This window comes from Amycolatopsis sp. cmx-11-51 (assembly GCF_047608665.1).
Taxonomy (GTDB): domain Bacteria; phylum Actinomycetota; class Actinomycetes; order Mycobacteriales; family Pseudonocardiaceae; genus Amycolatopsis.
Map to the genome: position 1 here is coordinate 1 of NZ_JADNQO010000029.1, position 41,668 is coordinate 41,668.

The 41,668-nt window shown below is 67.5% G+C and carries 39 protein-coding genes and 1 pseudogene; 23 read left to right on the forward strand and 17 right to left on the reverse strand.

The features are described 5' to 3' along the window. Positions 1–492 precede the first annotated feature (492 nt). From ACM6LU_RS38085 to ACM6LU_RS38095, 3 genes are read left to right on the forward strand one after another with little or no spacing between them, the layout of a single operon-like run. The gene (locus ACM6LU_RS38085; RefSeq protein WP_414942727.1) at positions 493–2,949 is read left to right on the forward strand and encodes an alpha/beta fold hydrolase; all 2,457 of its coding nucleotides are present in this window, start codon (positions 493–495) and stop codon (positions 2,947–2,949) included. Positions 2,950–2,965: 16 nt separating this feature from the next. Next, entirely contained in the window at positions 2,966–4,000 is a 1,035-nt protein-coding gene (locus ACM6LU_RS38090) for a sensor histidine kinase (RefSeq protein WP_414942728.1), read from the forward strand. Further along, on the forward strand, positions 3,997–4,632 hold the full coding sequence (locus ACM6LU_RS38095) for a response regulator (protein WP_414942729.1): 636 nt from the start codon (positions 3,997–3,999) through the stop codon (positions 4,630–4,632). Before ACM6LU_RS38090 ends, ACM6LU_RS38095 begins: the two co-directional genes overlap by 4 nt. Before the next feature lie 73 nt (positions 4,633–4,705). Here the strand turns inward: ACM6LU_RS38095 and ACM6LU_RS38100 are convergent, their stop codons facing one another. Then, positions 4,706–5,140, reverse strand: a complete 435-nt coding sequence (locus tag ACM6LU_RS38100; protein ID WP_414942765.1) for an ATP-binding protein — start codon at positions 5,138–5,140, stop codon at positions 4,706–4,708. A 615-nt stretch (positions 5,141–5,755) separates the two neighbouring features. Between ACM6LU_RS38100 and ACM6LU_RS38105 the strand changes: the two genes are divergently transcribed. The 3 genes from ACM6LU_RS38105 (at position 5,756) to ACM6LU_RS38115 (ending at position 7,330) form a co-directional block, all read left to right on the forward strand. After that, on the forward strand, positions 5,756–6,148 hold the full coding sequence (locus tag ACM6LU_RS38105; protein ID WP_414942730.1) for a hypothetical protein: 393 nt from the start codon (positions 5,756–5,758) through the stop codon (positions 6,146–6,148). A gap of 89 nt (positions 6,149–6,237) precedes the next feature. Beyond that, positions 6,238–6,732 carry a hypothetical protein gene (locus tag ACM6LU_RS38110; protein WP_414942731.1) on the forward strand — a complete coding sequence of 165 codons (495 nt, stop codon included), beginning with the start codon at positions 6,238–6,240 and terminating at the stop codon, positions 6,730–6,732. A gap of 115 nt (positions 6,733–6,847) precedes the next feature. Beyond that, on the forward strand, positions 6,848–7,330 hold the full coding sequence (locus ACM6LU_RS38115; RefSeq protein ID WP_414942732.1) for a hypothetical protein: 483 nt from the start codon (positions 6,848–6,850) through the stop codon (positions 7,328–7,330). A gap of 384 nt (positions 7,331–7,714) precedes the next feature. Here the strand turns inward: ACM6LU_RS38115 and ACM6LU_RS38120 are convergent, their stop codons facing one another. After that, positions 7,715–8,587: a calcium-binding protein gene (locus ACM6LU_RS38120; protein WP_414942733.1), complete on the reverse strand. Its 873-nt coding sequence runs from the start codon at positions 8,585–8,587 to the stop codon at positions 7,715–7,717. 794 nt (positions 8,588–9,381) lie between these two features. On the opposite strand from ACM6LU_RS38120, the gene ACM6LU_RS38125 reads away from it, so the two are divergent. From ACM6LU_RS38125 to ACM6LU_RS38140, 4 genes are all read left to right on the forward strand, one after another. Beyond that, positions 9,382–10,707, forward strand: a complete 1,326-nt coding sequence (locus ACM6LU_RS38125; protein WP_414942734.1) for a hypothetical protein — start codon at positions 9,382–9,384, stop codon at positions 10,705–10,707. A 176-nt stretch (positions 10,708–10,883) separates the two neighbouring features. Next, entirely contained in the window at positions 10,884–11,921 is a 1,038-nt protein-coding gene (locus ACM6LU_RS38130) for a sugar ABC transporter substrate-binding protein (protein ID WP_414942735.1), read from the forward strand. A 468-nt stretch (positions 11,922–12,389) separates the two neighbouring features. Beyond that, positions 12,390–12,548, forward strand: a complete 159-nt coding sequence (locus ACM6LU_RS38135) for a hypothetical protein (protein ID WP_414942736.1) — start codon at positions 12,390–12,392, stop codon at positions 12,546–12,548. A 208-nt stretch (positions 12,549–12,756) separates the two neighbouring features. Further along, positions 12,757–13,533 (forward strand): hypothetical protein, encoded by a 777-nt coding sequence (locus ACM6LU_RS38140; protein ID WP_414942737.1) that lies wholly within the window; start codon positions 12,757–12,759, stop codon positions 13,531–13,533. A gap of 299 nt (positions 13,534–13,832) precedes the next feature. Here the strand turns inward: ACM6LU_RS38140 and ACM6LU_RS38145 are convergent, their stop codons facing one another. Together ACM6LU_RS38145 and ACM6LU_RS38150 are read right to left on the reverse strand one after the other, a co-directional pair. Next, positions 13,833–14,234 carry a hypothetical protein gene (locus ACM6LU_RS38145; protein WP_414942738.1) on the reverse strand — a complete coding sequence of 134 codons (402 nt, stop codon included), beginning with the start codon at positions 14,232–14,234 and terminating at the stop codon, positions 13,833–13,835. A gap of 366 nt (positions 14,235–14,600) precedes the next feature. Continuing rightward, positions 14,601–15,455: an alpha/beta hydrolase gene (locus ACM6LU_RS38150; protein ID WP_414942739.1), complete on the reverse strand. Its 855-nt coding sequence runs from the start codon at positions 15,453–15,455 to the stop codon at positions 14,601–14,603. 375 nt (positions 15,456–15,830) lie between these two features. Here ACM6LU_RS38150 and ACM6LU_RS38155 point away from each other — a divergent pair, with 375 nt between their 5' ends. From ACM6LU_RS38155 to ACM6LU_RS38170, 4 genes are all read left to right on the forward strand, one after another. Next, positions 15,831–16,427 carry a TetR/AcrR family transcriptional regulator gene (locus tag ACM6LU_RS38155; protein ID WP_414942740.1) on the forward strand — a complete coding sequence of 199 codons (597 nt, stop codon included), beginning with the start codon at positions 15,831–15,833 and terminating at the stop codon, positions 16,425–16,427. Between the two features lie 403 nt (positions 16,428–16,830). Further along, positions 16,831–17,142 carry a hypothetical protein gene (locus ACM6LU_RS38160; RefSeq protein ID WP_414942741.1) on the forward strand — a complete coding sequence of 104 codons (312 nt, stop codon included), beginning with the start codon at positions 16,831–16,833 and terminating at the stop codon, positions 17,140–17,142. Between the two features lie 33 nt (positions 17,143–17,175). Then, on the forward strand, positions 17,176–18,423 hold the full coding sequence (locus ACM6LU_RS38165; RefSeq protein WP_414942742.1) for a nucleotide sugar dehydrogenase: 1,248 nt from the start codon (positions 17,176–17,178) through the stop codon (positions 18,421–18,423). Positions 18,424–18,502: 79 nt separating this feature from the next. After that, positions 18,503–19,039, forward strand: a complete 537-nt coding sequence (locus ACM6LU_RS38170) for an EF-hand domain-containing protein (protein ID WP_414942743.1) — start codon at positions 18,503–18,505, stop codon at positions 19,037–19,039. A gap of 44 nt (positions 19,040–19,083) precedes the next feature. On the opposite strand, the gene ACM6LU_RS38175 is transcribed toward ACM6LU_RS38170, so the two are convergent. From ACM6LU_RS38175 to ACM6LU_RS38200, 6 genes are read right to left on the reverse strand one after another with little or no spacing between them, the layout of a single operon-like run. Continuing rightward, entirely contained in the window at positions 19,084–19,485 is a 402-nt protein-coding gene (locus ACM6LU_RS38175) for a DUF6917 domain-containing protein (protein ID WP_414942744.1), read from the reverse strand. Beyond that, positions 19,418–20,362 carry a Gfo/Idh/MocA family protein gene (locus ACM6LU_RS38180; RefSeq protein WP_414942745.1) on the reverse strand — a complete coding sequence of 315 codons (945 nt, stop codon included), beginning with the start codon at positions 20,360–20,362 and terminating at the stop codon, positions 19,418–19,420. The genes ACM6LU_RS38175 and ACM6LU_RS38180 overlap by 68 nt, the downstream gene beginning before the upstream one ends. Continuing rightward, complete coding sequence (locus ACM6LU_RS38185) at positions 20,359–21,408, reverse strand: Ldh family oxidoreductase (protein WP_414942746.1); 1,050 nt, start codon at positions 21,406–21,408, stop codon at positions 20,359–20,361. The genes ACM6LU_RS38180 and ACM6LU_RS38185 overlap by 4 nt, the downstream gene beginning before the upstream one ends. Then, on the reverse strand, positions 21,405–22,625 hold the full coding sequence (locus tag ACM6LU_RS38190) for a M20/M25/M40 family metallo-hydrolase (RefSeq protein WP_414942747.1): 1,221 nt from the start codon (positions 22,623–22,625) through the stop codon (positions 21,405–21,407). The genes ACM6LU_RS38185 and ACM6LU_RS38190 overlap by 4 nt, the downstream gene beginning before the upstream one ends. Next, positions 22,622–23,440, reverse strand: coding sequence for a sugar phosphate isomerase/epimerase family protein (locus ACM6LU_RS38195; RefSeq protein ID WP_414942748.1), 819 nt, complete (start codon positions 23,438–23,440; stop codon positions 22,622–22,624). Before ACM6LU_RS38195 ends, ACM6LU_RS38190 begins: the two co-directional genes overlap by 4 nt. Further along, complete coding sequence (locus tag ACM6LU_RS38200) at positions 23,430–24,449, reverse strand: Gfo/Idh/MocA family oxidoreductase (protein WP_414942749.1); 1,020 nt, start codon at positions 24,447–24,449, stop codon at positions 23,430–23,432. Before ACM6LU_RS38200 ends, ACM6LU_RS38195 begins: the two co-directional genes overlap by 11 nt. 249 nt (positions 24,450–24,698) lie before the next feature. On the opposite strand from ACM6LU_RS38200, the gene ACM6LU_RS38205 reads away from it, so the two are divergent. Genes ACM6LU_RS38205 through ACM6LU_RS38245 form a run of 9 tightly spaced genes read left to right on the forward strand, consistent with a single transcriptional unit; the run spans position 24,699 to position 34,847 of the window. Continuing rightward, positions 24,699–25,763, forward strand: coding sequence for a DegT/DnrJ/EryC1/StrS family aminotransferase (locus tag ACM6LU_RS38205; RefSeq protein WP_414942750.1), 1,065 nt, complete (start codon positions 24,699–24,701; stop codon positions 25,761–25,763). Continuing rightward, positions 25,760–26,881, forward strand: coding sequence for a DegT/DnrJ/EryC1/StrS family aminotransferase (locus ACM6LU_RS38210; protein WP_414942751.1), 1,122 nt, complete (start codon positions 25,760–25,762; stop codon positions 26,879–26,881). The genes ACM6LU_RS38205 and ACM6LU_RS38210 overlap by 4 nt, the downstream gene beginning before the upstream one ends. Next, positions 26,881–27,522 (forward strand): class I SAM-dependent methyltransferase, encoded by a 642-nt coding sequence (locus tag ACM6LU_RS38215; RefSeq protein ID WP_414942752.1) that lies wholly within the window; start codon positions 26,881–26,883, stop codon positions 27,520–27,522. Before ACM6LU_RS38210 ends, ACM6LU_RS38215 begins: the two co-directional genes overlap by 1 nt. After that, positions 27,519–28,442, forward strand: coding sequence for a UbiA family prenyltransferase (locus ACM6LU_RS38220; protein WP_414942753.1), 924 nt, complete (start codon positions 27,519–27,521; stop codon positions 28,440–28,442). Before ACM6LU_RS38215 ends, ACM6LU_RS38220 begins: the two co-directional genes overlap by 4 nt. Further along, positions 28,439–29,731, forward strand: a complete 1,293-nt coding sequence (locus tag ACM6LU_RS38225; protein ID WP_414942754.1) for a protoporphyrinogen/coproporphyrinogen oxidase — start codon at positions 28,439–28,441, stop codon at positions 29,729–29,731. Before ACM6LU_RS38220 ends, ACM6LU_RS38225 begins: the two co-directional genes overlap by 4 nt. A gap of 10 nt (positions 29,732–29,741) precedes the next feature. Beyond that, positions 29,742–31,235, forward strand: a complete 1,494-nt coding sequence (locus ACM6LU_RS38230; RefSeq protein ID WP_414942755.1) for a class I adenylate-forming enzyme family protein — start codon at positions 29,742–29,744, stop codon at positions 31,233–31,235. After that, a complete protein-coding gene (locus ACM6LU_RS38235; RefSeq protein WP_414942756.1) occupies positions 31,226–32,017 on the forward strand; it encodes a class I SAM-dependent methyltransferase in 792 nt (263 codons plus the stop codon). Before ACM6LU_RS38230 ends, ACM6LU_RS38235 begins: the two co-directional genes overlap by 10 nt. Next, entirely contained in the window at positions 32,014–33,387 is a 1,374-nt protein-coding gene (locus ACM6LU_RS38240; RefSeq protein WP_414942757.1) for a CoA transferase, read from the forward strand. Before ACM6LU_RS38235 ends, ACM6LU_RS38240 begins: the two co-directional genes overlap by 4 nt. Next, on the forward strand, positions 33,384–34,847 hold the full coding sequence (locus ACM6LU_RS38245) for a class I adenylate-forming enzyme family protein (protein ID WP_414942758.1): 1,464 nt from the start codon (positions 33,384–33,386) through the stop codon (positions 34,845–34,847). The genes ACM6LU_RS38240 and ACM6LU_RS38245 overlap by 4 nt, the downstream gene beginning before the upstream one ends. 485 nt (positions 34,848–35,332) lie before the next feature. On the opposite strand, the gene ACM6LU_RS38250 is transcribed toward ACM6LU_RS38245, so the two are convergent. The 7 genes and pseudogenes from ACM6LU_RS38250 to ACM6LU_RS38280 form a co-directional block, all read right to left on the reverse strand. Then, positions 35,333–35,890, reverse strand: a complete 558-nt coding sequence (locus ACM6LU_RS38250) for a hypothetical protein (protein ID WP_414942759.1) — start codon at positions 35,888–35,890, stop codon at positions 35,333–35,335. Positions 35,891–36,897: 1,007 nt separating this feature from the next. After that, positions 36,898–37,134 (reverse strand): hypothetical protein, encoded by a 237-nt coding sequence (locus ACM6LU_RS38255; protein WP_414942760.1) that lies wholly within the window; start codon positions 37,132–37,134, stop codon positions 36,898–36,900. 307 nt (positions 37,135–37,441) lie between these two features. Next, a complete protein-coding gene (locus ACM6LU_RS38260) occupies positions 37,442–38,338 on the reverse strand; it encodes a CU044_5270 family protein (RefSeq protein ID WP_414942761.1) in 897 nt (298 codons plus the stop codon). Then, on the reverse strand, positions 38,331–38,897 hold the full coding sequence (locus tag ACM6LU_RS38265; RefSeq protein WP_414942762.1) for an RNA polymerase sigma factor: 567 nt from the start codon (positions 38,895–38,897) through the stop codon (positions 38,331–38,333). Before ACM6LU_RS38265 ends, ACM6LU_RS38260 begins: the two co-directional genes overlap by 8 nt. 239 nt (positions 38,898–39,136) lie before the next feature. Continuing rightward, positions 39,137–39,319: pseudogene (locus ACM6LU_RS38270) on the reverse strand (mammalian cell entry protein); the annotation flags it as partial. 632 nt (positions 39,320–39,951) lie between these two features. Next, the gene (locus tag ACM6LU_RS38275; protein WP_414942763.1) at positions 39,952–40,614 is read right to left on the reverse strand and encodes a hypothetical protein; all 663 of its coding nucleotides are present in this window, start codon (positions 40,612–40,614) and stop codon (positions 39,952–39,954) included. Between the two features lie 363 nt (positions 40,615–40,977). Then, positions 40,978–41,424 carry a GNAT family N-acetyltransferase gene (locus tag ACM6LU_RS38280; protein ID WP_414942764.1) on the reverse strand — a complete coding sequence of 149 codons (447 nt, stop codon included), beginning with the start codon at positions 41,422–41,424 and terminating at the stop codon, positions 40,978–40,980. Between the last annotated feature and the right edge of the window lie 244 nt (positions 41,425–41,668).

The following is a 41,668-nucleotide window of genomic DNA, read 5'->3' on the forward strand; positions in this document are numbered from 1 at the left end:
GAAGTTGCCAACAACGCGCCTACCGCAGCCTGAAGCGCTGACACCACCGGCCTCACACCGACACGGCCAGGTCCTCCAGGCGGACCGTGCTGAGCGACTGCTCCGCACGCTCCCCGCCCACCGGCTGGGCACCAGTCTGACCAGTCACCTTGCTGCTCCGTCGATACATCAGGCGATCGCGCTCGATCCGCGCGACCAGCGCAAGTCAGCCTGAACGATCAGTCCCGCTGACCAACCCAACGCGACACATGTGAACGATTTGATCTGAAACACAGAAGCGAAGCAGGAAACGAGACACATGACCGTCCGATTCGGACTCGGATCCGTACGGCGCAAACTCGCCGGACCTGGACACGGTCTCATCCAGACACGGCCACTGCGGCGAGAAGTTGTCCGTTCGCATGCGGTCGATCGCGCCGAGCGCGTGTCTTTGACGGGTATCTGCCGATCGGCAGATACCGCCGACCGGCCGGGAACAGCACCATCGAACGTATGCGAAAGATCTTTACCGTTCTCGCGGTCGCGGTCAGCGCCGCAGCGGCACTGCCCGTGCCCGCCGCCGCCACCGTCGGCCTGTCCTGGGGCGACTGCCCTTTCGAAGGGCCGGCTGAGTGCGCGATCGTGGACGTGCCGCTCGACTACCGGAACCCGGGAGGTGAGCGGCTCGGTGTCCACGTCTCCCGGCTCCGTAGCACCCGCCTGGACCTGCGCCGGGGTGTGCTGGTCATGAACCAGGGTGGGCCGGGCCCGCATCTCGCCGACACCGCGACCATCCACGAGCTGGTGCCCAGGAGCGTGCTCGACGCCTACGACATCGTGAGCTTCGACCAGCGCGGCTTCGGCGCCAGCGCACCCGTCCGGTGTGGACTCGAGCCGTCGGAGCAGTTCACCTTTCCGTGGCCGCTCCCGGGCGGCGAACCCGCGATGCGGCAGCGTGCCCGCCGGATCGCCCAGAAGTGCGCCGGTCAGGTACGCATGCCGTTCCTGGGCACCGCCAACGTCGCGAGGGACGTGGATCGGATCCGGGCCGCGCTCGGGGAGGAGCGCGTCAGCTTCCTCGGCGTCTCCTACGGCACCTATCTCGGCGTCGCGTACGACAGCATGTTCCCCAGGCGGGTCGACCGCATGCTGCTCGACAGCAACGTCGACCCGACCGCCGCGTGGCGGGGCACCTTCCGCGAAAGCATGACCACCGGGGTCGAGGTCCGGTTCGGCGACTTCGCCGCCTTCCTCGGGCGCGACCGTGCCGAGCTGCAGCACGAGTACCTCGACCTGGTGCGGCGGCTCGACCAGGCCCCACTCCCCACGCCCAGCGGCATGCTGACCGGCAGCCATCTGCGCATCACTCTGTTCGCGAGCCTGTACGACGACGACACGTTCCCGCTCGCCGCGCGCATGCTGGTGGCCGCCCGCGACCGGGACGCCGCGGCCGCCGCCGAAGTCGGGGACCAGCTCGGGGTCTGGTACGACGACGACAACGACGCCTCCGGCGAGCTGGGGGTGTTCTGTGCCGATGGCACGTTTTCCCGGAACGCCGCGACCTACGCCGCGCAGGCAGCGGTCGATGCCCGCCGGTACCCCTTGACCGGCGGGGCCGGCGCCGCGATCGTGCCGTGCGCGTTCTGGGCGAGCGACCCGATCGACCAGCCGATCCGCGCCAACCCGCGGGGCCGGTCGAACATCCTGCTGGTCAACAACCTCCGCGACCCGGCGACCACCCATGGCGCCGCGACCGCGCTGCGCCGCCAGTACGGCGACCGGGCCCGGCTCGTCACCGTCGACAAGGGAGGGCACGCCGCCTACCTGTTCGGTGGCAACGCGTGTGCACAGCGGATCGGCACCGACTTCCTCACCCGTGGTGCCCGTCCACCGGACCTGACGTGCCCGAGCAGGCATGCCGCGCTGGCCGGGGACCTCGAGCATCTCACCGGTGTCGAGGGGGCGCCGGGTGCGGCCGCCGAGATCCGCGACTCCGCCGGGGTGGTCCGGTTCCAGAGCGGGGTGGCCGACCTCGCCACCGGCAGGCCGATGCTGGCAGGCGACCGGGTCCGGGTCTTCAGCAACACCAAAACGTTCGTGGCGACCGTGGTCCTGCAACTGGTCGCGGAACGCCGCGTCGAGCTGGATACCCCGGTCGAGCGGTACCTGCCAGGATTGTTACGTGCCACCGGCAACGACGGCCGGGACATCACGATCCGCCAGCTGCTCCAGCACACCAGCGGCCTGCCGGACTTCGACTCCGCGGTGTTCGGGCCCGGCGGCTACCCACGCCACCGGTTCGACCACCACACCCCGGATGAACTGGTCGCCGACGCCGTCACACGGCCCCGGTTGTCCGTGCCCGGCACCGAGTTCCACTACACGACCACCAACTACGTGGTCGCCGGCATGATCATCGAGAAAGTCACCGGCCGCCCGTACGCCACCGAAATCGAGAACCGGATCCTGCGTCCGCTGGGGATGCGGGACACGACGCTGCCCGGCGATCGGGCGACGTTGCCGGGCAGGCACGCCCGCGGATACGCGCACCTGGACGGTGACGGCCGGATCAGCGACACCGGCCGCCGGATCGACGTCACGGTGCTCAACCCGTCGCTGGTGTGGGCGGGCGGCGAGGCGGTGTCCACCCTGTCCGACCTGAACACGTTCTTCGCCGCGCTGCTGGCCGGACGGCTGCTGCCGCCCGCGCAGTCCGCCGAGATGCGCCGGACGGTGCCCGCGGACCTCATCCCTGGTGCGGCCTACGGGCTCGGACTCATGCGGGTGCCGCTGTCCTGCGGCGGCGAGTACTGGACGCACGGCGGCAGTGGCCTCGGCTACCAAACCCGCGAAGGCGCCACCGCCGACGGTCGCAAGGTCAGTATCGTGATCACCACGTCGCCTGCCACCCGCGCCCAGTCGGACGGAATGCTCGAAGCCGTGGACACCGCGCTGTGCGCGGCGCGGTAGGGGAGGATACGCATCCGTGGTCCCGCTCGTGCTTTCGACGGCGGTCGCCGCGACGACCGCCGTCGGCGGCGCCTTCCGGTGGCCCCGCTACCTGGTGCACGGGGCAATCGTCGCTTTCGGACTGTCCGTCGTGGTCACCGCCGCCTACCGCGGTCCCGGCGACAACGCCAGCGCCGCCTGGCTCCTGGTGGAGACCGTCGGGCAACTGTGCGTGCTCGTCCAGGTCGTGCGCAGACCAGTGGCGCGCATCGCGATCGCCATGGCCGTGTTCGGGATCGTCGCGGTCGGCAGTTCCCCGCTCCGGATCGGCCTGTGGCTCACTCCGCCTTCCCCGCCGGTCGAGATAGTCGCCCTCTGCGCCGTGTGGACGCTGGCGGCTACCTCGGTCGTCGGGATCGGCGCCTACCTGCGGTCACTGGACCGAGAACGCGACAGATCGGTCGCCACCGCCCGGCGGGAACAGCGGCTTCGCCTGGCGCGGGATCTGCATGACTGGCTCGCCCACGAGATGACCGGGATCGTGCTCGCCTCCCAGGCCGGGCAGCTCCACGAGGCGGACCAGGCCCAAACCCTCCACCAGATCGAGGAGGCCGCTACCCGTGGGCTCGCCGCGATGGACCGCGCGTTGCGGCTGCTCCGTTCCGCCACAGACGGGCCGGTGGACAACGCCGCGACTCTCGACGAGGTGCACGAGGTCGTGACGCGGTTCGCGCACACCAGCCGCGCGACGGTCACCTGTGAGATCGCCGACCTGGGCACACCGCGCCCGGAGATCGTGGCGACCGTGCACCGCGTGGTGGTCGAGGCGCTCACCAACGTGCGCAGGCACGCGCCGACCGCGACCACCGTGCTGGTCAAGGTCGCCCGTGCCGGCACCGACGTGGCAGTCGAGGTCGCCGACGACGGCACCACCCGCTCACGGAAGCAGCGCCGCGACGGCGGCACCGGCCTGGCCGGGCTGAGCGAATGGGTCACCGCGCTGGACGGCTCGCTCACTGCCGGGCCGACGCACCCGAGCGGCTGGACGGTGCGTGCCGTGGTGCCGACGTGATCCGGGTACTGATCGCCGACGACCAGGAAATGGTGCGGCACAACCTGCGGCGCATCCTCGAGTCGGCGCCGGACCTGCGTGTGGTCGGCGAGGCGGCGGACGGTGTCGCGGCCGTCGAGCGGGCCAGGGTCCTGCGCCCCGACGTGGTGCTCGCCGACATCCGGATGCCCCGCCGCGACGGGCTCGCCGTGGCCCGGGAACTCGCCGGACCGGACGCGCCCGACCCGATGCGAGTCGTCGTGATCACGACGTTCGAACTGGACGAGTACGTGTACGCGGCACTACGGAACGGCGCGTGCGGCTTCGTGCTGAAGCGGTCTGGCCCCGCGCTGCTGATCGAGGGCGTGCGGGCGGCCGCCGCCGGGGACATGCTGGTCAGCCCACAGCTGACCCTGCGGTTGCTACGCCACCTCACCCAGCAGCGATCCCCCGACGGCGACGTGTTGACCGAACGCGAGCTGGCAGTGGCCCGACTCGTCGCCCGAGCCAGAACCAACGCCGAGGTCGCCGCCGAACTGTTCATCACACCCGGCACGGTCAAGACCCACCTCGCGAACATCCAGCGCAAAACCGGCGCCCGCAACCGCGTCGCGATCGCGGCATGGGTGTGGGAGACCGGCAATGCCGGCTGACCGGTGTCACCGCGGTCACCGCCGCCGTCATCGACGACGAGGGGGAGCCGACCAGGGAGGAGTGAGCACCCGGTCAAGGGTTGCAGGCAATCCGGGCCCACACCGTCTTCCCACCGGTGCGGGGATCATCCGGTGTCCCCCAAGCGTCGGAACACTCGTCCACCAGCTGCATTCCCCGGCCATGCGGAACCAGGCCAGCCGGGTGTCGAACCACCGGCTGAGCAGGGGAAAGATCGTAGACCTCGACAACTACCCGGCACGGTACCGGCCGGTAGGCCAGCCGCATACACGACGGGCCGGACGTGTGCTCGTAGGCGTTGGCGAGTAGTTCGTCCGCGACCATGAGCACATCAACCAGCTGATCCTTGTCGAGGTCCCGCAGTGTCCGGGACATCCAGTGACGCACTTGGTGCAGCTCCGTGGACTGTGTTCCGCGCAAATCCAGACCCCACGATCCGGCATACCCGCCGGGCTTTTGTTCAGGCATACAGATCGCATTCCCCCGCATTCGAACGCCAAACCCCGATGTCACCGCAGCAGCACCGATCGTTTCGAGCCCTCACCTGGTCGAAGGAACACCTTCGACCCATGGCGAACTCCGCGTCGAATGCGTTCGAGATCGCCTTCGATGGCGCCTCACCGTCGGAGGCAAATAAGCTTCCTCCCATCGGAGCCGCGGCGTTCGTTCGGAAACCCCGTTCTCGTGCGTTTCGTCTTTTATCGATGTGGTCGATCACGGCCGCAGGTCCTATTTCGGTAATGGCGGCACGATCCGACCCGGTCCGGCACCTGTTTTCGATGATCCGCTGCTGCAGCAGCGTGTTGGTGCTCCCTGCGCGACTTCGACGATTTATAACGCTTCAGCAGTGCTAATCAAGAATGTGTAACAAGAGGGCTGATGTGGTCGACTTCATGGTGACGGCACACGGATTCACCTGCTCGGTAATGATCGAGACACTGAATGGGTAGCCGCCAGCTTCAACAATCGGTGAACGCGACTCTGCGAGGCATCGCCGCACGCCGGTTTGCCACCCCCATGATGTGGCGAGGGTGCGAATTTCACTTTTCCACGGACAGCCGAATCAACTCGGCCCAAAATTCCAGCGAGGAAGAACGACCCATCATGCCTACAACGGGCCAGCGGTTCGCAAGTCCCCCACCGAACGATCGTGGTCGTCGGCGTGCCCTTCGGCGGGGCACGGTCCTTGCCCTGACCGTCGCCGTCGAACTCGGCTACCCGGGAGCCGCGGTCGGTGTGGCGGGGGCAGCCGGGTTCGACCGGATCATGGTGACAGTGTCGATCGACGGCACCACCGGAACCTGGGCACCGACCCAAACCACGGCCACGGCACCAGCGGCGACCGAGACCACGACGGCATACCCCGGACCTCTTCCGGATCAGCCGGGCACTCCGGCCGCACCCGAGACGACACCGGCCACACCTACACCGTCCGGCACCACACCGGTCGACGAACCACCCGGCCCAAGCGAGTCGGAACCGCTGACCCGGCCCTGACACATCGGGCCACCCACCCCGGCCGGTGCGACCTGCCCCACCCATGCGGCCTCCTGGCCACGGTTTCCACCTCTAGAAGGAGAATCACCATGCGCATCACCAAGAGAGCCAAGCCTGTCATCGTCGTCGCCGTCGCCGGCACGGTTTTCGGTCTCAGTGGCTTCGCGATCGCGTCGTTCGTCCAGGACAGCACCGCGGGCGGAGTGTCCGGCTCGGCCGAGGCGATGTCTCCCGCCACCGTGACCGGCGCGCAAACCGGTGTCCTGCTGCCAGGGGAAAAGGGATACGTCATCTTGACGCTGTCCAACCCGAACGCCAACGTGAAGATCAAACTGGTGTCCGTCACCGCGGGCCAGGTCGTGATCGACACCGTCGCGAACGAGACCGACAAGCCCTACTGCCAAGGCCAACTCGAACTGTCCACCGCGGGCGCGGACCCACTGCAGCCGACCCTGGCGGTAAGCGAAGCCAACTTCCCCTACAAACTGACCGACGCCGTGACACTCAAGCCCGACACCGACATTCGCTGCCAGGCCATGACCTACCACACCACCTGGATCACCCAGTTCCAGGCCGTCCGCTAAGCCCCAGGGCGACAATCAGGAGGCCAACGGGCTCGTGATTGTCGCGCGGACCTGCACCCACTGGCCTCCCGGCCGCCCGGCCGGGAGGTTCCGGCTCCAGGCAAGGAGAAAGTCCATGACTGGCACCAGGAGAGTCACCCCTGTACTCGTCATCACCGCCGTGGGTCTCAGCGCTGTCATGCTCGCCGCGTTCGTTCAGCACACCACCGCGGCCGGAGTGGCGGGCTCGCCGGAAGCCGTCACCCATGCCACGGTTCCCGGCACCCAGGTCGGTGTTCTGCTACCCGGGGAGAAGGCGTACATCACTTTGACTCTCACCAACCCACACGCCAACGTGAAGGCCAAATTGCAACCCGTCTCCGCCGGGGATGTCGTGATCGACACCGTCGCGAATCCCGCCGACAAGGCCTACTGCCACGACCAGATCGAACTGTCCACCGTCGGCGCGGCCCTCCACCGGCCCACGCTCGACCCGAACGAAACCAATCACCACTACAAAATGGTCGACGCCGTTGCTCTCAAGGCAGATACCGACATTCGCTGCCAAGCCATGACCTACCACACCACCTGGATCGCCCGTTTCAAACCCGTGCACTGAGCCCCTGGGCCCCACCGCCTGAGCGGTCGCGGTCGAGGAAACCTCCAGTCGCCCACGCCTCTCCAGCGGTCGGGGACCGCAACGCGATTGGTGTTTCCCGACCGTGGTTACCGGTAGCTGTAGCCGGTTCACCCACCAGCACCGGGCAGGAATAATTCTGCCTGTGTCGGCGACATGAAAAAACTTGGTAATTCCGCCTTGTAAAACAAGGCGGACAACCCTCGCGAGTGGTCGTCGACCGGAGGACCGGCCTGGGTGATCCTGGCCGTATTACTTCCGCGCTCGAGACCGGCATCCGAACGTCACCCCAATGCCGAACGGCCGCGCCGTTCCCGAGGCGCGGCCGTTCTCCTCGTCCCTGTTTGTCCGGGTCAAGTGACTGGATCAACGGATGGAGTGGGTGGCTTGTGGCGTGGCCGGTAGGAGGCAGCTGTAGCTCAGCGGAAGCAGGTTCACGAACGTTCCGCCTGCTCCGACGCAGATGCCGCCGGCTTCCTGGACGCGGCGGTTGGCTGGGTTGAGGGGGTTGAACACGCAGACGTAGCCCACCGGGTTCACGGTGAGGGATAGAACGCCGCCGGTCGCGGTGCACAGTTGGGTCGCGTTTCCCGTACCCGAGCCTGGCCCCGTTGTCGGCGGCGTGCTCGTGTTCTCGCAGCTGGCGTGAATGTCGGGGTCAGGCGCGGGACCTTGGCAGGTGTCGATGCCGTCACCGCCGTCGAGACTGTCCTGGCTGCCGTCATTGGAAGCGCCGATGAGGGTGTCGTTGCCCGTGCTGCCGGAGATGGTGTCGATGCCAAGGCCGCCGTTCAGGGTGTCGTTACCGGTGCCGCCGGTGATGGTGTCGTTACCGTCGCCGCCGTTGATCGTGTCGTCGAAGTCCGAGCCGGTGATGGTGTCGTTTCCGCCGTTGCCGTTGATCGTCTTGGCGGGGTTCGTGCCGCCGCAGTCGATCGTGTCGTTGCCGGGACTTCCGGTCACGACCGTACTGGTCTGGGTCACGCCGGCGCTGACGACGCAGTTGACGGCGGCGTGGGCGGTCAGCGGGGCAGCCACCCACAAGGCCGGGGCCGCGAGGGTTCCGGCCAGCATGGCGACGATTCCCCGGCGGACCGGATTCTGATGAAATCTCATGATCTTCATTTCCCGAAACAGAGTGAGCGATGACTCGCACGGGCGCGGTGCGCCGGCGGAATAGAGTGGTTCGAACAGTGCGCCGCTGCGTGGATATATTGTCGACGTTCGCCTCGTTCGCACAAAGAACCTCGGTTCGTGATCTTGAACCGCGATCTTCGCGGATATGTCACGTCACCGAGGTCTAGGGGTACAACAGGCAATTTACTCCAGCGGTCGCGGAAACCGATACGGCTGTACCCCGAATGGGCGCACGCCGTCCGGGGTCGACACGAGACTGTGTTGTCCAGGCTCGGCCGAGTTCGGCATGACGGACTTCGCCTGCTGACGGAGTTCGACGCGACATCATTTCGCGAATTCCTGGTGAAATAAGGGAATCGAGGCTTCATCTCTGGGCCACCCTCGGTCTTCCGGATCGTCCGGTGGCGCTCCTGGGGACGCGTGTGCGACACCGCGCGGCCAGCGCCTCGGCTACCTGGGCGCCGCCCTCGACCCGGAACACAACGGATCCGCACACGGCGCCACCGACCTCACTTCCGCGGGACGCCGGCAGATGCACCGGATAAAGAGAGGGGCTAAACGAGTTCGGTCGGTTCATTCTTCGATTTCGAGCCTGACGTGCGGCGAAAGTGTTGTATGCGGCGGGTGAGAGGGCGCCTCGCGGCGGATATGGCCGACGGCTGACGAGGCCGCGATCGCTGGCATCCGTGGGGTTTGGTCGCGTATGGGTGACTGGCCACGGTTGCGCTTGCAAACCCTGGTGAAGGGGCGAAGGGTCGGTCGTGTCGAGGGTGTCGGTTGGTCCGGTGCCTTTCAAAAACGGCATTGGGCAGTGGCCCCAGACTTCCGGTCATCACACCACCTCGCAGGTTCGTGGCATCAGTCCCGGATTCCTTTTATCCCTTGGAAGGTTGATCATGAGATCGACAACACGCATCAGTACGGCAGGCCGGGTCGGCCGGGCCGTGATCGGTTTGGGCACCGCGGCCGGGTTCGCTCTCGCGGTTCCCTCGCAGGCGTGGGCGCTCCCGCCGGGATGTACCCAAAGCGGCGCCAACTTCACTTGCACCGCCGGGATTCCCGCCGGTCAGGTGCTGGACGGCACCGCGGGGAACAACATCATCACCATCACCGGTGGGGCGGTGAACGGGACCGTGAATGGTCTTGCCGGTAACGACACGATCAGGGTGACCGGCGTCGCCGGGGCCCTGGGCGCCAACGGTTCTCCGGGTGCGGCCGGTAACGCGGGCACTCCCGCGGGTACCGCGGGTGGCAACGGCGGGGCCGGGAACGTCGGCGGTGCCGGGGTGGGGGCGACCGGTGTCATCAACGCCGGTGACGGCGCGGACAGCGTCACTGTCCTCGGTGGTGCGGGAGGCAACGGCGGGAACGGCGGCCAGGGCGGGGCGGGCTTCGCCAGCGGTGCCGGTGGCGCCGGTGGGAATGGTGGTGTCGGCGGGATCGGTGGTGCCGGTAACGCCGGGACTGTCACCGGCGGCGTCGGCAACGACACCGTCGTCCTCACCGCGGGCAGGGGCGGTAACGGCGGTCTTGGTGGACTTGGTGGTAACGGTGGTGGTGTCGCCGGGGGTGCGGGTGCCGGGGGTATCGGTGGCGCGGGTGCGGCCGGTGGTGTCGGGAACTCGGGAGCCTATAACGATGATCTCGTCGATCCCGGGCTCGACAACGTCACCGCCAACGGTGGTGCCGGTGGTACCGGCGCGGCCGGTGGTGTCGCCGGCTGCGGTCAGGGCGGTGGCGCTGGTGGTGTCGGTGGTGCCGGTGGAGCGGGTGGTGCCGGGAATTCCGGGACCATCGGTGGTGGTGCCGGTGCCGACACGGTGAAGTCCAATGGCGGGGTCGGCGGTAACGGTGGTGTCGGTGGCAAGGGCGGCAACGGGTCCGCCTCTGTTCAGCCCGGTGGCGCCGGTGGCGTCGGCGGTGCGGGTGGTGCCGGTGGGATCGGGAACTCCGGCACCCTCACCGGCGGAACCGGTGTCGACGTCATCACCGCGACCGGTGGCAAGGGCGGCAATGGTGCCGTCGGCGGTAATGGTGGCACTGGTTGCAGTGGTCCTGGTGGTCCTGGTGGCATCGGCGGTGCCGCGGGTGCCGGCGGTCTCGGGAACTCCGGGACCATCAACGACGGGGCGGACACCATCACCACCCCGTCCGGCGCCAGTGGCCTCGCTGGCGGCAACGGCGTCGCCGGAGTCAACAACGGCGGCGTCTGCACCTGCTGACCAATGATCTCGAACCGAAGGCGACATCACCGGCAACACCGGGGATGTCGCCGTCGGCAAACCTGTCCCACCGTTGTTGCCGTACGACCACCGCCACGCCTCTGTTCTCTGGCACCCGGCCGGGAGGACCCACGATGAAGATGCCGGACCGCGATCGCACTCCGATACGGTTCGCCGTGCTGACCACGGTCACCGGTGGTCTCGTTCTCGCCGGGGTTCTCGCGATGCTCCGTAGCGATGTGCTGATCGCGAAGGTGCCAGCGTGGACTCTTCTGGTCGCGGGCGTGCTGGCCGCAGCTCCACTTCTGCGGCGGGTGCTGTGGACCAGACGCACACGTCGGGCATTCATCGTGACGTCGGCCTTCAGGCAGAAGTACTGGCTGGCGGGCTTCGTGCAACGCCTGCACCGCACGCTGGACCGCGACAACATCGACCTGGTGCTGAAGGTGCCCGACCGGGATTACGACTCCGCCGCACAGGCGCATCACTTTCGAAGGATCTTGGCCACGCGCCACAGCTACCTCGGCGGGGTCATCGTCGCGACCGAAGTAGACCGTCTCCGGCCGGATCTGGTCGACTTCTGCTCCGAACTGACCTTGCCGGTGGTCTTCACCGACATCGAACCGTTCGACGACGAGAATCAATACCCAAGCAACGCCGCCTTCGTCGGCTACCTCAGTTCAGACCTCGGAACTCTCGCGGGCCGCTGGCTGGTGGCACACCTGCGCAAGGGCGACAGACAGCGAGCACACGTGCTGATCGTGGCCAGCGGGCAACATCAGGCCCGGCAAAGCCAGTGCACGGCTGTCTTGCAGGCCGAGTTGCCCGGCGTTTCGATAACCGTCAACGACACCTGCGCCTTCCATCGCGCACGCGCCTACGACGCCGTGCTGTCCCACACTCGACTGCTCGACTCGCGGCAAGATCGTCTGGATGCCGTGTTCTGCACCAACGACGAGATGGCGCTAGGCGCTGTCGACGCCCTCCGAGCGATCAACTCCTTTGTCACGACGGACACCGTGGTCATCGGCGTTGACGGAACCATCGAGGCGCGGACCCTGATCGACGCCGGCACGAGCCCCCTGCGAGCCACCGTCGTCCAGGACTCTCATCGCCTTGCCGAGAGTGTCGTCGATGTCCTGGAGAAGATGCACAAGCGCCGCAAGACAACGAAACGCACCATCCTGGACCCGGAAGTCCACGAAACAAAATAGCGGTTGCTTTCAGGGGAGTCGCTTGTTACGTCGGCCTACCGAGTGAAGACTAGTGTCGCGTGATCCTGCCTGCTTGATGTTGGGTTTTGTTCCTCGGACGGCGATCTCGCGTGATTAGACGGCGGTTACGCGTGATTGGACGGCGATCTCCGGAGATCGCCGTCTGATCACGGGTAAGACCTGCAGGATCACGCGACACTAGGTTGTCACAGGCCGATCGTGAGGCCGAGCACACCGGAGATCAACGCCAGGATCGTGTCATTCGCGTATGAGTACTCACATTCGAATATGTCGCTAGTTGCCAGGAGAACGCGACGGTTCTGTCCACCGGTCCTGCTCGGGTTCGAAGAAGTTGCTGACGTTCCTCACGCGACCGACCACGCAACTACTCTTCTCGCTCAGGATCACGCCGCCGCGGATTGCGTTGTCTGCCTCGCTCTCCCCGCCGCGAAGCTGAGGAGCCGGAGCGTGACCACGTGGAACCGGTGGACGGTTGCGCTGGTGGTGCTCACCGCCGGAGCGAGGGTGGTCGTCTTGACGTCACGTTCCCCTGCGGGGCTGGACTCCGCAGCCAGAGACGGCCTGATCGCCGGACTGGTAGCTGTCGCGCTGGCGATCACCTATTAGGTACGTCGAGCACCGAAACCAGTGGACGACGGACCCGATCTCGGTGTCCGAGGCGGTCGTGATGACGAGTCCCTGACCGCCACCAGAGGACCTGCGCCGCTGTCGCACGCAGACGGCAGCACTTTGGCCCACAGTCGAACCGGCGGTAACAGGATGCGGGCCGAGCGCGACTGGGGGAGGGGATCGCTTCGATGAGGGGTGGCTGAGTATGAGGCTGGCTGTCGGAGGGGTCGGCGGTTGGCTGGTCCAAGCGTTGCCCGATATCTCCAGCAATCTGATCGCGGCGGCCATCGGGGGTGTGCTGGTCTGGTTGTCGACGACTGTGAGACGGCGCCTCAGGCTGGTCCGCGCGCGGAGGTTCTGGCGGGCGTTGGGGGGCCGTCACCCGTTGATCGTCTTGGGGGCTCATGACTTCGGGCAGCAGCGGCGGTGGGCCAGAGCCGGTGTGGTGGGCATGGGGGATATCGGGGCGCTGGTGGAAATCGAGGCCCAGCTTCGCAAGCTGGGCTTCGCTGGAAGGATCGCGGAGTCGAAGCAGTTGTCGCCGCGTGAGCTGAGTTCGGACCTGGTCCTGATTGGTGGGCCGGTGGCGAATGCTGTGACGAGGACGATGTTGGCGAAGCTGAACGGAGTGGTCTCCTTCGCTTTCGCCGAAGATCCGGAGCACGCGGCGGCTGTGGTGCGCGATGTGAGCACCGGCCGCGTGTTGGCACCGCGATACGACGAGTCAGGCTATCCGGTCAGTGACTATGCCTTGATCATCCGGACGCCGAACCCGCTGGCTCCGGATACGTCGGAGATCGTCATCGTGGCGGGGTGCTGGGAACATGGCACCGCGGCCGCCGCGGAGAAGCTCGGAGACCGGAAGTTTCTCCGCAGGATGAAGAAGATGAAGCATTTCGAGGTACTCGTCGAGACTACGGTCGTGAACGGTGCCCACTACAACGCCAAGCTCGTCGAAACCCGGCGGATCCCGGCAGGTTGACGCTCCGGGCCTCCCGAGAAATTCACGGGCTCCGTAGAGCACGTCGGTGACACCTTCGGTGCGGAGTCGTCGACGCCACTCGGACATCCGTAGTATCTGGCCTCGTCTGTCGCGGTCTGGTCATCCAAACTATGGGGCCGCAGAACTCGCCCGAGCCCAGGACTTCTCGAGTGTGGCGCAATCGACACAGGCTCTGGACCGCACGATCGTCGGGTGGACGGCGAGGGCTTCACCTCCCGGGGCTGGAATCTGCCAGCCCCGGCGCTCGCGGAGAACTCACCAGGGATGCTGCTCTCGCACTATGCCTTGGCGCAGGCGACGAGGACACCGATGGTCGCGGTGGCGGCCGTGGCGTACGCGGCCGCGCTCGCCGCCGCGGCCGTGGCGGCAGCGGTGCTGAACGCACCCAGGTTGGCCGCGGCATCGTTGATCGCGGCGGGCGTCCCGGTGAGCACACCCTCGGCGAACGCCTTGGCCGCGGCGGCGGCGGCGGCCGAGTCGGCGACCTTGGCCGCGGCGACGGTGGCCGAGTTCGCGGTATCGACCGCGGCGGCGATAGCGCTGGCACAGCTTGCGGGAGGGGCGTTCGCCGGTGCCAGATCCGTAGTGGACGCAGTGGCACTGGCCGGCGCCATGGTCAGCATCGCGAGGGCACCGACAGCGAAGGACGAGGCCGCGATACGGCGAAGGTTCATATTCATCAGCGGAACTCCTGGATCAGGAATGAAGAGCGAGTCCCGGCCGACCCGGTGAAAAACCGAACCACCGGAACAAAGACGGCTGAAAGTGAACCGGCTCATACAACAAGTGGAGCACCGAACGCATATCAAATACGAAAAGGCACCCGTACGTGTCCACCTGGCGAGAGTGCTCGGCGCCGGTGTTCACCGGCCGATCTCCGTTCAGTGGCGCGACGACCTCGACGAGTTCAACTCGTCACCGAGCACGTCTTCGCGCTCGGTTCAGCAGCGTGCCGGCAGGACCCACGACTCCGTCGTGGCTGCGGTCTCACCGACGAACCGCGATGCTCCGCCTGGTCGTCAGCCACCGAAGCTGGGCGTTCGCGCTTACCGGGCTCGGCAGGTCCTGAGGTAGCTGAGGAACGAGGCTTGCAGGCCGGTCACGTGCGTTTCGCGCAGGACCGCGCTGGTGACGGCTCCGCCGCGTGAGGTGAGACGGTGCAGCAGGGTGGCTGTGTTCTTCGTGAGGTTTTGGTAGATGGCCAGGTCTCCGAGCAGCTCTCGCTCGTTGAGGGTCACGTGAAGCTTGACGGCATGCTGCCTGTCGCCCATCTCTTGGAGCTGGGTGAAGATCTGACTGTTTTCACTGGCGACGCCGGGGCTGCCCGCTCCGATGCTCTCGAAGAGCGTGCCGCCGGTGAGCCAGGTGTAGAGGCTGAAAAGGCCGCCGTAGGAGTAGCCGAAAAGGCCGTGACCGCTCGTGGCTGTGCCGTAGTCGCGTTCGATCCGCGGGTGCAGTTCCGCGGTGAGGAAGCTCAGGAACGCGTCGGCGTGGGTGTCGCGCAGTTCGGCGAGGTAGGCGTCGGATTCCTCGCGTGTCCTCGCGCCCGCTTGAACTCCCATCTCCACGGCGTCGATGAGTTCCTTGGCGATGGGCTCGCCGGGTGGCACGAGGTCTCTGTTGCGCAGCCGATCCCAGTGCTGCGCGTCTTCGCCCGCGTAGCCGACGCTGACCTGGATGTAGGGCTGGATCCGCTGCATGGGGTCCGCCTGGGTGACGATGAGCGGAGCCGTCATGCCCACGGCCCAGTTGCCGTCGAGCACATACACGGCAGGCGCTCGCGTCGTGGCGGGGTCGTAGCCCGGTGGCGTGGTGACCCAGACGCCGTAGTCGTGCCCACCGCTGGAGCGCATCTCGAAGTAGTCGGTGTCGGCGAGGCAGCCGTGCCACATGGTGCTCATCGGAGGTCCTTCACAATACGTCCGGCTTGGACGACGAGTACGGCGTTGGCGGGGTCGGCGAAGAGCTTCGGATGTTCGAGCGGGTCGCCGTTCCAGAGCGCGCGGTCTGCCCGCGTGCCGGGAGCGATGGCCCTCACCCGGCTGGCCAGGCCAAGAATCTCGTGGCCGCGATGAGTGCTTCCATCGGCGTCTCCAGCTCTGCGCGCACCATGAGTTCTTCGCCTCGACGGTCCTGAGCCGGACCGAGGAGATCGGAACCGGACTACCTGAAAACTTCTCACGAGTCTTTCCCTCCACCGTTGCGAGCCGACTGCGACCATGTGCGAGGCGGCACGGCGCCGTCGGTCTCTCTTTTCCAATGGATAAACTGTGGGAGTGATCCTGTCAAGCACGGAACGCAAGGGCGACGCACGCGAGCGGCTCCTGGCTCGGCTTCTCGACGCCTTCGACGAGGACCTTCCCGCACCGGAGGTGTCGCTGCGCGAGATCGCCGCCCGGATCGAGACCAGCCACGCCCTCCTGCGATACCACTTCGGGTCGCTCCCGGGCGTCTTGGCGGCCATGCTCAAGGCCCAGCGCGCTCGTGACAACGAGGCGCTTTTCGAGGTCGCCCGGCAGGGCACCTTTGACGACCTCGTCGTGGCGATCTGGCGGACCTACACCCGTCCGGAGCAGCTGTCGCGTGTCCGCGGCTTCTTTCACGTCGTAGGTCTGGCCGCGTACAGCCCGCAGGACTTTCGGGAGTTCATCGACTCACTCGACGACCTGACCAAGACTCTGGCCTCGCTCGCGGAACGCGGAGGGCTCGACGCCAAGGAAGCGCTGACCACGGCCTCCGTCACCATCGCCGCGATTCGTGGCCTGCTCCTCCAGGAGGTCCTGACCCCGGCGGTCGCCTCGGAGGACGCGGTCGCCTTGATTCTGTGCATGAACAAGGGCCAATCCGTTCCACGGACACATCCGGAGCCTTGAATAATTTGGGTTATCCCAGGGCGGAGTTCTTCACTGCCACCCTTCCGTAATTGGCTGGCCAACAGATGTATGCGCGGCTACCTGAGCCGGATTCGTTGTTTCGCAGAGAATTGGCGAAGAACCTCGCCGTATTACGTCGAACGCCGCGTGGCGTTCGATTATAGGCACAGTTTGCTCGCGTGACGACATGACCTCGCAATGGCGCTTGTGGTTGCCGGCGCCACTCGTTCATGCGAACAACCCGGTCCGGAAGATCACGCTGAGAGCGCCTCAAGCCGCCATCCGGATGACCGAATCGTGCCGAAGGCAACCTGTGCGTGTGAACTCTCCTCGCTCCGGCGGTTTTACACACGGTGACTGTTAACGTGCCGAGAGAAGTCGAATCCGGAAGTGGAGGCATGCGATGAATCGTCTTGTCCACGCGGCGCTGTGCGCGGCGTCCGCGAGCGCACTGCTGGTCGCGTCGAGTCCGGCGGCCCAGGCCGCGACGGGCAACGTGGTGGTGTTCTCCACCGAGTTGGAGCGGCTGGAGACCTACGAGAATCCCGAAGGCTGCACCAAACTCGCCCCCTCCGCCCATGTGCTGGCCAACCTGACCTCCTCCAAGCTGGTCGTGCACGGAGATCCGCTCTGCCTGACCCCCGGCGTGACGGTCGACCCGGGGTATGGCTCGCACGTCCAGCCGGGCAGCGGTGCCTTCTCGATCAGCCGTTGAGCGTTTCGAGTGACGAGACCGAGAAGGGCTCAAGTGTCTGTCGACCTTGTCGTTGTTGGAGTCGGTTACGTCGGACTACCGCTGGCGGAAGCCGCCAGTGCGGCGGGGTTGTCGGTCCTCGGATACGACACCTCGCCGCTGGTGGAGGCCACCGTGGCCGCGGGCCGTTCCCATGTGCCCGACGTGTCCGCGAGCCGGTTACAAGCCATGCGGGCACGAGGCTTCACGGTGACGACCGACCCCGCGATCCTCGGCGACGCGGACACGATCGTGATCTGTGTCCCGACCGGCTTGACCGCGAACGGCGGTCCGGATCTCGCCGCGGTGCGGGCCGCGGCGGCGACGGTGTCCGAGCATCTGCGGCCCGGCACGCTGGTGGTGCTCGAGTCGACGAGCTTTCCGGGCACCACCGACGAGATCGTCCGGCCCATCCTGGAGAAGCACGGCCAGACAGCGGGCGAGGACTTCTCCCTGGCCTATTCACCCGAGCGGGTCGATCCGGGGAACCACCGGTTCGGTGTCCGCAACACGCCGAAGGTGATCAGCGGGCATACCCCGTTGTGCGCCAAGCAGTGTGCGGCGTTCTACGACCGGTTCGTCAAGAGCGTGGTGGTGGCGCGGGGCACCCGGGAAGCGGAGATGGCCAAGCTGCTGGAGAACACCTACCGCTATGTGAACATCGCCCTGGTCAACGAGATCGCGATCTTCTGCGACCGGATCGGCGTCGACGTGTGGGACGTGCTGCACTGCGCGGCGACCAAGCCCTTCGGCTTCATGCCGTTCGTGCCGGGCCCCGGCGTCGGCGGGCATTGCATCCCGGTCGACCCCAAATACCTGCTGGACAAGGCCGAGCGCGAAGGAACGCTACTCGGCGTCGTGCACGCGGCTCGGCTGGTGGACGACCAGATGCCGTCGCACGTGGTCGACCGAGTGACGCGTTTGCTCGCCGAGCACGGCAAACCCCTGCGAGAAGCGAAAGTTCTGTTGCTCGGCGTCGCCTACAAGGCCGATGTGCCCGATACGCGTGAATCCGCCGCCATCCGGATAGCCGTGCGGTTGCGCGCGCAGGGCGCCGAGCTGTCCTACCACGATCCCGTGGCCGCCGCGGTGCCCCAGCTGGGGCCACCGGCGGACGATCTCGACGCGGCGCTGCGTACCGCGGATGTCGCCGTGCTACTGGTGGCGCACGGTGCTTACGACCTCGGCCGGCTGAGTTCGACGGCCAGGCTGCTGTTCGACGTGACGGGACAGGTTCCCGGAGAGGAGGTCGTTCGTCTTTGACCGTGCCGCCCGGAGATCAAAATCCGGCGGCCGCGTACCGCAAATTCTTCTGAAATTCCGCGAAAAGGAGAGTGCACGAATGACCACTGCGGTCAAGAACGACAGGCTCAAGAAGCGTTTCGAAAAGTGGGACGTCAACGGCAACGGCAAGATCGAGAAATCCGACTTCGAGGCCGAAGCCACTCGGATCATCGGCGCGTTCGGCGAGGATTCGTCGTCACCCCAGGCTCGCGCGGTGAAGGACTCGTTCGCGACGATGTACGAGTATTTGGCGACCAAGGCGGGCGTCGGCCCGACGGGCTCGTTGAGCGAGCGTCAGTTCACCGAAGTGATCGAAGCGCAGATCTTCCAGGGAGGCGACGCGGGATTCGATCGAGTGGTCCGGCCCACCATCGCGGCGATCGTCGGATTGTGCGACACCGATGGGGACGGTGAGGTCAATCAGCGGGAGTTCGCCAAATGGCTGGACGCCATCGGCGTCGAAGCCTCGGCGGCGGCACCGGCGTTCCGCGCCATCGACGTCAATGGCAACGGCAAGCTGACCGTCGACGAACTCGTGCGCGCGGTACGCGACTACCATCTCGGCAAGATCGACGTGCCGCTGCTGGGCAAGTGACCGAGGCATAGCCCTTCGGTGGTGAGTGGCCCGTTCCGGGCCGCTCACCACCGGCCGCGGAACCGCACCTCCAGTTCCGGTTTCAAGCCGATCTCCTCGCCCGAAACCGGTACCGCGGCGTGAATGAGAATGTTGTAGTGGTTGGGAAAATGGCATCCGTCGAAGCCGAGCACGGTGCCGATCAGTTCGGTGCCGATCCACACTTCGTCATCTCGGTCGATCACACCGGCGCGCTCGATTTCCGCGAAGCCGAGGAAACCGACACGGTCGATCCGTGTGCCCGGGGCCGTTTCATGGTGGCTCGTCGTCACCAGCTCGTGGACCTCGCCGACGCGAACGCACCGGCTGGCGAAGGGTTCGAGGCTCATCCCCCGGTCGTCACGGCGGTGCACAAGCACTTTCACCACCACGCCGGTGATCTCTCGCTTCGGCCCGTCCTCCCGCATCGCGCTCCCTTCGGTAGCATTCGTCCACCATGGACAGTATGGTGTGGCCCGTGTCGTGCCGGGGTTCTCTCCCACGCACCGTGTTCGCGAACTCGCGGAGCAACCCCGCGTACTCGTGCCAGAGCGATCCCTTGAACTTCGGGAAGCCTGCCAGCATGTCGGCACACAGAACGGTGCCGTCTTTCAGCCGGACCTCGATGTCCTTGGTCTCCCCGGGAAACGACCAGTCGAGTTCCACGACCGCGCCGTCGAGCACTAGCGTCGCCTGCCGGTCGACCCCGTCCGCGTCCCGCTCGATCCGTACGTCACGCAGCGCCACCGGGCCCAGGAACAACTGGACGAGGTCGAGCGCGTTGGGGCCGTTGTCCGCCACGCAGCCGCCGCCGCAGCGCGCCGCGTCGAGGTACCAGCGGTCGCGGCCGACGTGCTCTTCGATCTTTTCCAGGTACCGCACGGTCAGCGACTCGATCGGTGCCCCGCCCGCGAGCTTGTCGTGCAGGGCACGCACGTTGCCGTTGTATCTCCGATGAAACGCGGTGAACAGAGCGACACCCTGTTCCGCGGCTCTGGCCACGAGATCCTCGCCGTCCTCGAGCCTGGTGGCGAGTGGCTTCTCCACGCAGACCGGCAGGCCCGCGTCCAGCACGTCCCGGCACACGGTGGCGTGCACATCGTTGGGCGCGGTCACGAGCACCGCGTCGAGGCCCCCGGCGGCGAGCAGCTCACGATGATCGCCGTAGCCCGGCACCGGGATGTCCCGCAACGCGGCAGGATCGAGATCGCAGACGGCGGCGAGTTCGATGTCCCGCGACCGCTCCACCGCGGCGAGATAGAACCGCGAAATGACCCCGAGACCCACGATACCGACCCGCATCATCCGGTCGTCCTCTCCATCGCCGCGGTCAATTCCCCGTACACCGCGTCGGGCACCGGCACACCCTGCGCACGACGTCGGGCGGCGCGCTCCCCTTCGTGCCAGCCGGGGTAGACGACAGGGGCGGCAGGATCCTGAGCCGGCCAGTCCCGCACCGCGGCGAAGAGCGCGGCCGCGTCGTCGGCGAACCCGGCGCGCAACAGGTCCGGAGCGAGCGCCAGCGCCATCACCCCGATGTCGTCGTCGCGGTCCCCGTCGGCCGACATCGCGCCGAGCGCGGCACCGGGTAGCAGCGCTCCCAGCACCTCGACCAGCAGGCCGAGCCCGAATCCTTTGTAGGCGCCCGTTTCCGGATCACTCCCCAACCAAAGCAAGCGGGCCTCACCCCGGTCGAACGCGGCGGGGTCGGTCACCGGCGAACCGTCCTCGGCGGCCAGCCAGCCCGGCGGGATCGGCTTGCCCTCCCGGGCCGCGGCACGCACCCGGCCGGTCGGTACGACCGTGGTGCTCATGTCGAGCACGAACGGATGCGCGTCACCGGCGGGACAGGCCAGCGCGAGCGGATTGGTTCCGAGCATCGCGGCGGCGCCACCCGGTGGCGGAGCTATCCGTTGCCCCCCACAGTTGGACGCGATCAGGCCGATCATGCCGTGGGTGACGGCCCGCCCGGCGTGATGGCCGGCGCAGCCGATGTGGGTGGCACCGCGCAGCGACACCATGCCGATGCCGTGCCGGGAGGCCCTGGCGCACGCCAGTTCCACGGCCTGCGAGGCCGACCACAACCCGAGCGTCCGGCGGGCGTCGGCGAAGACACACGCGCCGAGGTCGGTCCGGACGACCATGTCCGCCCGCGGGTCCGCGCGCCCTTGGTCGAGCAGGGGCAGGTACAACCGGGCCAGGTTGACCAGGCCGTGCGAGGTCACCCCGGTCAAGTCACCATGACACAGCGCGGTGGCGGCGATCGCCGCCCGCTCCTCCGGAACACCGCGGCAGGCGAAGATCCTGGCGACCATGGACAGAAGCGCGCGGTAGGGCACCAGTACGGTCATGCTCCTCCGTTCCGGCTGAAGCCGACGACGATTTCACGTACGAGGTCGCTGAAGTGGTCGAGTTCCGCGACGTCGGCATATTCCCCGCTCGCGTGGGCGTTGTTCGCGCCCAAGGAGCCGGGACCGAGCACGGCCGTCCGGGTGCCCGGGACACCGGCGAGCCAGATGGCGTCGCAGGTGAAGCCGGGTTCGTCGTCCGGCCACCGCGGCACGAACTCGTCCAGCAGCGGGATGTCCTGCGCGGGCAGGGCCGGAAGGCCCCGTTTCGGCCAGTGCAGGCCGGTGATCGCCGCGGCGTCGGCCGCGGTGCGGCGGAAGGGCGGTGAATCCCGGAACCGGGTGCGGAACTCGGCGATGCCGGCCCGTAGGCCGTCCTCCACCGCCGCGGTCATCTCCGACGCCGCTTCTTCGCAGTCGTAAGGCAGGTTGAGCAGCAGCTCTCCCCGGCCGTACACCCTGTTGTGCAGGTGCCCGGTGTGCAGGCCCGCCACACAGATCCGGCCGTGCGGCGCCAGGTCGTGCGCGAGGTACTGGGCGAGGAAACCCAGCAGGACCGTCGCGTTGTGCCCTCGGTGCGGCTCGTCGTCGATCGCGTCGTCGCCGTCCACCCGCAGGCACGCGGTCATCGACGCGGAGCAGCGCGGCAGGTACCGCGACCCCGTCGGTTCACAGAAGATGTTGAGCTCGCCGTGAAATCCCGCCTCCACGAGCGGCCGGGTGCCGAACGTCCCCATCGCGCCGCCCTCCTCCCCGGCGACCGCCTGGATGAGCACCCCGGTGTCCTTGCCGACCGCCGGATCCGTCGCGATCGCGGCCCGGACACCGGCCAGCAGGGCTACCGCGGGCCCTTTGGCGTCGATCGCGCCACGGCCGGTGAATCTGCGCCCGTCGAAACCCGCCGGTTCGAACGGCGCCACGGTGTCGAGGTGCACGTTGAACATCACGGCCGGAGCGGCCGGGCCGATCCGGAGCACGAGGCTCGGCTGGCAGGCGAGGAAGTCCGGCCCGGCGTCGCGGACCGCGTCCGGAACCCCAGGCCGGTCCAGCACCGACGGTGCCGGGGCGGCGAGGTGCACTGTGCCGAAGCCGATCCCGGCCGCCGCCTCGGCGTAGACGCGCATCGCGTCCCACAGACGGACTTCACCGGACGTTTCGAGTGGACCGGCCGTCGGCAGGTCGAGCAGCCGGAGCAGCAGGTCGTGGTCTTCTCCGATCACCGGACCAGCCCGGCCATCGCCCGGCCGGCCGCGACGAACGTGGATGCCGCGTCCGGCGCCAGCTCACCCGGCTCATGCGGCTTGATCGCCAGATGCGGTTCCAAGGACCACGCACCGCTGTATCCGCCGGCCCGGAGCAGTTTCACGCAGTCCGCGACCCGGGCGGCGCCCTCACCTGGGAGGGTGAAACCGCGCTCGTCGGCGTCTTTGATGTGCACGTGTTCGACATGGTCGACGATGTCGGCCAGGAGATCGAAGCCGTCATAGCCGTGGGCGACCCCGTTCCCGGTATCGAACAGCAGCTTCAGCGCCGGGCTCGCGACCTCGTCCAGCAGTTCGAGCATCCGTTCGGCGCTCGTGCCCGCCCAGCCCGAGCAATTCTCGTGCAGCAGCGTCACGCCGTGGCGCTCGGCACGGTCGGCGAGGTCGGCGATCCTCGCGATCACCCGCGAGCGCCAGTCGGGATCGGGGAGACCGTCATTGGGATACGACATGATCCGTAGGTAGGGCGTGCCCAGGACACGGGCCCGCTCGGCGAGAATGTCGAGTTCGGTGAGGTCATGATGCAGCTCGGTGGTGACCGGGCGGGCCCAGCCACCGATCCGGGACGCCAGGCAGACGACGCGCAAGCCGCTGTCCGCCAAGGCCGTCGACACGGCCGTGAACCGTTCGTCGGTGAGCTCGGCGACGGCGACTCGATCGACGGTGCGCAGTTCGATCCCCTGCCATCCGAGGGTGTCCAGTACCGAGATCTGGCCGCCGATGTCGTACGCCGCCTCGTCGGTGATTCCGGCCAGTACCGGGTCACCCAGCATATGTCGCCACCACTCCGGGTTCGGGGGTCGCGACCGGTTCCGCGCAGATGTTCTTGGCCACCGAGAGCAGTTGCACCACCTCGGTCGCGAAGGTGAATCCCAGTGTCTGCTCCCCGCCCAGCCGGAACTTGTGGTAGGCCTGGAACATCCACTCGGTCATCGCGTCGTCCCGCAACACGGTGTGTTCGGACCGGCCGTTCGCCCGCAGGGTCAGCTGGGAGTGGTGGTCATCCCCGCTCACGGCGAAGTGGCCGACCGCGCCGCCGTTCTCGAACTCGACGGTGACCCGGCGTTCACGCACCGGGGAAGTCAGATCCGACCGGATCTCGGTGTGGATACCGGTGTTGTGCCGGAGGCCGATGGTGGCCCCGCCCATCCGCGGGCCGAGGTTTCCTTCCACCTCGAGATCAGTTCCGGACGCGTGGGTGACCCGGGCGGCGCCCGCGAGCCGTAGCGCGAGCGCGACACCGTGCGGCAGTTCGACGTCGAAGGCGGTCGGATGACCGGGCATCACGAGCGAACGGCGGAATCGCGGTTTGTTCTGCACGATGTCGATCGACTTCGGAGCGCCGAACCTGCCATCGCGGATCAGTTCGACCAGCCGCCACGTGAGGGTACTGGTGAGCCACGGCTCGACGACCTCGATGTGCAGTCTGTGCTTGCGGCGCAGGCGGATGATGCGGGCGAGATCGTCGATGTCGGCGGCGAGCGGCTTCTCCACGATCACGTTGCGGAAGCCCAGCGCGGCCAGTTCGGCGAGCACCGTGAGGCGTTCGGTCGGCGGTGTGCAGACGTGCGCGACGGTGTCGGCGGGGTCGAGACCGGCGGCCGCGGCATCGAGCGTCGACGCGACCACCAGACCCGGCCGGTCGGCGATGTTCTGTCGTGGTTCACATGCCGCGATGGGCGCGTCGCCGAACAGCGGCGGAGTGCTGGTACGAAGTTTGGCCAGGACGGGGAGATGCAGTCCCGCGCCGGCTCTGCCGAGTCCCACGACGAGTGAACGCACTGATGAGCCTACCCCTCGAGTTTCGCATTCGAAATCCACGGCAAAAGTGACACCCGGGAAGATGAACTGTCAATACTTTCCCTTGAGTTCACCAGGAAGTGCGACTCTGCCGAGGTAGCCGGATTAACTGTCCTACGCTCGGGAACGGTTCCTGTCCCCCCGGAGGTGGGTACGCTGGCGGTGTCTTTCTACGACCAATCGACCACATTCGCGCAACTGTGGGCCACCACTAGGCGCCATATTCTCGACGTGCTGGAAAATGGCAAGTATTCGCATGGCCGCAAGGTGGCCGAACTCGAGGCCGCCCTCACCGCCTACACGGGTGCGCGATTCGTCATCGGGGTGAACAGCGGAACGGACGCGCTGGTCCTGCTACTGCGGGCGGCGGGACTGAGGCCGGGCGAAGAGGTGGTCGTTCCCGCGTTCTCCTTCGGGGCTTCGGCGACCTCGGTGGTGCTCGCGGGCGGACAGCCGGTCTTCGCCGATATCGAACAGGACGGGTACGGGATCGACCCAGCCACAGTGGCCGGGGTGGTCGGCGAACGCACGCGGTTCATCATGCCGACGCACCTGTTCTCGCAGCTCGCGGACATCGACGGGGTCCTCGGCGAGGCTCGGCGGCTCGGCCTCACCGTGGTCGAGGACAGCGCGGAGGCCATCGGCATGCGCCGTCGCGGCACCCACGCGGGATTGTTCGGCGCCGGTGGGGTGCTGTCGTTCTTCCCGACGAAGACGCTGGGCGCGATCGGGGACGCGGGCGCTGTCGTCACCGACGACCCGGGGATCGCCGAGAACGTCGACGCGCTTCGCCATCACGGTCGGTTCGGCGCCCCGCTCGGCGACTTCCCCGCCATCTCCACCACGACGGGCCTGCCAGGGGTGAACAGCAAGATGGACGACATCCAGGCCGCGGTCCTGCTGGCGAAACTCACCAGGCTGGACAGCGACATCGCCCGCCGCGCGAGCCTGGCCGCCCGGTACGCGGAATCGCTCGCGGACGTGGCGGGCGTGCGCAAGACGCCGGTGCCGCGGCCGGACAGCGTGTTCTACGTCTATGTGGTCGAAGTCGACTCGCGGGACGACTTGGCGGCGCATTTGTCGGCGAAGGGCGTGCAGACCGAGGTCTATTACCCGACGCCGCTCCACCTGCAGCCCTGCTTCGCCGGACTCGGATATCGGGAGGGTGATTTCCCGAATGCCGAGAACGCGTGCCGCCACACCCTCGCTCTGCCGTTGTATCCGGATATGTCGACCGGCGATGTCGACCAGGTCTGTGCCTCGATCGGCGATTTCTATCACGGGCGGCGGGCATGACACTTCCGTTCTTCCCGCCGGATTTGTTCGAGGACGACCGAGCGGCACTGTTGGACATCGTCGAGCGCGTCGGTCTCGCGCCGGAGCAGAAGTTCATCCTCGGCGAGTACACGGCCCGGTTCGAGGCGGCCATCCGGGATTCGATCGGCGCCGCCGACGCGATCGCGTGCGGCAGCGGCACCTCGGCCCTTCAGCTGGTGCTGCGCGCGATGGACGTCGGCGCCGGGGACGAGGTGATCGTGCCCGCCTTCGGCTGCGCTCCGCTCGCGGCCGCACCGGCGCTGGCTGGCGCGACACCGGTCTTCGCCGATATCGACCCGTGGTCCATGGTCGTCGATCCCGGCGCGGTCGCCCGGCTGATCACCCCGCGCACCAAGGTGATCATGCCGGCGCACATGTTCTCGGTCATGGCGGACATGCCTGCCTTGCGCCGGATCGCCGACGGCGCGGGCGTACGGCTGCTGGAGGACTCGGCGGTCGCGCAGGGAGGAATGCTGGCGGGTACGCCTGCCGGGCGTTGGGGCGACGCGGGGGTCTACTCGTTCGTCCAGGTCAAGACGTTCGGTATGCCAGGTGAAGGCGGCATGGTCGTCACCGGTGACCGCGAACTCGGGTCGGCGGTGCGGATGCTGCGCAATCACGGCCAGGACGGCAAGACCCGGTTCCGGTATCACCGCATCGGTTACAACAGCCGCTTCGACGAGATCATGGCGGCGTTCCAGCTGCACCGGTTCCCGACCCTGCCGCAGCGGCTCGAACGCCGGGCCCGCATCGGCGAGTATTACACCGGACGATTCAGCGAGTTGACCGGGTGCGGCGTGCTCGCGCCGCCTCCGGCACGCGACGGGCGTTGCTACTACGTCTATTCACTGCTCAGCGAGCGCAGGGACGAACTGCGTGCGTTCCTGGCGGCACGGGACATCGGTTCGCATGTCTACTACCGGAATCCGCTGCCCCGGCAGCCTGCCTTCGCGCCCTACGCCCGGCCAGGTGACGCATGGCCGTCGGCGGAACTCGCCGCGCGGCGGGCACTCGCCATCCCGATCTACCCCCATCTGACGGATCAGCAGGTCGAACGCATCGCGGACGCGGTGTGCGAATTCGCGAAGGAGTCGTGATGCAGCAGGTCACCCGGACGCCCGCACCGAGCGAGGTCGCCGACGAGTGGCGCAGGCGTGCCGAGCGTCCCGGGCTGGCGCGTGTCATGCGTGCCTCCCAGCCGGCCGCACTCGCGGCCGAGACGACCGACCGCACCATTCGCCTGGTCACCGGCCTTCTGCGGTCCCTCGGCGAGGTCGAGGCCGCGCTGGAGATCGGATGCGGGATGGGCAGGCTCACCCCCTCGATCGCGGCGCGAGCGCGTACGGTGACCGCGATCGACCTGACCCCGCGCATGCTCGCGCTGGCCAGGGAGAAGTGCGCCCAGCTGTCCCATGTGGACTTCCGGCATGCGGCGGTCCAGCGGCTTCCCTGGAAGGACAAGCGATTCGACGTCGCCGTCTGCGTATGGGTCCTGATGCACGTGCTGGACGACGACGAGATCGCCGAAGCGTGCCGGGCGATCGCCGCGGCGGCACGTCATCTCGTTCTCGTCGAATACGAGGAGGCCGACATCCCGGTCGGGAGGTTCTCCCGGTTGCGGACCCTGGAGGACTACCTGGCCTTGCTTCCCGGCGCCCGGTTGCTGGAACGACGGGAACTGCTTTACGGCGGCGACCGGTCGTTCGTGGCGCTGATCGCCTTGGACGATCCGCGATGACGACCTTGGCCGTCACTCGCGGCAAGGCGTATTTCAGGCTCGCGAAACTGGACATCGTCGACTACTACCTCGGTGTGGCCGTGGTGTGGACGCTGCTCGTACCGATGTCGAGGTTCGATCCCGGCGTCCTCTTGGCGATCGGCGTGTTCCTGCTCGGCGAGGTCTTCGTGATCGCGGCGATGGTCGCGCTGGACGACCTCACCGGATACCGTGACGGCAGCGACATCACGAACTACTCGCCGGACGATCCCCAGCGCAAACGGTATCGCAAACCCCTGGTCGCGGGCACCCTCGGCGAGGCTCAGGTGCTGCGGTTCGCGTGGGTGACCGCGGTCATCGGGGCGGCACTCTGGCTCACGGCCATCATGCTGGCACCACACCGGCCCGCGTGGACCGTCCTGCTGATCGTGGTCACCTATTTCTTCTCGTTGCAGTACTCCTGGGGCGTGAAGCTCAGTTACCACGGCTTCCAGGAGTTCTTCATCGCGGCGCTCGGCTGGGCGCTGGTGCTGGCGCCCTACGGCCTCGCCACCGGTGAGTTCACCGGGTTCGCGCTCGCGCAGGCCTTGCTCTTCGGGCTGGGACCGCTGCTGTTCGGCGTCTACTCCAACACCAACGACGTCGACGGTGATCGTCGGGTCGGCAGACCGACGGTCGCGGCCCTGACTTCTCCGCGCGGCAACATGTTCTTCGTCATCGCCGTGTCGGCGGCCGAATTCGCGCTGATCGTCGCCGTGCCCGCGCTCGGTGGTCCCTTGTGGTTCCCCTTCGCGCTGCTTCCCACGATCGGGTCGCGGATGCGGCAGGTGTGGCTCGGGTTCGCGCTGGGCGACATCATGCGGGCACGGATGCTCGGCATCCGGATCCACCGGATCACCGTCCTGACGCTGGTCGTGGTGAACCTGGCGGTGAGCACATGACCGACGTCGACGTGGCGGTGGTGGGCGCGGGCGTCGCCGGGCTCACCACCGCGTACCGGCTGGGCGGGTCGGGGCGCGAAGTGCGAGTGTTCGAGGCGGCCGACGTGGTCGGTGGCCGGATGACGACGGTGCGCGAGGACGGCTATCTGATCGACACCTGCGCCGAGCAGCTGGCCGAGCGGGGGTATCCGGCGACGTGGCGGCTGCTGGCGGAACTGGGCATCGACGCCACCGCCGCGCCCAGAATCGGCCGCGGCATCGCGATGTGGCACGGCAGGGCCCGGCCCGGCGTCGCGCAGCCGCGAGGGTTGCTCACCGGAGCGGGGTTGTCCCTCCGGGCCCGGCTGGACGGGGCGCGGGTGATCCGGGGGAGTTTCGACACCGAACGTCCGGAGCTCTCCCGGCTCGGTGACCGCACCGTCGCGGAGTTCGCCGCGCCGCACCATCCGGATTTGCTGGACTACCTGCTGCAGCCGGTCGTTTCGGGCTTCTTCGGCTGGAATCCGGCGCGTTCGGCGGCCGCACCACTGCTCGCCCTGCTCACCTCGGTGGGCTCGCCACGAACCTGGCGGGCGTACCGCGACGGCATGGACACTTTCGCCCGTGCCCTCGCCGAGCGAGTGGACGTCCGCACCGGGTTCCGCGTCGATCAAGTCGTCGATGACGGTGGCACGGCTCGCATCATCAGCGGTACGCAGGAAATCAGTGCCAGGGCGGTCGTCCTGGCGGTACCCGCCCCGGTCGCGGCCGAGCTGTACCCGCGGCACGGATCCGAGTTCCTCGGCGCGTGCTCGTTCACCCCGGTGGTCAAGGCGCACCTGCTGCTCGACCGCCCTCTCGGTGGTCCCGACTACGCCCTGCTGGTGCCGACCGCGGAGAACGGCACCGTCTCCACGGTCATCTTCGACCATCTCAAACACCCCGGACGCGCGCCGTCCGGACGGGGCCTGGTCACGCTCATGGCCCATCCGGCCGTGCTACCGGACCTGCTGGCCGCCCCCGACGAGGAGGTGGCCGTCCGCTTGACCGACGCCGGCGAGCGTCTCGTTCCGGGCCTGCGAGCGGCGACGCGTCGCGCGATCGTCCGGCGGGTGCGGCACGCGGCACCCGAGGTGACGCCCCGCGCGCTCGCTTTGCGTGCTTCCTTCGAGGCGGGTCTCGGTGGCGGTGCCGTCGACTACGCGGGCGACTGGGTGTTCCTGAGTCCGTGCAGTGAGGCGGCGGTCCGCTCCGGGCTGCGCGCCGCGCAGCGCCTCGCCCGCCTCGCCGTGCACCCCAGTGGCCGATGAGAAGGACCCGATGAAACCACACGACATGGGAACGTTGTTCGACGAATGCGCGCACCTCCGGACGACCGTGCACCTGGACCGGCCGTTCGATCTCGCTCCCGCGCGCGGTACCACCTACACGGTCGCTCAACTGGCCGAGCTGGTACGGGACGCGGCGGGCTGGTTGCACGAAGCCGGTGTACGGCCTGGAGACCGCGTCGCCATCGTCAAACACAACCACTGGGACTACGACCTGCTGGCTTGCGCCGCGGTGCGGATCGGCGCGGTCGCGGCGAAGCTGTCCGGCCACCTTCCGGACGAGACGCTGGAAGTCCTGGTGAAGCGCCTGGATGCCGCGCTGCTGGTCACCGATCGCCGGTCGCTGCGAGCGGACCGGGTCCTGCTCATCGACGATTTCGCCGCCGCCCGGCCGCCGTCGCCCTACCGAAGGCACGACGACGAACCGTTGATTATCTGCCACACTTCGGGAACGACCGGCACCCCGAAGCTGGTGGTGCACACGACCAGGACGATCATCGACCGGCTGGCCCGGCCGGAATCGGTGCGCTGGCCCGTGCTCGGCGTCCGGCGCGACGATGTACTGGGCAACGCCAGCGCGTATGCGCATGGCCGCACGTTCTGCTGGACGGCCTCGGCGGTATGCCTCGCGCCACGCGAACTGGTGATACTGAGTGAGCACGCTTCGGCGGCCGAGGTGTTCGGGCGGCATCGGCCGACCGTCGTCGAGGCCCTTCCCTCGGCGTTCGTGCGCTGGCGCCCACTCGTGAACACCCCGGCCAACCCGTTCCGCCGGGTACGGAGGTTCGTCAGCACCTACGACGCCGTGCATCCACCGGTGATCAGGACGATGCTGCGCGCCACCGACCGCCGGCGTCCACTGTGGATGCAGGGCTGGGGGCAGACGGAGACGGGACCGCTCTCGTTCCGGTTCTTCACACGGCGTTCCGTACGCGCGACGCGTGACCTCGGCAGGCCGTTGCCCGGCCTCGCGAAGCTCCGGGTCGTCGACCCGGAGACCGCCGAGCCGGTGCCGCACGGCACGGCCGGGCTGCTGCTGGCACGTACCCGCGCCCGCTGCGTGGGCTATGTGGGTGAGCAAGACCGCTGGGAAGCCAAGGTTTCCGGACCGTGGTGGAACACCGGCGACCTCGGTGCGGTGAGCCGGACCGGTGCGGTGACGCTGCTGGACCGCGAGGTCGACACCGTTCCCGGGGTGAGCTGCCTGGCGGTGGAGGACACGGTCGAGGACCGTCTTCCCGCCATCGCCGAGTGCGTGGTGCTTTCCGCGGCGGGCCGGGAGCCGATCCCGGTCGTGGTGACCGACACCGGGCTGGATCCGGCACAGTGGCGGGCCGCGGTGCTCGGCCTGCCACCGATGGGGGAGCCGGTGGTGCTCTCGTGGGACGACGTACCGAGAACCGGGACCGGAAAGGTACGGCGTAGGGAACTGCTGGCGCGGCTCACCGGGACGGCCGACACGAACGGATCGGGAAGGTGGACGTGACAACGGCCTACGTGTTCGACAACCACAGTGGACACGCCACTGAGCAGCATCGGTGCCTCTCCGAGGCGTACGATCCGATCACTCTCGCGCGGCTGGCGCAGACCGGCGTCGGGGCCGGGTGGTCCTGTCTCGAAGTCGGTGCGGGTGGCAGCGGCGTCGCGCATTGGCTCGCCGCGAAGGTGGCACCGACCGGGTCGGTACTGGCGACCGACATCAAACCCGACCACATCGCACCCGGGCCGGGCCTGACCGTCCTGCGGCACGACGTCGTCCACGATCCGTTGCCAAGTAGGGAATTCGACCTCATCCACGCCCGGCTGGTGCTGCAGCATCTGCCCGAGCGGGAGGCCGTGCTCCGCAAGCTGGCGCGTGCCTTGAAACCGGGTGGCTGGATGCAGATCGACGAGTTCGACCTCTCCTACGGTCCGGTGCTGCTGGCGCCGGACGCACGGGCGGCGAGTCTCTACGAGGCGTTTCTGACCGCCAAGGAAAGGACGTTCAAGGCCGCGGGCGGGGACGGCACCTGGGGCCGTCGCGTGGCCGCGTCCATGGTCGCCGCGGGCCTGGTCGACGTCGACCCGGTGCCGCTGCTCTTCCCGTGGCAGGCAGGCTCGCCCGGCGTGCGGCTGCTGATCCACCACACCCGTCATCTGCGGGACCGGCTGCTCGCGGCGGGCATGACCGACGGTGACCTCGCCGAGGTGCGCGCGGTACTGGCCGATCCGCGATTCCGGGCATCGTCGTGTGTCGTGTACTCCGTGCACGGACGGTGTCCCGAATGATCACCGCACCGGACACCGTGACCGTGGCGGGCCCGGTCGGCCTTTCGCTGGCCGGTGAACTCGACGTGCAGGCCGCCTGCGGGCTCATGCACGTACACGGCCGGAGATTCGGTGCACCGACCCCGCTCGGCCTCGACTATGCGTCCCTTCTCGCGGCCGAACTCGCCGAAACGGGCCACACCGCGCTGAGCCTGGCCAGGAACCGGGGAATCCCTCTGCGTGCCGTCTCGACTTCGCTGGCACAGGCCGCTTTGCTGGCGATCTCCCAGTACCTCGCGGCGGCGACCACCGTGGACGACCACCAGGAACCGTTCCTCCCCGGCGGCCCGCCGTTTCGCTCGGCCGACGGTGTCGCGTTCGAGGTGGAGACCCTCGATCCCGCGGTGTGGCAACGATTCTGGACCGCCCTCGGCGCCGCCGAGGGGGCGATTTCGAGCGGCTGGCGGCCGTTCATGCACAGGTTCGCGACCGCGACCTGCCCACTGCCGCCGCAGTTACCGGAAGTACTCGCCACCCTGCCGATCGCCTCGCTCGAACGGGCCGCCGTCCGCACGGGCATGACGCTGGTGCGGGTGGCGGACCGGGCGCTCGACGGGTTGCCAGCCTTCGTCGTGAGCGGGAACGGACGCGGGCACCGGCCCGTCCGGCCGACTGAGCCGCTTCCGTTGTGCGGCTTGGTGGTTCTCGAATCCTGCCGCCGGGTGCAGGGGCCCATGGCAGGGCATCTGCTGCGGCTTCTCGGCGCGACGGTGCTGCGGGTCGAGCCACCGGGTGGTGACCCGCTGCGGTGGGTGCCACCGATCGCCGGTGACACCTCGTCCAGGTTTCGCGCGCTCAACCAGGGCAAGGAAGTCATCGAGCTCGACCTGAGTACCTCGGGTGGCAGGCGGCAACTGCTCGAGGTCGCCAACGGGGCCGATGTGTTCCTGCACAACTGGGCGCCGGGCAAGGCGGAGCAGTGGTCGTTGGGTGCGCATGACCTGGCGCGCGCCCGACCGGGGATCGTGTACGCCCAAGCGTCGGGCTGGGGCACCGAACTGGGACCGAAACCTCCGGTGGGCACCGATTTCGTCGTGCAGGCCCACGCGGGCGTACCGCCGTCGCTGATGACGATCGTCGACGTGTTCGGCGGCGTCGTGGCCGCACATGGGATCGTGACCGCGCTGGCCCGTGGTGCCACGCGCGTCGACTCGTCGCTCCTGTCCGCGGCTTGCCTGCTCAACGCGGGCGCTCGGCGGCGCTGCACCCGGCCGTTGACCGTCCCGGTATGCGAGGACCTCGCCGCGCTCGCCGCGGATCCCCGCTTCTCACCCGCGCTCGTCCGGGACGAGTGCGTTCTCGTCGCCTCGCCGTGGAAGTTCACCGCATGACCTGGATATCCGCGACCGGGGTGGTCCTGCGCGATCTCGTGCCCGCCGCACTGCGCCGTGAATGGGTCCGGAGTGGACACTGCCCGGACCGGGACCTGTACTCGTTGTTCCGCGACCGGGTGCGCGAGCAGCCAACTCGCCCGGCGGTGATCGACGACGAGGGAACGCTCACCTACCTGGTGCTGGACGCCGCGGTGCGGGAGCTGGCCGCCCGGCTGGAGGCCGCCGGATGCGGCCCGGCGGACATCGTCGGGGTGCGAGAGCCTGCGGGACGTGCCGCCGTGCTCGCCGAGCTGGCCGTACTCGCGGTCGGCGCCGTGGTCTTGCCGGTACCACCGGGGTCGGACGAGCTTCTCGACCGCGCGGGGGTGCGGTTCGTCATCGGGAACGGGCGGATAGCGGGTGCGGCGAAATTTCGTCGCGGGGCCGGTTCCGGTCGTCCCCATCCGGAGGCTCCAGCGCGGATCCTGGTGTCGTCCGGCTCGGAGTCGGAGCCGAAGATGGTCGCCTACTCGCACAACGCCTTCGCCGGCGGCCGGGCCAACTATCTCCGCGCCGTCCATGGCACGACCTCGGTGCCTCGTGATCTGGTCCTGGTCCAGCCGACGTCGGGCTTCGGCTCGTTCGGGGTGCCGGTGACGCTGTGCTGCCTCGGCGGCACGCTGATCGTGACGCGCTGGTTCGAGCCGGGCGCGGCGCTGCGGTCGATCAGCGAGCACCGCCCCACCCACGTGTTCGCCGTACCCACCATGTGGCGGCGCATGGTCGAGCACCCCGCCGAGGTGGACACCGGCGGGCTCGCGGCCATCGTGTCGAGCGGTGACACTCTGCCGCCGTCCACGCTCGCCGCCTGTCGCGAGCGGTTCAGCGTTCCGATGATCGACATCTACGGCTCGTCCGACGGCGTCAACTGCCATACGACGACGCCCGAGAACGGTGTCGGCGTGCCGGATCCCGCGGTCTGCGAGATTCGCATCAGCGACGGCGAGATCTGCGCACGAGGTCCGATGACCCCGCTGTGCTACGTCGCAGCACCGGAACTGGACGCGGCATACCGGCTCGACGGCGGCTGGGTGCGGTCGGGCGACAACGGCCGGTTCGACGACCTGGGCCGGTTGCAGGTGACCGGCAGGCGCAAACGGGTGGTGATCCGCGGTGGGTACACGATCAGCCCGGCCGAGGTGGAGCGCGCGATCGGTGACCATCCCGCGGTCAAGGAGGTCGCCTGCGTCCCGGTGCCGGACACCGAACTGGGCGAACGGCTCTGCGCCAGTGTGACCGTCCGGAATGGACATCCGCCGTCGCTGTCCGAACTCACCGCCTTCCTCGCCGCCCGCGGTGTCGCCACCCCCAAACTGCCGGAGTTCCTCGTCGTCCTTCCCGAACTTCCGATTGGCCGCACCGGCAAGGTCTGCTACCGCACCCTGACCCGGCTCGCGGCCCGCCGATGCGGTCAGTGAAATCTACGATCGCCGTGAGCACCGCACGAGCATCCACCGGGATCCTGCCACCGCCCTGCGGACGCGGCACAAACACCGGCACCCACAACTCGTCCGGCACCAGCCGCAACGACAACCGATCAACCACGGTCAAGGTGATCGCTCACAAGCGAGCGATCACGACGTAGGACACGCTCCAAGTCGGTCGAAGCGTTCAGCAAAGTGTTGCCAGACTAGAGGCGGTGGCCTCGCCAGTTGAAACTACCCATTGTAGAAGATCTTGTTCAACCTCTGCTCGATACTGCAAACGATGCGCTGACGGGCCCCAGTGAGCAGGACAACGTATGGCTGACAGCTGTCTCTGTCGTCTGCCGGGCTAGTTGTCGTACCGCGTCATCAATGCTCGTCGTGACGTCGTTGTCGGCAGCCGATCGTGCCTGGAAGTCCTCCGCTGCCTACCGTCGGGCGGGGATGTGGGCGTTGCACCTGCCCGTATCCCGGTTCGATCAGATCTTGGTGAACAGCAGATCGCTCGGGCCGGCGGTGGCTTTGACTCCTTGTTCGGTGTAGCAGGCCAGGACGTCAGTGGTCGCCAGGACGATCACTTGACGGAAGGCGTAACCCTGGAACAGTCCACCGGTCACCGTACCCTGCTGGATGACGACGTTGTTGCCGTTGGGCCGGGCGGTAACGAAGGTGATTTGAATGGTGCTGAACCGGCCGGTGTTCCAGTTGATCCGGAAGGTGCCTGACCCGGCCCCCGGCACCAGACAGGAGAACAGGCCCCGGCCGCTGACCGTGGAGTTGCCGGTGACTGGCAGGCGGGGGTCTGGCAGCACGCCGACACAGCCACCGAAGGTGCCGGTGCCGTCGAAGGCCACGTCGCGCAGTTCGACATTGAATCCTGGGTTGAAACGGGTGGCCTGAGTGCCCACCGGGCACGCGAAGGTCAGCGGTTGCGGGTCGGCGGCGGGGAGCGCCGCGGCGCCGGCCGCCGCGGGCGTGATCCCGGTGATCGCGCCGACGGCAAGGCAGGCCGCAGCGAGCAATCTGGCAGTCAACATGGGGATGCCATGATCCTTTCGTCATCCGGTCGTCTCCGTCGAGATACGGCACGCCGGTATACGGTGTATCGGCGGCTGGCGCTCCAAGCGGCACGGAAACAAAACCCCTACCCTCCATGCCGGGAGGTCCATACGTCAATTTAAATTCGGTTCAGGACTTTCTCGTTTCGGTGGCACCAATGATCGCGAAACAATTTATCACCGGGGCGGGTGTTTCAGTCGAAACAATGCGTTCTGCCGAGCCTGTTCCGCAAGTCGACGATGCGGCGACCACACGAACGCCTGCGCCTCGCACCCGATCGGCCCCGCTCAGTCGCTACCGAGCTGAACGTGGGTTCGGCCTTCATCACCTGATCGTGCGCAGTAAGGGCTCCATGATCATGGGTATGGTTGGATGCCGTTTCCGGTCGATCTTCGGTGAGGAGTGGGCTGGGTGGGGGAGCGGCGTCCATGGGAGGTCGATGCTGGTCCGTGGGAACGGATCGAGCGGGCACCGCCACCTTCACCAACCGGACGGTGCTTCTCGAAGGAACTCCGCACGCCGTCGGGTGTGGCCGATCTGTCTACGGTTATTCCTACGCGGGGTCCAACTATCTCGACACCGCGAGTTCGACTCCGCGCTGTAACGGAGACTGGCCGATCGATGTCCCGGTCCCCGCGAACAAGCCGGGCGGTGCCGACAGCGTGTTGATCCAGTTGGCGCCCCGGCCCGGTCGTTCTTCCCGCGCGATCGCGCCTCCTGCGGTATCCCCCAAGCTCATCGACGCCGGGAGGCGAGGAGCGAACGCCAATCGTGCCCTGCTCCGGTGCCCGCCGCTGATGGCCTGACATCGGGGGGCACGATTCCGTGGGCAGGGTGAATGGTGCGGGCATCGCTGGCACCCGCCGTCATTCGGCGTGGGCCATTCGCCGAACGGTGCGTGACAGGTATTGCGAGAAGAGTCCACGCGCAGGACCGGCGACCCTGGTACGGGGTGGGTCCTGCGCGCGGCCAGGTCGGGCGGGGGTCAGGCTTTCAGTGCGGGCTCGGCGTCGTCGTCGGCCGTCTTCGGGGTGATGGCGAACCGTTTCGGTGCCTCGCGTGGTTTGATCGCGTACCCGTCGGCGACCAGCTTCTCCAGGGTGTTGTGACCGGCCGAGACCCTTGCCGATTCTGGCGGGCCGAAGCTTTCACCCGGGTGTTCGGTCAGGTACTTCTCCACCATGGCTCGCAGTCCGCCCTTGGACAGTGGTCCGGCAGCCACGTGCATTGGACGTGCCGCAACCTATTGAGGGGAAGGGCAAACGTAGCGTGGCCGCGGTCGTGCGGGTTGAGCTGGCTCGTCCGCCCGGCTCGATCCAGGGAGTCGTGAGTGGCGATTCGGCTTGAAAGTCGAACCGCCACTCACGACCACTACGTCACCTTTGCCTTACTTCTCAATGAATCGGGTCAATATGTTCTGCCTCCGCTATCGACAAGGAGGTTCGACCGCAGGTCGACACTTGCCCTGAGCCCGATCGGAAACGGATCGGGCTCTGTTGCCGCTGGAGGATCTGTTTCGCGTACGGCGGTTATGCGGGCAGGTCGTTGATCCATTCGGCGGTGATCTTAGCGCCGGGTGGGCCGGCTACCTCGTTTAGCCCGCCTTCCATGTTGACGAACACTGACGTCCCGTTGACCCTGCCGGTAGCCGGGTCGACCACGAAGCGCCGGCCGTCGGGCAGCAGCAGACCTTGGCCGCCGGGTAGGTCACCGAGGCTCCGCACGCCTGGATACGAGGCGAGCGCGCGGAACGCCGCAGCCCGGACCGCGGGCGGCGCCGGCAGTGTCGAGGCCAGCGAAATCAGCGACAGGAATGCTGCCTCTTCCCGGTCGGCCGCGGTGAACGGGCCCGCACTCGTACGCGCGGTCGAGTGTGTCAGTGCTTCGGTAATCCATGCCGTCAATGCGTCCGGGCTGGTGGGTAGGCCACGCAGTTGCTCGAGAGTCAGATCGACGCCAACCAGCGAGAACGGTTTCGCCTGGGTTAGCTCCATGGGGATGACCTGGTTGCCGGACTTCGTACCCCGGAACCACTTCTTGCCGTCGGCCTTGACCCAATATTCGTAGGTGATAGCTGGGGTCGTGACGTGGACGTGCCAGTACGTGCCCGCCCCTTCGGGTGTGTGCTCGGCCACAGTGGCAGCCGCGAGCAGAATCTCCTGGCCGGTGACCGTCTTGGCTGCCGCCGGGGCCGGTGACCCCGCCGACGGGGGGCTGCCGGCCCCGGCGGCAGGCAAAAGGACGAGCACCGCGGCGGCGGCCGCGGCCGCGGTGACCCCCGATCCGGCGACCAGCCACCCGATCCGCTTGCGGGGTGTGGAGACGCCACGCAAATGGTTCTGCAGTCGGTGCCGACTGCGGTCGATCACCTCCTGGGTCGGCTCGTCACAGACCAACGCGGTGCGCAGTACGTCCAGGTCATTCATCGTGAACCTCCGGGGAAAGGACGGTGTTGAGCTTCTTGCGGGCCCGGCTGATCCGGGAGCCGACGGTGCCTGAGGAGATGCTGAGCGCCGAGGCCACTTCCTCATAGCCGAGCTGCCCGATCGCGACGAGCAGCAGCACGTCACGTTCTCCCGGCGACAGCCGAGACAACGCCACTGCGAGTTCTGGAGCCAGTCGCCGTGCGGCCACGGAGGCGACTACTCGACTCTCGTGTCCCTCGGCGTCCGGAGTGGGAGCGATCCGAGCCAGTGCCCGATAGCGGCGCGCCTCCTGGCGGCGATGCCTGGCCACCAGGTTCGTGGCGATGCCGAACAACCAGACTCGCAGGTCACCACGTTCGGCGTCGAACGTGCTCCGCCGGTCGAACGCGACCAGAAACGTTTCGGATGCGACGTCCTCCGCGGCCTGAGCGCCCAGACGAGCGGCCACATACCGAAAGATGAGCGCGAAGTAGCGGTCGTGCACCTTGGTGAACGACTCCGGATCCCGAAGTAACTGGCTACCCAGGCCGACCCCGCTCACGTCTGCCTCAGCTGTCATGTACCCGCCTCTGTCATGGGGTCCTTCCGGTTTGGGGCCTGCTTACACCACTACTTCACCGAAGACGGGTTTCTTCTTCCCGCCGGCGAGCGTGAGTGGAAGGGTGTTCGAGGAGAAGATCAGCGGCAAGCTCGTTGACGGCGCCCGGCCCGGCCTCCAGGGCATCGCTTCCGGCGAGCCCGCTGAGCGCTGCGTCCCCAGTCGTCGCAGGGCCGCCGGTCCCCGCGGCGGCGGGGCCGGGCCTTGGGCAGATCCGAGCCCGCTTCGCCGAGCTTCCGCAGCGTCGGCTGCAATGCCTTGAGGTCGGCGACGAGGTCTTCTTTGCTCTTGTTCACCGTGTCGACGGCGACGCCGGAGAGCGTCGAAGTGGCGATCCGCACGCTGCGTGATTCCCGGGCAGAACTACCCGGTCCGATCACATCGCTGGAGTAGAGGATGTGACCCCAGTTGGCGTGGCTGAGACGGTGTGCCCCAGATTTGCTCCAGTTCGCCACGTCGATTCTCAAAGTGGGGTGAACGAAAAAACCGCCCTACCTCGGCAAATCTGTCAGGAGGGCGGTGTTTCGTCACTGTGGACCTTCAAGCAGGGCGCTGACCTGCGGTTATCGAGAAACCGCTGGTCGGTTGGAGCAGTTGTAGCCTGACTGATCGGCGATTCATCGTTGTCCTCGAGTTCTATCGCGGCGGCCTGATACTTCGGTCGCGATGCAGCATGATTGGGTGTTGTATCTGGCAAGCTCCAGTTGACTGGTCACCAGTCACGAGTGTTCAAGCCAGCATCGAACGCGCACTCCGCCTACGCCACAACTGGTTCCTCGACACCGTCGGCTAGCAACTCATCGGTAGTCGGTTCGTGGACGCCGTCGGATCCCCGTCAGGTGGACCCGACCGGGATCAGTGCCGGTGCGTCGGCCATTCGAAGACGACCCGACCGGTGACCGTCTGGTTCCTCTACGGTACTGGGGCATACGCGCCGAATCACCACAAATGGCTTGGGTTTCCGGCCCGCCTCTGCCCGGCGGTGGTCGTCGACGGGCCCCTAATCCGGCAGGCGCTAGAGTCCCAGCCTGATCAGGACTTCCTCGAGGATGTCCGGCGCCGACACGACCACGAAGCCGAGACCTCCCAGTGGGATTGCGTAGGCTGCAACCTGGATGCCTTGGCGCAGCGAGCGAATCCCTCGAAAGCCCACGAAGCCGATCGCGACTACCGTCGCGAGCAGTAGGACGCCGATGCCTGAGCGGCCGGACTGGCGGACAACGTCCGCGACCAACAGTCCGACTACCGCCGCGGTCGCCACTGTGCCGCGGATATCGGTTCGCCCGATCATACTCAACAGGAAACCGGCGAGCAGGCCGCCGGCGATCGCCAGTGTGCACCACAGCACTGTCGTTGACGCGTCAATCTGGTACGGCATGCCCGCATACTTGATGCCATAGACCAGAGCCTTGCCCCAGTAGAAAGCAAGAACGGCCGCGATCAGTGCTCCGGCCGCCCGAACCGCTGCACGCCGACGAGGTGCACCGGCGGTCACGGCGACGACCAATACGATCCAGATGGTGAAGCTGTGCGCCAGTGGCCTCAGCGGGTCGCTGTAGTAGGCGTAGGCGCCTGCGGCACCAGATGCCACACCGGCCAGGACCGCGCCGAGATCGGCGACGCGAAAATAGTCCGACCGGGGCATTCGCGTCGCATCGTCCTCAGTCTGAACCGGCACACTTACCCCCAGTTAGTGCATGAAGCGACGACTCACATCCTCCTACTAGGAGCGACGGTCGGACACTATCCGTAGTCGTTTCGGCAGTATACCGTCAGGGTCGGAACCTGAACGTGACGCGGGACGCCATACCACGTCGCGTCGGAGACCTGACAACAACGCGAGTGTGGAAGCTATCGTGAAGCGTCCCGTCGCTGCTCCGGCGAAGGTCGCGAAAGCAGGCAGACGCGGGCGCGCCGGAAGTTCGCTCTCCAGTCGTGATCGTGAACGACGAATCCCTGGGGACTCGGAGAGTAGCTGCCTGTGACTAAACAGGCGTCTGAATCGACTCTGATTCGACAGTGGTCCGCGCTGGGCGGGGCGCTAGCTTCTGTCGCGCCGGTAGGAGTAATGGATGAGTCCCTGGTGGAAGTCGGCCACCTTGTCGTACAGCGCGCGAGCCGGGGCGTCCTTCAGCGTGTTCCAGTAAAGGCGAGGGAATCCGTGCGCCTCGGCGTCCCCCGCCACCCAATTGATCATCGCCGTCGCGACACCTCGCCGCCGGACTTCCGGGTCCACGTACAGGTCCGCCAGGTAGCATCTGCCCCCGGCCTTCCAGACGCTCGCGTGGAACACATAGTGCGCGATGCCGACCATCTTGCCGTCGACCCACGCGGCTGTCCCCCGCGCCTGCACCCCTTCGATCACGCGTTGCCAGGCCTGTTCGTAGCTGTCGTCGCCGACCACGGTCTCGAAGTGGGCGTGGTGACCACGGGCCAGCACTTCCCAGCTGGCCCGGTCGGATTCGGTCAGGAGGCTAATCTCCACCATGGTTCCATCCTTCCCTACAGCCAGGTCGACATCGCCTCGAACCTGACGGCTGGCCGAGCCAGCGATAGCCGCCAGGCACGTACGGTGGCAGCAGAGGCTGCTCTATCTGGGGCTTAACCTCGATCTTGCACATGGGACTGTGGAGTAGGGCGAGTTTGTTGCGGTGGCGGGGTTTGGTCGAAATTCGTTGTGTGGGCAGGGTTGTTGGCCGACTGTCGTGTCGGCGGGCGGGTTCCGAGGGTTC

Coding starts and splice junctions, on each gene's coding strand:
- ACM6LU_RS38185 (WP_414942746.1), bottom strand. CDS start 21,408: ATGACCGTACTGGTGCCCTACCGCGCGCTTCTGTCCATGGTCGCCAGG.
- ACM6LU_RS38230 (WP_414942755.1), top strand. CDS start 29,742: ATGAAACCACACGACATGGGAACGTTGTTCGACGAATGCGCGCACCTC.
- ACM6LU_RS38125 (WP_414942734.1), top strand. CDS start 9,382: ATGAGATCGACAACACGCATCAGTACGGCAGGCCGGGTCGGCCGGGCC.
- ACM6LU_RS38145 (WP_414942738.1), bottom strand. CDS start 14,234: ATGAATATGAACCTTCGCCGTATCGCGGCCTCGTCCTTCGCTGTCGGT.
- ACM6LU_RS38280 (WP_414942764.1), bottom strand. CDS start 41,424: ATGGTGGAGATTAGCCTCCTGACCGAATCCGACCGGGCCAGCTGGGAA.
- ACM6LU_RS38215 (WP_414942752.1), top strand. CDS start 26,881: ATGCAGCAGGTCACCCGGACGCCCGCACCGAGCGAGGTCGCCGACGAG.
- ACM6LU_RS38150 (WP_414942739.1), bottom strand. CDS start 15,455: ATGAGCACCATGTGGCACGGCTGCCTCGCCGACACCGACTACTTCGAG.
- ACM6LU_RS38100 (WP_414942765.1), bottom strand. CDS start 5,140: ATGCGGGGGAATGCGATCTGTATGCCTGAACAAAAGCCCGGCGGGTAT.
- ACM6LU_RS38220 (WP_414942753.1), top strand. CDS start 27,519: ATGACGACCTTGGCCGTCACTCGCGGCAAGGCGTATTTCAGGCTCGCG.
- ACM6LU_RS38225 (WP_414942754.1), top strand. CDS start 28,439: ATGACCGACGTCGACGTGGCGGTGGTGGGCGCGGGCGTCGCCGGGCTC.
- ACM6LU_RS38175 (WP_414942744.1), bottom strand. CDS start 19,485: ATGCGGGAGGACGGGCCGAAGCGAGAGATCACCGGCGTGGTGGTGAAA.
- ACM6LU_RS38170 (WP_414942743.1), top strand. CDS start 18,503: ATGACCACTGCGGTCAAGAACGACAGGCTCAAGAAGCGTTTCGAAAAG.
- ACM6LU_RS38210 (WP_414942751.1), top strand. CDS start 25,760: ATGACACTTCCGTTCTTCCCGCCGGATTTGTTCGAGGACGACCGAGCG.
- ACM6LU_RS38115 (WP_414942732.1), top strand. CDS start 6,848: ATGACTGGCACCAGGAGAGTCACCCCTGTACTCGTCATCACCGCCGTG.
- ACM6LU_RS38160 (WP_414942741.1), top strand. CDS start 16,831: ATGAATCGTCTTGTCCACGCGGCGCTGTGCGCGGCGTCCGCGAGCGCA.
- ACM6LU_RS38085 (WP_414942727.1), top strand. CDS start 493: ATGCGAAAGATCTTTACCGTTCTCGCGGTCGCGGTCAGCGCCGCAGCG.
- ACM6LU_RS38110 (WP_414942731.1), top strand. CDS start 6,238: ATGCGCATCACCAAGAGAGCCAAGCCTGTCATCGTCGTCGCCGTCGCC.
- ACM6LU_RS38195 (WP_414942748.1), bottom strand. CDS start 23,440: ATGCTGGGTGACCCGGTACTGGCCGGAATCACCGACGAGGCGGCGTAC.
- ACM6LU_RS38260 (WP_414942761.1), bottom strand. CDS start 38,338: ATGAATGACCTGGACGTACTGCGCACCGCGTTGGTCTGTGACGAGCCG.
- ACM6LU_RS38140 (WP_414942737.1), top strand. CDS start 12,757: ATGAGGCTGGCTGTCGGAGGGGTCGGCGGTTGGCTGGTCCAAGCGTTG.
- ACM6LU_RS38105 (WP_414942730.1), top strand. CDS start 5,756: ATGCCTACAACGGGCCAGCGGTTCGCAAGTCCCCCACCGAACGATCGT.
- ACM6LU_RS38245 (WP_414942758.1), top strand. CDS start 33,384: ATGACCTGGATATCCGCGACCGGGGTGGTCCTGCGCGATCTCGTGCCC.
- ACM6LU_RS38240 (WP_414942757.1), top strand. CDS start 32,014: ATGATCACCGCACCGGACACCGTGACCGTGGCGGGCCCGGTCGGCCTT.
- ACM6LU_RS38180 (WP_414942745.1), bottom strand. CDS start 20,362: ATGATGCGGGTCGGTATCGTGGGTCTCGGGGTCATTTCGCGGTTCTAT.
- ACM6LU_RS38265 (WP_414942762.1), bottom strand. CDS start 38,897: ATGACAGCTGAGGCAGACGTGAGCGGGGTCGGCCTGGGTAGCCAGTTA.
- ACM6LU_RS38250 (WP_414942759.1), bottom strand. CDS start 35,890: ATGTTGACTGCCAGATTGCTCGCTGCGGCCTGCCTTGCCGTCGGCGCG.